Source organism: Archangium sp. Cb G35, assembly GCF_001896145.1.
GTDB classification, from domain to species: Bacteria; Myxococcota; Myxococcia; order Myxococcales; family Myxococcaceae; genus Archangium; species Archangium violaceum.
Map to the genome: position 1 here is coordinate 1 of NZ_MPOI01000028.1, position 57,200 is coordinate 57,200.

At 69.1% G+C, this 57,200-nt stretch carries 47 protein-coding genes, 6 tRNA genes and 1 other RNA gene (1 of these 54 running past the window's edge); 34 read left to right on the forward strand and 20 right to left on the reverse strand.

Annotated features, from left to right (window positions below):
- From BO221_RS57555 to BO221_RS51030, 5 genes are all read left to right on the forward strand, one after another.
- Positions 1-1,996: serine/threonine-protein kinase (locus tag BO221_RS57555; RefSeq protein ID WP_073568221.1), on the forward strand; the 1,996-nt coding region annotated here is incomplete at its 5' end.
- 107 nt (positions 1,997-2,103) lie between these two features.
- Positions 2,104-3,024, forward strand: coding sequence for a DUF2381 family protein (locus BO221_RS51015; RefSeq protein ID WP_073568222.1), 921 nt, complete (start codon positions 2,104-2,106; stop codon positions 3,022-3,024).
- A 149-nt stretch (positions 3,025-3,173) separates the two neighbouring features.
- Positions 3,174-4,856: a hypothetical protein gene (locus tag BO221_RS54640; protein ID WP_073568223.1), complete on the forward strand. Its 1,683-nt coding sequence runs from the start codon at positions 3,174-3,176 to the stop codon at positions 4,854-4,856.
- Positions 4,857-4,867: 11 nt separating this feature from the next.
- On the forward strand, positions 4,868-5,494 hold the full coding sequence (locus BO221_RS51025; protein WP_073568224.1) for a hypothetical protein: 627 nt from the start codon (positions 4,868-4,870) through the stop codon (positions 5,492-5,494).
- A 224-nt stretch (positions 5,495-5,718) separates the two neighbouring features.
- Entirely contained in the window at positions 5,719-6,993 is a 1,275-nt protein-coding gene (locus tag BO221_RS51030) for an imm11 family protein (RefSeq protein ID WP_073568225.1), read from the forward strand.
- Positions 6,994-7,020: 27 nt separating this feature from the next.
- Here BO221_RS51030 and BO221_RS51035 read toward each other — a convergent pair whose 3' ends face one another.
- The 3 genes from BO221_RS51035 to BO221_RS51045 form a co-directional block, all read right to left on the reverse strand.
- Positions 7,021-7,749: a hypothetical protein gene (locus BO221_RS51035; RefSeq protein ID WP_073568226.1), complete on the reverse strand. Its 729-nt coding sequence runs from the start codon at positions 7,747-7,749 to the stop codon at positions 7,021-7,023.
- Between the two features lie 303 nt (positions 7,750-8,052).
- The gene (locus BO221_RS51040; protein ID WP_073568227.1) at positions 8,053-8,244 is read right to left on the reverse strand and encodes a hypothetical protein; all 192 of its coding nucleotides are present in this window, start codon (positions 8,242-8,244) and stop codon (positions 8,053-8,055) included.
- Positions 8,245-8,258: 14 nt separating this feature from the next.
- Positions 8,259-8,966, reverse strand: a complete 708-nt coding sequence (locus BO221_RS51045) for a YcnI family protein (RefSeq protein WP_073568228.1) — start codon at positions 8,964-8,966, stop codon at positions 8,259-8,261.
- Between the two features lie 178 nt (positions 8,967-9,144).
- On the opposite strand from BO221_RS51045, the gene BO221_RS51050 reads away from it, so the two are divergent.
- Positions 9,145-12,111, forward strand: a complete 2,967-nt coding sequence (locus BO221_RS51050; RefSeq protein WP_073568229.1) for a tetratricopeptide repeat protein — start codon at positions 9,145-9,147, stop codon at positions 12,109-12,111.
- 97 nt (positions 12,112-12,208) lie between these two features.
- Here BO221_RS51050 and BO221_RS51055 read toward each other — a convergent pair whose 3' ends face one another.
- The 3 genes from BO221_RS51055 to BO221_RS51065 all read right to left on the reverse strand — a co-directional run bounded on the left by BO221_RS51055 (position 12,209) and on the right by BO221_RS51065 (position 15,263).
- Positions 12,209-13,153: a polysaccharide deacetylase family protein gene (locus tag BO221_RS51055; protein WP_073568230.1), complete on the reverse strand. Its 945-nt coding sequence runs from the start codon at positions 13,151-13,153 to the stop codon at positions 12,209-12,211.
- Positions 13,154-13,163: 10 nt separating this feature from the next.
- Entirely contained in the window at positions 13,164-13,877 is a 714-nt protein-coding gene (locus BO221_RS51060; protein ID WP_073568231.1) for a glycosyltransferase family 2 protein, read from the reverse strand.
- A 72-nt stretch (positions 13,878-13,949) separates the two neighbouring features.
- Complete coding sequence (locus tag BO221_RS51065; protein WP_073568232.1) at positions 13,950-15,263, reverse strand: NAD(P)/FAD-dependent oxidoreductase; 1,314 nt, start codon at positions 15,261-15,263, stop codon at positions 13,950-13,952.
- Positions 15,264-15,482: 219 nt separating this feature from the next.
- Here BO221_RS51065 and BO221_RS51070 point away from each other — a divergent pair, with 219 nt between their 5' ends.
- From BO221_RS51070 to ffs, 9 genes are all read left to right on the forward strand, one after another.
- Complete coding sequence (locus BO221_RS51070) at positions 15,483-19,772, forward strand: tetratricopeptide repeat protein (RefSeq protein ID WP_073568233.1); 4,290 nt, start codon at positions 15,483-15,485, stop codon at positions 19,770-19,772.
- 89 nt (positions 19,773-19,861) lie between these two features.
- Positions 19,862-21,142: a serine--tRNA ligase gene (serS, locus tag BO221_RS51075; RefSeq protein ID WP_073568234.1), complete on the forward strand. Its 1,281-nt coding sequence runs from the start codon at positions 19,862-19,864 to the stop codon at positions 21,140-21,142.
- A gap of 107 nt (positions 21,143-21,249) precedes the next feature.
- Positions 21,250-21,336, forward strand: a tRNA-Ser gene (locus BO221_RS51080).
- 43 nt (positions 21,337-21,379) lie between these two features.
- A tRNA-Ser gene (locus tag BO221_RS51085) sits at positions 21,380-21,469 on the forward strand.
- Between the two features lie 80 nt (positions 21,470-21,549).
- A tRNA-Arg gene (locus tag BO221_RS51090) sits at positions 21,550-21,626 on the forward strand.
- A 24-nt stretch (positions 21,627-21,650) separates the two neighbouring features.
- Positions 21,651-22,118 (forward strand): tRNA adenosine(34) deaminase TadA, encoded by a 468-nt coding sequence (gene tadA, locus BO221_RS51095; RefSeq protein ID WP_073568235.1) that lies wholly within the window; start codon positions 21,651-21,653, stop codon positions 22,116-22,118.
- A 5-nt stretch (positions 22,119-22,123) separates the two neighbouring features.
- Positions 22,124-22,210 (forward strand) — tRNA-Ser (locus tag BO221_RS51100).
- Between the two features lie 13 nt (positions 22,211-22,223).
- Positions 22,224-22,310 (forward strand) — tRNA-Ser (locus tag BO221_RS51105).
- 26 nt (positions 22,311-22,336) lie between these two features.
- An RNA gene (gene ffs / locus BO221_RS51110) (signal recognition particle sRNA small type) lies at positions 22,337-22,425 on the forward strand.
- 51 nt (positions 22,426-22,476) lie between these two features.
- Here ffs and BO221_RS51115 read toward each other — a convergent pair.
- The gene (locus tag BO221_RS51115; protein ID WP_073568236.1) at positions 22,477-23,922 is read right to left on the reverse strand and encodes a mannosyltransferase; all 1,446 of its coding nucleotides are present in this window, start codon (positions 23,920-23,922) and stop codon (positions 22,477-22,479) included.
- A 199-nt stretch (positions 23,923-24,121) separates the two neighbouring features.
- On the opposite strand from BO221_RS51115, the gene dnaX reads away from it, so the two are divergent.
- The 4 genes from dnaX (at position 24,122) to recR (ending at position 27,343) form a co-directional block, all read left to right on the forward strand.
- Entirely contained in the window at positions 24,122-25,339 is a 1,218-nt protein-coding gene (dnaX, locus tag BO221_RS51120; protein WP_073568237.1) for a DNA polymerase III subunit gamma/tau, read from the forward strand.
- 118 nt (positions 25,340-25,457) lie between these two features.
- Positions 25,458-26,336, forward strand: a complete 879-nt coding sequence (locus BO221_RS51125; RefSeq protein WP_233166644.1) for a DNA polymerase III subunit gamma/tau — start codon at positions 25,458-25,460, stop codon at positions 26,334-26,336.
- An 88-nt stretch (positions 26,337-26,424) separates the two neighbouring features.
- Complete coding sequence (locus BO221_RS51130) at positions 26,425-26,742, forward strand: YbaB/EbfC family nucleoid-associated protein (protein WP_043399057.1); 318 nt, start codon at positions 26,425-26,427, stop codon at positions 26,740-26,742.
- Positions 26,743-26,749: 7 nt separating this feature from the next.
- Positions 26,750-27,343 (forward strand): recombination mediator RecR, encoded by a 594-nt coding sequence (gene recR, locus BO221_RS51135; RefSeq protein ID WP_043399060.1) that lies wholly within the window; start codon positions 26,750-26,752, stop codon positions 27,341-27,343.
- Positions 27,344-27,353: 10 nt separating this feature from the next.
- On the opposite strand, the gene BO221_RS51140 is transcribed toward recR, so the two are convergent.
- The 3 genes from BO221_RS51140 to BO221_RS57560 are packed head-to-tail and all read right to left on the reverse strand — an operon-like array spanning position 27,354 to position 32,606.
- Positions 27,354-29,168, reverse strand: a complete 1,815-nt coding sequence (locus BO221_RS51140; RefSeq protein WP_073568238.1) for a protein kinase — start codon at positions 29,166-29,168, stop codon at positions 27,354-27,356.
- A 7-nt stretch (positions 29,169-29,175) separates the two neighbouring features.
- A complete protein-coding gene (locus BO221_RS51145) occupies positions 29,176-31,128 on the reverse strand; it encodes a FecR domain-containing protein (protein ID WP_233166645.1) in 1,953 nt (650 codons plus the stop codon).
- A gap of 20 nt (positions 31,129-31,148) precedes the next feature.
- Positions 31,149-32,606, reverse strand: a complete 1,458-nt coding sequence (locus tag BO221_RS57560; RefSeq protein ID WP_304528738.1) for a collagen binding domain-containing protein — start codon at positions 32,604-32,606, stop codon at positions 31,149-31,151.
- A 384-nt stretch (positions 32,607-32,990) separates the two neighbouring features.
- Here BO221_RS57560 and mglB point away from each other — a divergent pair, with 384 nt between their 5' ends.
- The 12 genes from mglB (at position 32,991) to BO221_RS51210 (ending at position 46,556) form a co-directional block, all read left to right on the forward strand.
- Entirely contained in the window at positions 32,991-33,470 is a 480-nt protein-coding gene (gene mglB, locus BO221_RS51155) for a gliding-motility regulator GTPase-activating protein MglB (RefSeq protein ID WP_002626753.1), read from the forward strand.
- An 11-nt stretch (positions 33,471-33,481) separates the two neighbouring features.
- Positions 33,482-34,069: a gliding-motility regulator Ras-like GTPase MglA gene (gene mglA, locus BO221_RS51160; RefSeq protein WP_073568240.1), complete on the forward strand. Its 588-nt coding sequence runs from the start codon at positions 33,482-33,484 to the stop codon at positions 34,067-34,069.
- Positions 34,070-34,115: 46 nt separating this feature from the next.
- Positions 34,116-34,820: a dihydrolipoamide acetyltransferase gene (locus BO221_RS51165; RefSeq protein WP_083682782.1), complete on the forward strand. Its 705-nt coding sequence runs from the start codon at positions 34,116-34,118 to the stop codon at positions 34,818-34,820.
- Positions 34,821-34,830: 10 nt separating this feature from the next.
- Positions 34,831-37,194, forward strand: coding sequence for a tetratricopeptide repeat protein (locus BO221_RS51170; RefSeq protein ID WP_073568241.1), 2,364 nt, complete (start codon positions 34,831-34,833; stop codon positions 37,192-37,194).
- Positions 37,195-40,470: a tetratricopeptide repeat protein gene (locus BO221_RS51175; RefSeq protein ID WP_073568242.1), complete on the forward strand. Its 3,276-nt coding sequence runs from the start codon at positions 37,195-37,197 to the stop codon at positions 40,468-40,470.
- Positions 40,467-41,750: a lipopolysaccharide assembly protein LapB gene (locus BO221_RS51180; RefSeq protein ID WP_073568243.1), complete on the forward strand. Its 1,284-nt coding sequence runs from the start codon at positions 40,467-40,469 to the stop codon at positions 41,748-41,750. The genes BO221_RS51175 and BO221_RS51180 overlap by 4 nt, the downstream gene beginning before the upstream one ends.
- The gene (locus BO221_RS51185; RefSeq protein ID WP_369866324.1) at positions 41,747-42,061 is read left to right on the forward strand and encodes a hypothetical protein; all 315 of its coding nucleotides are present in this window, start codon (positions 41,747-41,749) and stop codon (positions 42,059-42,061) included. Before BO221_RS51180 ends, BO221_RS51185 begins: the two co-directional genes overlap by 4 nt.
- A 24-nt stretch (positions 42,062-42,085) precedes the next feature.
- Positions 42,086-43,447, forward strand: coding sequence for an AgmX/PglI C-terminal domain-containing protein (locus tag BO221_RS51190; protein ID WP_073568245.1), 1,362 nt, complete (start codon positions 42,086-42,088; stop codon positions 43,445-43,447).
- Between the two features lie 38 nt (positions 43,448-43,485).
- Positions 43,486-43,935, forward strand: coding sequence for a cyclic nucleotide-binding domain-containing protein (locus BO221_RS51195; protein WP_073568246.1), 450 nt, complete (start codon positions 43,486-43,488; stop codon positions 43,933-43,935).
- A gap of 73 nt (positions 43,936-44,008) precedes the next feature.
- Positions 44,009-44,566, forward strand: a complete 558-nt coding sequence (locus BO221_RS51200) for a hypothetical protein (protein ID WP_143196177.1) — start codon at positions 44,009-44,011, stop codon at positions 44,564-44,566.
- A 119-nt stretch (positions 44,567-44,685) separates the two neighbouring features.
- Positions 44,686-45,930, forward strand: coding sequence for an outer membrane beta-barrel protein (locus tag BO221_RS51205; protein WP_073568248.1), 1,245 nt, complete (start codon positions 44,686-44,688; stop codon positions 45,928-45,930).
- Between the two features lie 14 nt (positions 45,931-45,944).
- Positions 45,945-46,556: a polysaccharide biosynthesis/export family protein gene (locus BO221_RS51210; protein ID WP_073568249.1), complete on the forward strand. Its 612-nt coding sequence runs from the start codon at positions 45,945-45,947 to the stop codon at positions 46,554-46,556.
- A 201-nt stretch (positions 46,557-46,757) separates the two neighbouring features.
- On the opposite strand, the gene BO221_RS51215 is transcribed toward BO221_RS51210, so the two are convergent.
- The 6 genes from BO221_RS51215 to BO221_RS51240 form a co-directional block, all read right to left on the reverse strand.
- Positions 46,758-47,588, reverse strand: coding sequence for an inositol monophosphatase family protein (locus BO221_RS51215; RefSeq protein ID WP_073568250.1), 831 nt, complete (start codon positions 47,586-47,588; stop codon positions 46,758-46,760).
- 17 nt (positions 47,589-47,605) lie between these two features.
- Complete coding sequence (locus BO221_RS51220) at positions 47,606-48,154, reverse strand: TlpA disulfide reductase family protein (RefSeq protein ID WP_073568251.1); 549 nt, start codon at positions 48,152-48,154, stop codon at positions 47,606-47,608.
- Between the two features lie 5 nt (positions 48,155-48,159).
- Complete coding sequence (gene mpl / locus BO221_RS51225) at positions 48,160-49,626, reverse strand: UDP-N-acetylmuramate:L-alanyl-gamma-D-glutamyl-meso-diaminopimelate ligase (RefSeq protein ID WP_073568252.1); 1,467 nt, start codon at positions 49,624-49,626, stop codon at positions 48,160-48,162.
- A complete protein-coding gene (locus BO221_RS51230) occupies positions 49,619-50,794 on the reverse strand; it encodes a serine hydrolase (RefSeq protein ID WP_073568253.1) in 1,176 nt (391 codons plus the stop codon). The genes mpl and BO221_RS51230 overlap by 8 nt, the downstream gene beginning before the upstream one ends.
- The gene (locus BO221_RS51235; RefSeq protein ID WP_073568254.1) at positions 50,791-51,702 is read right to left on the reverse strand and encodes an LD-carboxypeptidase; all 912 of its coding nucleotides are present in this window, start codon (positions 51,700-51,702) and stop codon (positions 50,791-50,793) included. Before BO221_RS51235 ends, BO221_RS51230 begins: the two co-directional genes overlap by 4 nt.
- Positions 51,703-51,836: 134 nt before the next feature.
- Positions 51,837-52,976, reverse strand: coding sequence for an RsmB/NOP family class I SAM-dependent RNA methyltransferase (locus tag BO221_RS51240; RefSeq protein ID WP_369866326.1), 1,140 nt, complete (start codon positions 52,974-52,976; stop codon positions 51,837-51,839).
- Between the two features lie 198 nt (positions 52,977-53,174).
- On the opposite strand from BO221_RS51240, the gene BO221_RS51245 reads away from it, so the two are divergent.
- Positions 53,175-53,247 (forward strand) — tRNA-Asn (locus BO221_RS51245).
- A gap of 126 nt (positions 53,248-53,373) precedes the next feature.
- Entirely contained in the window at positions 53,374-54,426 is a 1,053-nt protein-coding gene (locus BO221_RS51250) for a tyrosine-type recombinase/integrase (RefSeq protein ID WP_073568256.1), read from the forward strand.
- Positions 54,427-54,495: 69 nt separating this feature from the next.
- Here BO221_RS51250 and BO221_RS51255 read toward each other — a convergent pair whose 3' ends face one another.
- Positions 54,496-54,942, reverse strand: coding sequence for a hypothetical protein (locus tag BO221_RS51255; protein WP_073568257.1), 447 nt, complete (start codon positions 54,940-54,942; stop codon positions 54,496-54,498).
- Between the two features lie 28 nt (positions 54,943-54,970).
- Positions 54,971-55,753, reverse strand: coding sequence for a hypothetical protein (locus tag BO221_RS51260; RefSeq protein WP_073568258.1), 783 nt, complete (start codon positions 55,751-55,753; stop codon positions 54,971-54,973).
- A 136-nt stretch (positions 55,754-55,889) separates the two neighbouring features.
- On the opposite strand from BO221_RS51260, the gene BO221_RS51265 reads away from it, so the two are divergent.
- Complete coding sequence (locus BO221_RS51265) at positions 55,890-56,267, forward strand: helix-turn-helix domain-containing protein (protein WP_073568259.1); 378 nt, start codon at positions 55,890-55,892, stop codon at positions 56,265-56,267.
- Here BO221_RS51265 and BO221_RS51270 read toward each other — a convergent pair.
- Both BO221_RS51270 and BO221_RS51275 read right to left on the reverse strand, forming a co-directional pair.
- Positions 56,264-56,656 carry a helix-turn-helix transcriptional regulator gene (locus BO221_RS51270; protein ID WP_073568260.1) on the reverse strand — a complete coding sequence of 131 codons (393 nt, stop codon included), beginning with the start codon at positions 56,654-56,656 and terminating at the stop codon, positions 56,264-56,266. The two genes, BO221_RS51265 and BO221_RS51270, sit on opposite strands and share 4 nt — an antisense overlap.
- Positions 56,657-56,658: 2 nt before the next feature.
- On the reverse strand, positions 56,659-57,200 hold the final stretch of the coding sequence (locus tag BO221_RS51275) for a serine/threonine-protein kinase (RefSeq protein ID WP_073568261.1). The gene runs 640 nt beyond the window's last position; only the last 542 of its 1,182 coding nucleotides appear in the window; its start codon lies off the right edge, out of view — the gene reads right to left on this strand; it ends in the stop codon at positions 56,659-56,661.

A 57,200-nucleotide genomic window follows, 5' to 3' on the forward strand; every position in this document is an offset into this window, starting at 1 on the left:
GGGCTCCGGGGGCCACGGCCTCGTCTTCAAGGTGCGGCGCGCCGGGCTCCCCTTCGCCCTCAAGCTGCTGCGCGGCCGGAGCCTGGAGGCCCGGGGGCAGCGGGAAATCAGCATCCTGCGGCGCCTGAAGCACCCCAACGTGGTGGGCTTCCACGGTTGCGGCAGGTGGCCGCACCCGGTGCACGGCCCGCTCTACTTCGTCATGGACTTCGTCGAGGGCCGGACGCTGGAGCAGTGGGCCCTGGAGGACAACCCGTGCGCGCGCAGCGTGGCGCGCGTGCTGCTGGAGCTGGTGCGGGCGCTGGCGCACATCCATGCCCGGGGCGTGCTGCACCGCGACCTCAAGCTGGAGAACATCCTGCTGCGCACCTCGGACGGGGTGCCGGTGCTGGTGGACTTCGGAATCGGCTGGCTGGCGGGAGAACCCTCGCTCACCCACGGTCCGCTGCCGCCCTGCACCGCCGAGTACCGCAGCCCCGAGGCGCTGCGCTTCGCGCGCGCGCACACCGGCGGGCAGGAGCGCTACGTGCCGGACGCGGGGGACGAGCTGTGGGCGCTGGGCGTCATCCTCTACTGGCTGCTCACGGACATGCTGCCCTTCGGGGCTCTCTACCAGCAGGGCCAGCCGCTCGACGAGCGCATCCTCACGCAGAGGCCCAAGGCGCCGCACGAGGTGAACCCGCGCGTGCCCCGGGCGCTGGGCGAGCTGTGCCAGCGCATGCTGGAGAAGCAGCGGGAGGCGCGCTACGGCACGTGCGAGGAGCTGGCACGGGCGCTGGAGGCAGCGCTGGCGGGGGCGGACGGAAGCTGGGACGTGCCGTTGGTGGACCCGAACGCCCCGGAGCGCGCCGCCACCGAGGAAGAGCCCGGGCTGGTGCCGCGCAGTGCCGCGGAGCGTGAGATGCGGCGGTGGAGCATGGGTCGGCCCCGGCGGGGAGCGAAGGCCCGCCACCCGCCCACGCCCGAGCCCCCCGCGCAGGCGCAGGGAGGAGCGGAACCCGCGCCTTCTGGCCAGGTGCCGGAGAGGGCAGCGGAGGCTCCACATGTCCCGGAGATGGCCCCTTCTCCGGTGGACGCCGCCGCTCCTGTTCCCGTGGCCGCGGAGGAGGGAGCGAGTGGAGTGCCGCCCGCCCTCGCGGCGCCGGGCCCCGTACACCGTGCGCACGTGCTGCCCGGAGGAGGCGTGTCACGTGTGGGCGCGGTGGCGCTGGCCGCCGGGCTGCTGCTGAGCGCATGGCTGCTGGCGGGCTCCCGGGCCGAGCGGGGCCCCACGGGCATGCCCCCCGTGGCGGCGCCCACGGCGGCCCCGTCACCTCCCGGGAGGGGAGCGGGCCCTCCGACGTCTCCCCCAGGGATTGTCCGTGAAGTGGCGGTACCGGGCGGGCCGTCCGAAGCTGGAGGGGGCGCGGCGCCACTCGTGGCCTCCACCCCCGCGCTCGCCACCGCCATGCCTCTTCGCAAGCAGGAGTCCCGTTTGCCGCCCCAGGAGAAGCCCGCGTCCCCCAGTCGGCTCGAGGACGGGCGCTGCAGGAAGTGGAAGTGCCTCACCGCCGCGAGCTGCGGCTGGGTGCTGGTCGCGTGCACCGCCCCCCAGGTGCGCGCCACACCCGGGCCCGAGGACTGCCCGGCCGGCGCCGTGAAGACCATGAGGGAGGAGTTGGGCCTCACCTTCAGTGACAGCGTTACCGCCGACATTCCACCCGGCACACGCGGGGAGGTGGTCACGGTGCGCGCGGGCGACGCCGCCATCACGATGATCAACAAGCTCGGCGAGCTGGACGAGGGCACCGTGCTCACCGGGAAGTTCATCCTCGGCAAGGAGCGCCTCTTCGGCCGTTTCACACGGGCACAGACGCCCCAAGGTAAGGTGTACCCCGTGTGCATGGAGATCGGATCGCCAGGCGGGGCTGGCGTGCCCATCGACGCCGAGGTCGGCCCGGATGCCGTCAGGGTCCACGCCCGATTCAGCGTGTTTCCAACGGGCCAATTCGAATAGGACGCCCGGGCGCTCGGCGGCCCGGAGGCTCGGGCCTCACTGGCGAGCTGTGGTAGAGGCTACGCCTGAAGTGGGGCGGCTCCACGCCCCCGGAGAGGTTGACCCCCGTGCCCCTTGCGTCCTCCGCTGGCCTCCTGTCCCTGGCCCTGCTCACCTCAACCGCTGACGCAGCCGAGCGTCCACCTCTGCCCCCGTGCGAGGCGGGTGATGTACGCCTGGACGTGGACGCGGATGCTCCGGGCAGGATACCGGCGCTGTGCATCACCCCGGACCTCACCAGCAACTTCCTCTTCGACGCGAAGCTCTCGCGCGTGGAACTGGAAGGGCGCGAGCACTTCCGGCGGGCGGTGGAGGCGGCCGACTCATTCATGGTCGTCCCCTCGGAGGCCATGCGCGACATGCAGCCGCAGCGGGTGACGGTCTACTTCGCGGATGGAGCGGCCCCGGCGAGCCTCACGTTTCTCCTGGTGGTGCACCCCGCGCGGGCGGCACGGCAGGTGGACGTCATCCGCAAGACGCGCCCGGTGGACTTCTACAAGCAGAAGGCGTGGGATGCGGACGCGAAGGCACAGCGCTGCGAGGACGAGAAGGCGCGCCTCCTGGCCGAGCAGGGCGGGCCGGGTGGACTCCGAGGCCTGCGCGCGGCGGGCCTTCTGAACGAGATGCGCGGTGTCGCCGTCAAGGACATCAGCAGGTACGTCAGGACGAGGCCGCAGGCTGCGCTGACACTGGATCGGGCGTGGTCCTCCAGCGCCGGGAATGCGGAAAAGGGCCGAGTCGCGGTGGAATTGGAGTTGAGGAACCCGGGAATGAAGTCCTGGACGCTCGCAGGCGCCCTGCTGCGCGGGGCCAGGGGCGAGGAATTGACGCCGCTTCCGGACACGCCCGTGTCCATTCTCCCGGGGGCCCCTGGCCGCGTCATGGTGGAGTTCGAGGCCACCACGAAGCAGGCCCAGGGGGCGTATACCTTGACGCTGTGGGACGCGGACGGGCGCTCCGTCATCCTGGAGAACGTGACATTCCCATAGCGCCGCTCCGCGACTGGTGGCGCAACGCCTGAAACCCACCTGCTGCATCCTCCATCCCTTACCCAACCCAGTGGCTTGACGGGCGCATCCGTATTTCCGTGTAGTTCCGGAGCGACGGTTTCTGACCGAGTCGCTTCCGGAGGTGCGCCGTGTCCACCCGTCTTCCTGCCGCCCACCCTACGGGCGCGCGTCTGGGCCTCTGCTGTCGTGCCTGGGCCCTCATCGTCCTCTTCCAGTTCGCGTGTGCCACAGGCACTCCCCACGGCGGCCTCGTCGCGACGGGCTACCGCTACGACCCGCTCACGCCCCCACCGGCCCCCCGGGAGCAGGTGGACACCCCGACGGAACCCAGCCTGGAGTCGGCCACCGTGTACGTGGTGGACTTCCTGGAGCCCGGCAACGTCGCCACCCGGTCGGTTCGTATTGCCAGGGTTGATTTCCAGCAGGCCTTCCATCGGCTCGCCCAGGACGTGCGGCTGGGCGCGAAGACGCCGCGACATGCTGCCCACGAGGTGCTCGGACTGTTGGGGCCACCCGAGGTGTCCACGGTGGAAGCCTCGGGTGATTGGACGCTGGAGGCGTACGCAGGCCGGGGTTACACCTGGATACCCGAGCGCCAGGAGGGGCTTGTTGTCCTCACCCCCCAGGCCGAAGAGGCGCTGAGGGAGAACTACCTGAAGTGGTGTGAGCCCCGGGGTGGAGGCGACTGCCGGGGCCTGCTGGACGACGGGGGCTACCTGCGCACCGACGACCGGCGCACCCTGGCCCTGTCCATCGCCCTGGGCCACGTGCTCGACGAGACGCAGGCGGCCCTGGGGCACGAACTGCTGAGCGCACAGGCGCTCGTCTCCATGGTCGTCTGGACGGTGGCGCTCTACTGCACGATGTGGCTGGTGCCCGAGCCGACGACCAAGGCCATCGCCGCTGGCATGACTCTCCTGCTCATCGGTTACCTGGGCCTGGGGACGGTGTACAGGCTGATGGACGGTTGGGCCCGCATGGCGGATGCGGCGCACCACGCCACCACCTTCGAGGAGTTGCGCGTGGCGGGCGCGCAGTTCGGCAAGGTGCTGGGCGAGGACGCGGCCCGGGCGATGATTCTCGCGGTGGCCACGCTGAGTGGGCACACGCTGGGACAGGTGGTGGCGCGGGTGAAGTCGCTGCCGGGCTTCAACCTGGCGGGGTCGCAGTTCGAGGCGCAGGGGGGCGCTGCCGTCATGGGGCGGCTGGAGGCCACGGAGGCGGCACTCGCCTCGGAGGGGGCGCTGGCCCGGGCGGTGGCGGCGGCGGAGATGGTGGCCACCTCACCGCAGGGCCCCCTGGCCGTGGTGATGCTCAAGAAGGGCTCGGGCCGTGGTGCGGAAACGGCCCCTGGGGGCCGCTCTGCCGAAACCGTCATTCGCCACCGGGGCGGCAACCGGCAGGTGGAACTCAGCGACGGCCAGCGCTGGCACCTACCCCGGGGCAAGTCGGCCGCGGATATTCCCGCCGAGGACAAAGTGGGGGATATGCTCCAGGAGGTCGTCACAAAGGCCGCGAACAAATGGACGCCCGACAGGCTCTCGCGCGCCGAACGAGAGGCCATCGGCGAAGCCCTGAAGAAGGGCAAGTACTGGCTGGCGCGACTGCTAGAGCGCGAGGCGCGGGGGCGGTTCGTGCACGAAGAAGTCAAAGCCCAGTTGCGAGGTAGCCTTCGGTACAAACGCCAGGGAGTAGATGTGGTTGACCTGAAGACGGGCCGCGCGTACGAGATTCTCTCCGGCACGGACTCGAATCTCGCGCGTCACGGCAGGCGCATGGCGGGCGAGTTTTTCCGGATGCTCACCTTCTGAAAGGAGCAACCATGGGGTGGCTCAAGAACGTCCTCATGGAGGACAAGGAGATTGCAAACGAGCGGCTGGAGTTGACAGACAAGAATTCGCTCTATTTTCTTGGTCCTAACCTATTGCTTAGAAACTGCACCATCATCCTGAAGGTCTCCGCCAGGAACTTGATCATCGTTGGTGCACGGTTCATTGACTGCACCTTCGAGGTGAAGCAGGAGCTAAAAAACCACCAACAGTGGGTGAAGGCCTCCCTCAAGGGGTGCCGCTTCAAGGGGCGGTTGACCGGGTGCGACTTTGGGCATTGGCCCGACTACGGCACAGGGTGGGAACACGGGGCCATTGAGGACTGCGACTTCACCGAGGCCAGCCTGGATGGTTGCCGCATCATGGGGGGTGACCCCTCCACCATCCGCTTTCCCAAGTGGCCCTGCTTCACCATCCTGGACCCCATTGGGCGAGCCCGCGAGCTCAACAGCGTCCAATGGCCAGGAGGTTTTCGCCCGATCGTCGTGGAGGGGCAGTACAGGGATCCTCCCTGCACAATGGCCGTAACGTTCTACGCCCCGGCCCTCGCCAAGCGCCGAGAGACCACCGAGGACGCGTTCAGGGCCGTCATCGAGAAGTTCGACTGCATCGTCTACTGACTCGAACTGCGTGCACGGACCATCGCGATCGCCGATTCCGGAGCAAGCCGATCAGTGATTCCGGGCCAGGCCGAACAAGGACACGGACGTAGGGATGCCGGATGAAGTCCAAGGGGTCATCCCCGGAGTCAAGGGAGCGGAGACGACGTTGGATGTCACATGGAAGCAGGCTGCTTCCTGTCAATAAGCTCGTCACCCAGACCGAGTGAGGTTGGGAGAGCGCCATGACGAAACGGTACTTCGAACTGTACGAGGACATGAGCAGCCCGGAGCGTTGGGTGCTGGGCGAGACCCTTGACGCTCAGGGAATGGGGGTGGGCGAGCGGCTGTACCTGAACGAGGCACCCACTCGTTTCGACGGTCGCCTGCGCGTCCCCATTCTCCATCCTGGAAGTCCGCTCGACTTCTCACTCGCGGACGGTGGCGATTTTCCCGTGGTCACGGAAACGGTCGCCAGCACTCTTGCCGAACTGGCTCCCGGTGACGTCCAACTCTACCCCGCCGAGGTGGACTCACGGTCAGAGCCCTACTTCCTGGTCAACGTCGCCCGCCTTGTGAAGTGCATCGACGACGCGGCCTGCACCGAAGTGCGGTACTGGAAACCGGAGCACGGACGGCCCGACAAAGTTGGGCAGTACCGAGCGGTCTACGGTATGCGTATTGATCCCTCCACGGTGCGCGATGCCAAGGTCTTCCGGCCCTGGGGATATCCAAGGGCCCTTCTCGTCGCCGAGGACGTGAAGGAGTCCCTCGAGCGCACGGGCGCCTCGGGCCTGGAGTTCAGGGAAGTCACCGGGCCCAGTCCAATCAGCGATGAGGAGCGCGCCTACAAGCGCAGGTGTCGTGAGCTGCTGGAGCCCCCCCCAGCAGCGAGACGTGCAGCGTGGAAGTCGCTTGGCAGGCTGGACAAGCTGGCCGTCACCCCCAGGGCCATCTGCCACGAATGGCCGGGCCACCGGGAGAACTGGGCCATCATCCATCGGGAGGCAGAGCGCATCCTCCTCGTCTCCGAGGGCCTCTCGGACCCGTTCATTGCCCACTTGGAGCCCTCCGTGGGTTTCGGCTTGGAGCTCGCCCTGGAGACGGAGCTGGCGGAGCTGCCCCTCGATGCCATCGAGGGAAGCTGGCCCTACGTGCTGCTCGAGCGAGTTTCAAAGGAGGTAGTGGCCCAGGAGCACGTGCGAGAGAGGGCCAAGGCGGGCCTCGTCGTGCTGGAGGTGGCGGGCAATGGCCTGCCCGCCACCCTCGTGAGCGCTGAGGGGCGCGTGGGGGTGCTGCTCGGCCAGGAGTCGCGCTCACTGCCCCGGCTGTTCCCCTCGCCCTTCGGCGACGTGCGGCTCGTCACCGTCAAGGCCCTGCTGCCCGCCGAGTTGGAGTACGCCTCGATGCGTGGCGCGCAGGGCGCGGCCGAACTGGCGCAGCGCTTCTCGGAAACCGGGGAGGAACACGTCTCCCGCGCCAGCCGGCAAGCAGAGGGAGCACCAGCCTTGCCCGGCTGACGTCCCTCCCCTCACGGTGACTTCACCTCACGCAGCGACCGGCTTCTGCGTCAGCGCGAGGGTGGGTTCGGCATCCATGCCCTCCTGGATCGCCTGCGTGAGCCTTGCCAGTTCCGTCATGGGCACATCCTGCAGGCTGATGAGCGTCTTGCCCTCCTTGTTGCGAGAGGTGAAACGCACCTCCGCCACCCCCTCGAACTGGTTGTGGATGCTGTCGGCCAGGAACAACAGACGCGCCTGATCCGCAACGGGGACCCTCACCATGGGCGTGGCCCGCTTCGCCCGCGCGGCGCGCTCCACCTCATCCACGCAGCACTCGGCGAAGGGCTTCTTCACCACCGAATCATCATCCTGCGGCACGTCGATGAGCATCGGGCCCGGGTCCGCGAGCGCGGTCATGCTGGTCGCATCCAGGTAACGCAGCAGGGCGCGCAGGTGGTACATGCCGTACTGGGCGCAGATGTCCGGAATGAAGCTGCGGGCCACCGTGCCGTACGTGGTGAGGGTGGACCTGGAGAGCGCCTTCACGTGCTGGTTGAGGTACGTCGCCGCGTCCTTGTACCCGGCCAGCTCCGCCAGCTTCCGGTTCACGATGTGGTTGTACATCGCGCCGAGCTGGTACTGGTTGGTGCTGCTCTGCCTGGCCATCTCCTTCATGATGTCCTTGATCTCGTCGAGCGTCAGGTCGTCGAGAGTCGTCAGGGCGGCAGCGCTCATCTCCTTGCCAGGAATCGCCAACGTCTTCTGCTTCTGCATCTGTCTTCCCCCTCTTTTGGATGATTCGGGCCACGACTTGTGACCTGGGCCGCGTTCGCGACCGAGCGGGGACAGAGCAGTTGGCGAGCCAACGGCGAATTCATCTCATTCCGTGGACTTAGGCGCATCACAGGCTTCGGACGTGTCCATGAGCTGGGCAGACCGTCCGAGTTCTGAGATGGCCAAGTGTAGATATCTACACCTGGAAGTGTATGCCTCAAGCATACACCAAGTGTAGATATCTACACCTGGACCGGGCCCATGCGCGCAATCTTGATTGCGCCGCGCGCGGGCCCTTCCGGTTCACTGTCCCGGTGGCTTCAAATCACCCGGCAGCCCCGAGCCCGTGGAGGGAGGACGCTCCACGGACGTCGGGGGCTTCAGCTCCGCGGGAAGCCCGGAGGTGGGAGGCACCTCCGCCGGCTTCTCCGGCGGGGGATTCGTGGGACAGGCGCACAACAGCAACAGCGCGGCGAGCAGCGGGAAGTGACGCATGGCGGAGTCCTCGCTCAGTACTTGACCCAGATCTCGGTGCCGGGATGGATGGCGCTGAGCACCTGGGTGTTGGGCTCCTTCTCGATGAGCTGGAGCGTGGACGGGTTGGAGCTGTAGGCGGCGCTGCCCGCCCAGACGATCTGCGCGTCTGCGAAGACGGACAGGTCGTGCACGTGCTGCTCCACCGTGTACTTGTTCCAGCCGGGCGTGCGCGCGGGCAGGAGGAAGACATACGGAGCCGGCGATGCCGTGGCGCCCTCGGGCCGGAGGTGGTTGTGCTCCGTCGTGGTGTCCACCCACTCGGTGGTCGACTCGGTGCCGTCCGCGGCCCGGCAGGTCTGGATCGTCGGGAAGAACAGCGGGGTGAAGGGCGCATCCGGTAGCGCGGCGTTCAGCGTGAACTTGTAGAGCTGGGTGTCGCTGGGAAGCACGTCCGCGGCGGCCTTCGTCCAGGTCACCGAGGTGATCTTCCCCGTCCCATCCTTCGACACGACCGCCTTGCCAAAGGTCGAGTCCAGCGGGCGCACGCCGCCGACGCCATCCGGGATGCGGATCTCCACTCGGTAGGTGTCCGCGCCGTTGCAGCCGTGACCGACCTTGAACGTGAGCTCCTGGCTCTTGGCCGCGAACGCGGGGCCCGAGGACACGGAGATGTGGGCCTGGGCACTCTGGCACAGCAGGACGGTGGCGACGGCGAACAGGGTGCTCGAAGGAGCCTTCATCGTTTTTCCTCCAATCAAGGGACGAGTCGAGCAGGCTTGTAGAGCGGGGACGTGGCACGAGGAATGGGACACGTTGTCGCACCCGCTCCAGGGGCTCTGGAGGTGATCGCTACTCTGGCCGTCAGGTCCAGGATATGACTGCCCCATTGGAGGCAATCACCCAGGGGGAGGCACGCACATGAGCGAGGAGGAGCCACGGGCGAAGGGAGACTCGGGCACCGGCCCCCTGGAGGAAGACGCCACGGTGGTGCGCCCCCAGTCCTCCCCGCCGGCCCGGACGCGGCTGGACGCGGACGAGCTGGGAGAGGCCGCTACCCAGGTCCGCAGCATCGCCACGCCGCTGTTTCCCACGAGCCCGTCCACCCCCGGCTCACCGCGGAGCGGCTCCGTGTCCACCGCGCCGGGACAGACGCTGGCCGGCCGCTACACGGTGCTCAACCGGCTCGGCCAGGGCGGCATGGGCGAGGTGGTGGCCGTCTATGACTCGCGGCTCGACCGGCGCGTGGCCCTCAAGCTGCTGCGCCGCGATTGGGACCCCGGCCTGTCCCAGCACGACCTGGAGACGCGCATGCTGCGCGAGGCCCAGGCCATGGCGCGCCTCTCGCACCCCAACGTGGTGGCCATCTACGACGTGGGTACCCTCGAGGATGGCGCCATCTTCATCGCCATGGAGATGGTGGAGGGGCAGACGCTGCGGCGCTGGAGCGAGCAGGCCCCGCGCACCTGGCGGGAGACGCTGGACGTGTACCTGGAAGCGGGGCGCGGGCTGGCGGCCGCGCACGAGGCGGGCCTCGTCCACCGCGACTTCAAGCCCGAGAACGTCCTGGTGGGCAGGGACGGACGGGTGCGGGTGACGGACTTCGGCCTGGCGCGTGCCGGTACCTCCTCACCGGGGGTGCCCTCGAGTACGCCCCTGCCCCTGCCACCGGGCGCCCTGGACAGCCCCCTCACCCTCCAGGGCACCCTGCTGGGCACGCCCCGCTACATGGCTCCCGAGCTGCTGCGGGCCGGCCCGGCCGATGCGCGAAGCGATCTGTTCGCCTTCTGCGTGGCCCTCTACGAGGCCCTCTACCAGCAGCACCCCTTCTCCGGCGCCACCCAGGCCGAGTCCACGCAGGCCCAGCTCGAGGGCCGGGTGAAGCCGCCTCCCGCCAACACGGACGTGCCCGGGTGGGTGGAGCGCATGCTGGTGCGGGGCCTGCGGGCGGACCCCACGCAACGCCCCGTGTCCATGCGGAAGCTGGTCGCGGCGCTGGAGGTGGACCTCGATGCGCGGCGGCGGGACCGGCGGCGCAAGGCGGTCCTGGTGGCATTGGTGACGTGCCTGGCGGGCCTGACGCTCTGGAGCGGGATGCTGTACCGGGAGCAGAAGCCGGGGTGCACCGGCCTGGAACGCAGGCTCACCGGAACCTGGGACGAGACGGTGAAGGCGCGGATGAAGCGGGCCTTCCTGGGCACCCGGCTGCCGTATGCGCCGGACACCTTCACGCGCACGGCCTCGCTGCTCGACGGGTACACGGGGACGTGGGTGCGGATGCGGACCGAGGCGTGCGAGGCCATGCGGCAGCCCTCGCCCGGGAAGCTCGACGTGCTGAAGGTGGACTGCCTGGAGCGGCGGCGCGCCCAGCTGCGCGAGCTGACGGACCTGTTCTCCCGCGCTCCCGACCGGGACAACCTGTCCAAGGCCGTGCAGGTGGTGCAGTCGCTGCCGCCCCTGGGTGCCTGCGCGGACGCCAAGGCACTGACGGCCACGGTGCCCCTCCCGGATGAGCCCTCCCTGCGGGCCACGGTGGAGGCGCTGCGGGCACAGGTGGACCGGCTGGAAACGCTGCGGCTGGCCGGCCGGTACCGCGAAGCGCTGGCCCCTGGCGAGGAGCTGCTACCCCGGGTGGAGCAGGTGGGCTACGGGCCCCTCGTGGCGCAGACGCTGTACGAAGTCGCCTCGCTGAAGGACCTGGCCGGGGATTACGCCGCCGCCGAGGCGCTGGCGCGGCGGGCCAGCACCGTGGCCGCCAGGAGCAAGGCCCTGGTGCTGGTCGCCAAGGCCTGGTCGCTGCTCTTCCGGGAGGTGGGGTGGAGGCAGGCGCGCTACCAGGAGGCGCAGGGGCTGATGCTGGCCATGGAGTCGGCCGTGGAGGTCGCGGATGATGACGAGACGCGCTCGGACTCGCTCAACGACCAGGCCATCGCCTTCCAGGAGATGGGCCGCTACGAGGAGGCCCGGGCCGCGTACGAGCGCGTGCTGGAGCTCCGGCGCAAGGTGCTGAGCCCCGAGCACCCGAAAGTAGTCATGGCGCTCAACAACCTGGGCGTCGCGCTCGGGGCGCTGGGGAAGTACGAGGAGGCGCGGGCCCGGTACGAGCAGGCGCTGGAGCTCCGGCGCAAGATGCTGGGGCCGGACAACCCGCTCGTCGCCAACTCCTACAGCAACCTGGGCACGGCGTTCGGACAGTTGGGGAATCACGAGAAGGCCCGCGAGCTGTACGAGCACGCACTGGCCATCCGCAAGAACGCCCTGGGCCTCGAGCACCCCGACGTGGCCACCTCCCGCAACAACCTGGCCGTCGCGCTCAATGACCTGGGCCGCTACGAGGAGGCGCTGAAGCTGCTCGAGGACGCGCTGGCCCTGCGCGAGAAGGTGCTGAATCCGGAGCATCCCGACATCGCCAACACCCTCAACAACCTGGGCAGGGCGCTCCGGGGACTGGGCCGTTACGAGGAGGCGCGGCGGCACATCGAGCGTGCGCTGGCCCTGCACGAGAAGGTGCTGGGGGCGGACCACCCGGACGTGGCCACCACGCTCAACGACCTGGGCGAGGTGTTGCGGCTCATGAAGAAGCCCGCCGAGGCGCGGGCGCGGCACCAACGCGCGCTGGCCATCCAGGAGAAGGCGCTGGAGCCCGGACACCCCGACCTCGCCATCTCGCTCAACGGCCTGGGCAACGTGGCGCGGGACCTGGGGAAGTACGACGAGGCACGGACACGGTACGAGCGGGCACTGGCCCTGCGCGAGAAGGCATTGGGGCCCGAACACCCCCTGGTGGCGGAATCGCGCGACACGCTGGCCCGGACCCTGGAGCGGATACACCCTGGAGGCACCGGCAAGAAGGGCGAGGGGACCCACTTCGCGGTGCCCATCCCTTGAGCGAGGGAGGTTCCGGCGGCGATGGGGAGCAACTGATCCGACAGTCGGATCAGTTGGCACGCCGCGCGCCCGGAAGGCGCTCCGTGCTTCCGCTGGCTCAAACGGTGAGGGCGAGGTGGGAGGCCGCGTCGCGCAGGGTCACCACGTCGTAGTCAGACTTCAGCCAGCCGAAGAGGGTCCTCAACCGCTCCAGCTTGTGCGTGACGGGCACCCGCAGATCCCTCTGCTGACGCACCAGCTCGGGCGGGATGCCATCCTGGGCGTCGAGCACATCCGCCGCGTGCAGCTCGAGGTTGAAGAACGAGTCGCCCTGGAGTGAGCGGTACGCGGCCCGGATGGCCGGCAGGGGCAGCGTGAGGGCGAAGGTGCCGATGAACGGGAAGCGCACGCCAGGAGTCACCGTTATGGGCAGCTCCAGCACGGCCCCCGAGCCCCGCTGGTAGGGCCGGGCCGGGTCCGGCCGGTACGGCGTGCGGGGCGCGAGCAACACCCGGGGCGAGTCCAGCACCGCCCGCGAGGGACGTCCCAGCAGGGCCAGCGAGCCCATCACCGCCGCCTTGGCCGTGTAGTACGGCACGGCGGGAAAGGCGGAGGAGCCATAGCGGTAGCCGCGCTCCACCGTCGCCGCGTACAGGGCGGCATTGAGCGTATAGCCCGGCGCGCGGAAGCCCACCGGACGCACGCCCGTGGCCGCCTCGAGCACCTCGTCCGCGCGCCGCAGATCCTCGCGGATGCTCTCGGGCGGGCGGCGCGTCAGTGCGTAGTCATGCGAGAAGCTGTGGCTCGCCACCTCCACGCCCGCCTCGTGCGCCGAGCGCAGGGCCGCCGCGGCCCCCGAGTCCCCCGCTACGTCCTCGCCGATGGCGAAGAACGTCCCCGGCACGCCCACCTCCGCCAGCAGTTGCCTCAACCGGGGCACCGCCGTGGTGTAGACGAGCCCCCGGGCCCGGGTGTCCAGCAGTGACTCGGGCAGCCCGTGGATGCGGCAGTAGTGCGGCAGCGAGTCCAGGTCGACGGAGATGGATGCGAGCCGCCGCGCCACCCGGGCCTCCTCAGGTGCCGCGGATGCGGATGACGTAGACGAGCTTGCCCACGTTCCTCAGCACGTTGGGCACGCGCTTGAAGAGGTGGATGGAGGGCTGGCGCTTCTCGTGGAGCTGGATGGGGATTTCCACCACCCGCAGCCCCTCGCGCCAGGCGCGGATGACGAACTCGCTGGCGAACACGTCCATGTCCACCACGCACCGGGCCACCACCGGCAGCAACGCCTCGCGCCGGAAGGCCTTCAGCCCGTGCGTGTCCGTGCCCTGGAAGCCCAGCGCCACCCGCAGCAGCTTGTTGTGCACCCGCGTGGCCACGCGCCGCACCAGGGGCCGCTGATCACTCGCCCCCTTGGCCGCCTTCGAGCCCACCACCATGTCCACCCCGCCCTTCTCCAGCAGCGGCAGCGCGGCGTCGTAGAAGCTCAGGTCGCACAGGTCGATCTCATCGCAGAAGACGTAGGTGCCCCGGGCCTTCTCGATGCCGGCCTTCAGCGCCACGCCATAGTTGGGCCGCTCCGAGTGGAACCAGCGCAGGCGCGGGTTCTTCGCGCACATGTCCTCCAGAATCTGGGGCGTGGCGTCGCGCGAGCCGTTCTCCGCGAAGATGATCTCGTAGTCCCAACCGCGCGCATCCAGGCCCTGGGCGAGCTCCGCCGCGGCGGAGGCGACGATGGACGCCTCGTTGTAGACGGGGATGACGATGGAAAGGTACGGGGGGGCCATGGGCGGACGTGCGACCTAGCACGCCCCCGCGGGCCCCGTCGATGCACAACTATCGCCGGTCCCCTCTCACCGTCAGCCGTTCAACCGGCGCGCGCAGGCCCGTCCGCCCAGGATGGCGTCCTCCATGGACGAGTACTCCCACTGCCCGTACCGCCCCGCGGTGAGGATGCCCGCGTGCTCCAGGAAGCGGAGGATCTCCGCCTTCGCCGGCCCATAGGCGTCGTCATAGAGGACATACGCATGGGGAATCTCGCGCGCCTGGGCGAAGAGGATGCCGTCCGCCGAGTCCACCATCCGCGAACGCACCAGGTCCTCCACCGCGTACGCCTCGGCCTGGGCCATGGAGAGCTCGCCGTGGTGGCTGTACTCCACATAGAAGGTGGAGGTGTCCGGGGGCGCCAGGGGCTCGTACACCGCCGAGGGCGAGCCGATGCGGTACGTCTTGAACTCGGGCTCGGGCAGGTAGATCCAATGCCACGGCTGCGGATTCTTCCCACGGGCGGCCACGCACACGTACGTCACCGTGGTGGCGCGCAGGCGTCCGGCGGCGGCGAGCACCTCGTCGGGCACGCCGGAGGCCCCCTTCGCCACCAGCCGCACCAGCCCCGGCAGGGAGATGGTGGAGAGCAGCTCCGAGTAGCCGAGCGAGCGCCCGTCCGACAGCGTCACCTTCCGGGCCTTCCAGTCGATGGCGGTGGGCTCGGTGTTGACGCTCAGCTCCCCGCCCTTCAAGTGGGCGAGGATCCCCCGGGCGAGGCTCTCGATGCCGCCCTCGCGCGGGTAGACGAAGGAAGCGTTGTAGCCCAGCGCATCGCTCCCCACGCCCAGCGCCCCGTCCACCACCTCCTTCAAGGTGGGACGAGGCACGAAACGGCCCACCCAGGCGGCGGACAGCTCGGAGGGGTCCACCGTCCACAGCTTCTTGTTGTAGGGGAACATGAAGTTCTTCGCGAACCCCTCCCCCATGTAGCGCAGGATGAACTCGGCGAAGTCACGCGGCTCCCGCTCGCGCAGCTCCCGGCCCTTCTCCCCGTAGACGGCTTCCACGTAACCGATGAGGTTCTCCGCCACGACCTCCGCGGGAAGCCCGTACGTGTTCACCTGGTACGGAAAGCGCGTGAAGACGCCCCGCGAGTAGATGGCCGCCTTGCGCTGGATGGTGACCAGTTGCCCCGGCAGCCAGCGGGTGTTCACCAGTTCCTTGATCTCCGGGTCTCTCAGGTGCAACCAGTGGCCGGTGGGGTCGAAGGCGCACCCCTCGATGACCTCGGTCTTGATGAGGCCGCCGACCCGCTCGGACTTCTCGATGAGGCGCCAGGGGCGCTGCAGGAAATGAGCGGCGGACAGCCCCGCGAGGCCCGCGCCGAGGATGACGATGGGGTCCATGGAAAATCCGGGTCTACCACCTTCGGCGCCACTCCGGGCAACAGGAGCGTCACCGGGGGCGCCCGGGAGGGGGGTCCCCTGCCCGCCTGCCCTGCCGCCGGGGCGATGTCCCCGGGGAGACGTCTCGTTCTTTGCCGCCCGGAAAATGCCTCTGATAACCTTCGCCCGCCGCGGGAGCGCGGCCGCTCGCGACCGTCCAGCCCCCGCTGAAGGAAACCCATGAAAGTCTCCTGCCCGTCTTGCCAGACGAATTACAACATCGATGACAAGCGGATCCCGCCGGGCGGCGCGAAGCTCAAGTGTGCCCGGTGCCAGAACACCTTCCCCATCAAGGCCGAGGAGCCGGTCAGCGCGCCGCCTCCCGCTCCCGCCGCCATCCCGCTGCCCGGTGCCGCCGCGCCCCAGCCGGATCCGTACGCGGCCTACGATGACTTCCAGCGGCCCGCCGAGGCCGAGACCACGCGCGTCGTCTCGATGCCCGTGCCGAGCGCGGCCTACCGCGATCCCAGCACCTCGCAGGCCATCCCGCTGCCCGGTGCCGCCATGCCCTCCGCGGACTACTCCGACCCCGCGCAGGGCTACGATCCGTCCCAATCGGCGGCCGGCTATGACGTGAGCGAGGCCCAGGGCGGCGCCATCCCACTGCCCGGCGCGAGCGATCCGTACGCGAGCAACCCGTACGGCAATGATCCGTACGCGGGCGCGCAGGGCGACGCCGTGCCCCTGCCCGGCGCCTCCGATGGCTACGCGGACAACGCGGGCGGCTTCGACTACGTCGAGGATCCGTACGCCGCCGCGCCCCCGCAGGGAGACGCCATCGCCCTGCCGCCGCCTCCGGCCGGCAACCCGTACGGCGATCCGTATGCCGCGGATCCCTACGCCGCCGCAGACGCCATCGGCCTGCCGCCGCCTCCCAGCGCCGAGGAGCCCTACCCGTACGCCGCCACGCCCGCGGGAGCCATCGCGCTGCCGCCTCCGCCCGCGGACAACCCGTACGCCTCCGCCGATGACTCGTTCCTGGCGACGCACCAGCCGAACACGTCCGAGGTGGACACGTTCGACCTGCCGCCTCCGCCCGCCGAGGATCCGTACGCCGCCGGTGGCGCCGAGGATCCCTTCGGCCTGCCTCCCGCTCCCGTCGCCCCCGAGGAGGCCGATCCCTTCGCCCTGCCTCCCCCGCCGGCCGCGGATCCGTTCGCCGCGGATTCCGGTGCGGACGACCCGTTCGGCCTGCCCGCCGCTGACGTCGTGGAGGAGGCCGATCCGTTCGCCATGCCTCCCGCGCCGGCGGCCTCGGCGGATCCCTTCGCCGACGAGGATCCCTTCGCCCTGCCTCCCGCTCCGGGCGCGCCGGCGGGCATGGGCTTCGCGGAGCCCGCGCCCTCCACGGTGGACGTGGGCATGGACTTCTCGGAGCCTCCGCCCGCGGCGCCCATGGCGTCCGCCGACGCCTCCATCCCCGACGCGCTCGAGTTCGATCCCTCCGCGCCCCTGGCCGCTGGGGATGACCTCGAGGCGGACCTCTCCGCGCCGCTGCCGCCGCTCACCAACCCGGGCACGGCGGACGGCCTGGAGATGCTGAGCTTCATCGACGACGCGGCCAAGGACAGCGGCGCCAACAAGGCGAAGTCCAACGTGCGCCGCTTCCACGTGCGCCGCCGCTCCGGCAAGGTATTCGGCCCGTTCGAGGAGGGCGTCGTCGTCAAGATGCTCGAGGACGGCCAGCTCCTGGGCAACGAGGACGTCTCCAACGACGGAGACTCCTGGACGCCCATCGGCACGGTGCCCACCTTCGCCGCGGCCATCCAGAAGCTGATGGAGGGGCCGGGGACTCCCGCCGTCGCCGCCGCCGCGCCGCCCGCGGCCGCCACCGAGCCCGGCTCCAAGGCCAACGCCAACTCCGCCGCCAACATGGAGAAGCTGCAGCAGATGTACGGCGGCCGCATGGCTCCGGTGGCGGTGACGGACAGCACCACCAAGCTGGAGATCTTCCTCGGCAAGGTGAAGCAGCGCCTGAAGCTGGTCGTCTCCGTCGCGGCGGTGCTGCTGGTGCTCATCGTGGGCTTCAGCTTCAGCGCCACGCGCTATGGCGCCTTCGGGTTGAAGAAGTTCATGCCCGCCAAGGTGAAGCCCGGCAGCTCGCAGCACGCGGACGTCGAGACCGCGCGCAAGGCGATGCTCAAGGGCTCCTTCGAGGACTACAAGCAGGCCTACGCGCTGACGACGAAGGTGCTGGCCGGGGACGAGTACCCCGAGGTGCGCGCCATCTGGTGCCAGGCCGTCTTCCACCTCCAGCGCCGTTTCTGGGCCGCCAACGGTAACGAGGTGACCCGCTGCCGCACCGAGGAGGAGGCCGGGAACCTGGAGCTGCTGGGGGAGAAGAACATCGAGTACACCAAGTACCTGGTGGGCAAGGCCCTCATCGCGGGTGAGCCCGGCACGGCCATCCAGCTGGCCAAGGACGCCTGGAGCCGCGACGGCAACCAGGCCGATGCCGAGCTGGGCCTGCTGCTCGCCGAGGCCCAGATGGCCAAGAAGAAGGACAGCACGGAGGCCATCGACACCCTCACCCGGGTGCTGAAGGCACAGCCCGAGCTGACCCGTGCCCACCACGCGCTCGGCAACGTCTACCAGGCCGCCGGCAAGGCGGATGAGGCCGCCAAGGCCTACGAGGCCGCGCTCAAGGTGGATGAGACCCACCTCATCTCCGCGGTGGAGCTGGCCTCGGTGGAGCTGATGCTGCGCAAGGACGCGCAGAAGGGCCTCGAGGCCGCCGAGCGCGCGCTCGACGAGAAGGGCCAGGCGAAGATGAGCCCGACAGAGCTGTCGCGCGCCCGCACCTTCAAGGGCATCGCCCTCTTCCAGCAGGGCAAGCTCGAGGACGCCGAGAAGGAAATGCGCGCGGCGATGGAGAAGGACGCCAAGTCCCTGCTCCTCAAGAGCTACCTGGCGCGCGTGCTGCAGACGCAGCGCAAGTTCCAGGACTCCCTGCCCTTGTACGAGCAGGTGGCCAAGGCCGAGCCGCAGAACCTCGAGGCCACGGATGGCTACATCTCCACCCTGGTGGCGCTCGGCAAGGTGCAGGACGCGCAGAGGCAGGTGGAGGACGCCCACAAGCGCTTCAAGAACAACGCCCGCCTCGAGTACCTCAACGGCCGCATCGACGAGGCGCGTGACAGCAACACCACCGCCGAGCAGCACTACACGCGCGCCATCAAGGCCGACGAGAAGCTCGTCGAGGCCCATGTGGCCCTGGGCCGCTTCCACCTGCGCCTGCGCCACAACGAGCAGGCCAAGGCCTCCTTCGAGGCGGCCGCCGCCCTGGCGGCTGACAACGCCTGGGTGCAGCTGGGCCTGGGTGAGCTGGCGCTCGCCGAGGACGACACCGCCCGGGCCCAGGAGGCCCTCGAGCGTGCGGTCTCGCTCGACGCCCACCTCGCGGATGCGCACCTCGGGCTGTCGCGCCTGGCGCTGCTCGCCGGGGACCTGGACAAGGCCCAGAAGGAGGCGGAGCGCGCGCTGGAGCTGGATCCGTACACGCTCCGGGGCGCCCGCCTGCATCGCGGCATCGTGCTGTGGCGTCAGGGCAAGCTGGACGACGCCCTGGCCGAGCTGGACCAGGCCAAGAAGGCCGAGCCTCGCTCGGCGGGCACGCTCATCACCCTGGCCGCCGTCCAGCTCGACAAGGGCAAGGCCGCCCCCGAGGGCAAGGAGACGGAGGCCACCAACAGCTTCAAGGAGGCCGAGGTCAACCTGACCCTGGCCCTCAAGAGCGAGCCCTCCAATCCCGAGGCCAACTTCTACATGGCCCAGGTGCTGGTGGCCCAGTTGAAGGCCGCGGCTCGCGCCAAGGCCCTCAAGGACAAGGTGGATCTGGCGGCGGTGCCGGGCGGCGACTACACCCCGGCCATCGAGAGCATGCGGGCCGCGGTGGAGCGCTCGCCCAAGCGGGCCGACTACCGCTACGCCTCCGGTCTCCTCTACCAGGACGCCAAGCAGCTGCCCGAGGCCATCAAGGAGTGGCAGGAGGCCGTGGCGATCGATCCGAAGATGGTCAGCGCCCACGAGGCCCTCGGCCAGGCCCACCTGGAGCGCAGCGAGTTCGACGAAGCCCTCGACGCCTTCCAGGCCGCGCTCAAGGTGGAGCCCAAGCACACCGGGGTGATCGCCTCCATTGGCAACACGCACTTCGCCGCCGCGCGCTGGCGCGAGGCCATCCGCTCCTACGAGCAGGTCCTCAAGGCGGACCCGGCCCAGACGGCCGTCTACTTCAAGATGGGCCGCGCCTGGAGCGAGCTGAACCAGTACGCCAAGGCCATCGACTTCTACGTGAAGGCCTCCAAGCTCGAGCCGAAGCGGGCCGACATCTGGTACCACCTGGGCTACGCCTACAAGGAGAAGGGCAAGAAGAAGGACGCCGTCAAGGCCTTCGAGGAGTACATGGCCAACAGCAAGGAAGACGCGGTGGAGCGCAAGGAAGTCGCGGACGAGATCACCTTCCTCGAGTAGCCCGCTGGACTCCCCGGGCGTCCGTTTCCGGGCGCCCGGGTACTTCCTGCCTTGCCCGGCCCGCGCGGGGTGACTACAACCGCCCCGCCATGCTGGATCTCAAGAACGTCGCGCAGAACTTCGATGCGGTGGTCGCCCGGCTGCAGTCCCGGGGCGGCAGTCTGGACCTCGGCCCCTTCAAGAGCCTCGTGTCGGAACGGCGCGACCTCTATGTGGCCATGGAGTCACTCTCCGCGCGCCGCAACACGGCCAACGAGGAGATGAAGCGCAAGGCCAAGGAGGATCCGGCCGCGCTCGAGGCCCTGCGCGGGGAGATGCGCACCGTCTCGCAGACCATCAAGGAGAAGGAGTCCCGCCTCAAGGAAGTAGAGGAGGAGCTCAGCCGCATCCTGCTGGTCATCCCCAACATCCCCCACGAGTCCGTGCCCGTGGGTGGCGGCGCCGAGGACAACGTCCAGGTGCGCATCTGGGGCGAGAAGCCCAACCTCCCCTTCACCCCCAAGCAGCACTTCGAGCTGGGTGAGAAGCTGGGCATGCTGGACTTCGAGCGCGCCGCGAAGGTGTCCGGCTCGCGCTTCGCCTTCTACAAGGGAGCGCTCGCCCGGTTGGAGCGCGCCCTGGTGAGCTTCATGATCGACGTGCACACCCCCAAGGGGTACGTCGAGATGCTGCCGCCCTACCTGGTGCTGCGCGAGACGATGATGGGCACCGGCCAGCTGCCCAAGTTCGAGGAGGACGCCTTCAAGACGGTGGGCGAGCCCGAGCGCTTCCTCATCCCCACCTCCGAGGTGCCCGTCACCAACTACCACGCGGATGAGATTCTGGACGGGGACCAGCTGCCCCGGAAGTACTGCGCCTTCAGCCCGTGCTTCCGCGCCGAGGCGGGCTCGGCCGGCAAGGACACCCGCGGCCTCATCCGCCAGCACCAGTTCCACAAGGTGGAGCTGGTGAAATTCGCCACGCCGGACACCAGCCTCGACGAGCTGGAGAAGATGACGGACGACGCGTGCGACATCCTCCGGCGCCTGGGGCTGCACCACCGGGTGATGCTGCTGTGCACCGGGGACATGGGCTTCGGCGCCCGGAAGACCTACGACATCGAGGTCTGGCTGCCTGGTCAGGGGACGTACCGGGAGATCTCCTCCTGCTCGGACTGCGGTGACTTCCAGGCGCGCCGGGCCAAAATCCGCTACCGGGCCCAGAAGGGGGACAAGCCCCAGCTCCTCCACACGCTCAATGGCAGTGGCCTGGCCGTGGGGCGGACGACCATCGCCATCCTCGAGAACTACCAGCGGGAGGACGGAAGCATCGCCATCCCGGAGGCGTTGGTGCCCTACATGGGAGGGCTCAAGGAACTCCGGCCGCTGTAGCCGGCGTGCTGTCAGCTTCCGGGGCCCGATAACGTTGTTGCAATGGGCCCCGGATGATGTAGAAGGGCGGCCCACGCAGTTCGGTGGCCCGCGCGGCTCCAAGCAGTGGAGGAGTGGCCGAGCGGCTGAAGGCAGCGGTCTTGAAAACCGCAGGTGGCGCAAGCTTCCCGTAGGTTCGAATCCTACCTCCTCCGTTTTTGTTGTTGCTGTGCGCGGTTCTTTGACAGTAAAGGCAGTGGAGAGATGGCCGAGAGGCTGAAGGCACAGGTTTGCTAAACCTGCATACTCGAAAGGGTATCGAGGGTTCGAATCCCTCTCTCTCCGCCACTCATCTTGGTTGTGGTAGCGCGAAAGTGGTTGTGGTACAGAGTTCGCGGTTGTGGTAGATGCGGTGAAGGAAACGGCAAGCTCCCTTAGCTCAGCTGGATAGAGCGTCGGACTACGAATCCGAAGGCCGGAGGTTCGAATCCTCCAGGGAGCGCCAACCTTTCCCCCGTCTCATTCCCTCATGAGTCTGGACGAAGCTTTCATGCAGCAGGCACTCGCGCTCGCGCGGGAAGCCGCTGGACTCGGGGAAGTCCCTGTTGGTGCGGTGGCCGTACACGATGGCAAAATCATCGGCGTCGGCTTCAATCGCAGGGAAATCGACCGGAATCCCCTGGCCCACGCGGAGATCTTCGCGCTGGACGCAGCAGCCAAGGCGCTAGGAGCATGGCGGCTCACGGGTGTCACCCTGTATGTGACGCTGGAGCCGTGTGCGATGTGCGCCGGAGCGCTGGTTCAGTCGAGGGTCACGCGGCTGGTTTTCGGAACGATGGACCCGAAAGCTGGAGCTGTTGGTTCGCTCTACAACCTCGCCGAGGAGCCCCGGCACAACCACCGGCTCCAGGTGATGAGTGGAATATTGGCGGACGAGAGCCGCCAGATGCTGAAGGATTTCTTCGAGCGACTGCGCGAGAAGAAACGCGACAAGTGAATATTGGAGAGCTGGCCGAGTGGTCGAAGGCACCTGACTCGAAATCAGGCATACCGGGAACGGTATCGTAGGTTCGAATCCTACGCTCTCCGCAGAATGTCTCATGGAGAGGTGGCCGAGCGGTTGAAGGCGCACGCCTGGAACGCGTGTATATCTGAAAGGGTATCGTGGGTTCGAATCCCACCCTCTCCGTAGTTTGTTTCGCAGTACCAAGAGCTTGTGGTCGGGACAACGTGGGGACGTGAACCCCGCCAGGTCCGGAAGGAAGCAACGGTAGCGCACCTCCGCGTGTGTCCCGGCCGTTCTTGTGAAGGAGCCGAATCCTCGAAAGAGGATTCGGCTCTTTCTTTTTTGCCCCTCAGTCCCGCGCGAGCAGCGTCTCGCGGCCCACCCGGCCCACCACGTGGAAGCCGGCCGACTGGAGCTCCGCCAGGGCCCGGCCCTCGAAGGTGACGGCACGGTTGAAGCGCCCGTCCCGCATGGCCGCCTGGAAGTTGGCGTCATGGGGCCAGTCACAGGTGAGCCAGGGGATGTTCTTGCCGATGTAGAAGAACCCCCCCGCTCCCCACAGGCCCTCGTTGACGATGAGCAGTCCGCGAGCGCCCTCCCCTCGCGTGGCCTGGACGATGGCGCGGAACTGGTCTCCCCGCAGGTCCACCGGCGGGAAGAAGAACCCCGCCAGCAGCGTGGTGGCCAGGGCCACCGCGCCCAGCCCCCACCTCGAACGGGTACTCTCGCGAGCCAGGACGAGGGCGGCCAGGGCCGGAGCCGCGGCCAGCGTCAGGAGCACCAGTGCCGGGTAGAGGAATCGCTCCTCCTTATGGGCCGTAGTGGTGATGGCGAGGAGGTAGGCCCCCGCGCAGAAGACCGGGAGGGAGATGGCGAACCGCTGGCGCAGGGAGCTGAGCCCCTGGGGAACCACGGCCCAGAGCCAGAGGGGCAACCCGGAGAGGAAGGGCCACAGGTAGAAGCCCGGCGGTGAAGCGCCGAACTGCCTCGCGGCCTGCCCGGAGAGGACGTTGAAGTCCACGTAGGCAAAGAAGGAATGGAAGGGCTTGCCCCACGTCGCCCAATCGAGGGCCCCCAGGCCCAGCGCGACGACGAGTCCCCCGAGGCAGGCGAAGGCGAGCACCCGCCACCGCCAGGCCGCCGCCAGCCAGACGAGCGCCGCCAGCACCACCACCGCCGAGCCGTAGCGCGCCACCACCGCCAGTCCCAGCGCCAGTCCGCCCACCAGGCCCGCGCGCATCGGGCGCTCGGTACGGTCGAGCGCCTCCAGGGCCACCACGAGGAAGGCGGTGGAAAGCGACTCGCCCAACGTGCGGCCCGCGAAGACGAGCACCGGCCCATACAAACCCACGGCGAATAGCGCGAAGAGGCCGCCCGAGCGTCCCGCCCGGCGCTCGGCGTAGCGGTATGCGGCCCACAACATCCACCCATGCAGCGCCACCTGCGGCACGGCGATCAGCGCCCGGTACGCCACCGGGTGCGTGAGTCCCAGCACGTCCGCCAGCCGCAACAGCCACGAGGCCAGTCCGGGCATCGCCCAGTTGCGCAGACCCGTGCGCCACTCCCAGGCCAGCACCCCATAGCCATGGGCGCGAAACCAGGCCGGCTCGAGCAGCTGGTACACCTCGTCCGGGTGGATGCGCCCGAGCTGCGCCACCGCGATGAGCGCGGGCAACAGCCCGATCCCGCCCAGTAGAACCACGAGCGGCCACCGCGGACGCTTCTCGGAGAGTGGCACCTCGGAAGCCGGAATAGCGGAGGGCGGAGGAGCGGAGACGGGCGCGGACACGGTCATGGGAAGGGCCTCGCGACTCTCCCCGCCCTCTCGTGGAAGCGCAAGCCAGGAGGCGAAGCAGGCCCCTGGACAAGGAGTGAACCGCACCCGACCTCATTCGTCCCATTCGTGGACTTCCGGGCAGGACTGGAAAAGTAGAGCGGGCGGTGCATGGAAGTTGTGCGCTGGGGTGTTCTCCGTGTTTAGATTCGCCGCCCCCATGAGCTACCTCGTCCTCGCCCGTAAATGGCGCCCGCAGACCTTCGACGACATGACCGGCCAGGAGCACGTGGTCCGGACGGTCGCCAACGCCATCAAGATGAACCGGGTGGCGCACGCCTACCTGTTCTGCGGCCCTCGAGGCGTGGGCAAGACGACCGCCGCCCGCCTGCTCGCCAAGGCCCTCAACTGTGAGCACGGCCCCACCCCCGAGCCCTGTGGCAAGTGCCAGGCGTGCACGGAGATCGCCGCGGGGACGTCGGTGGACGTGGCGGAGATCGACGGTGCCTCCAACAACGGCGTGGAGAACGTCCGCGAGATCCGCGAGAACGCCAAGTACCTGCCGCAGCGCGACCGGCACAAGATCTACATCATCGACGAGGTCCACATGCTCTCGGGAGCCGCGTTCAACGCGCTCCTGAAGACGCTCGAGGAGCCGCCCGGTCACGTGAAGTTCATCTTCGCGACCACCGAGGCCCACAAGCTCCCGGACACCATCCTCTCGCGCTGCCAGCGTCACAACTTCCGCCGCATCTCCGCCGCCGTGATGCTCCAGCGGCTCAAGTACATCTGCGAGCAGGAGAAGGTCGCCATCTCCGAGCGGGCGCTCTCCATGGTGGTGCGCCAGTCCGAGGGCGGCATGCGCGACGCGCTCAGCCTCCTGGATCAGATCTTCTCCGCCTGCGGCCCCGAGCCCAAGGACGAGGACGTCGCCGACGCGCTCGGCGCCATCGATCGCACGGTGGTGCAGGGCTTCGCCGAGGCGCTGGTGCGCAAGGACGCGAAGGGCGTGCTCGAGCGCGTGGAGGAGGTCTTCAACCGCGGCACGGACCTCAAGCGCCTCACCGAGGAGCTCGCGCTGCAGCTGCGCCACCTCTTCGTCGCCAAGACGCTGGGCGAGGCCCCCGCGGAGCTCGCCGAGTCCGAGCGCAACGCGCTCACCGCGCTGGCCAAGGAGGCGGACCCGGCGCAGATCTCCCGCCTCTTCGACGTGGTGCACGGGTGCGTGTGGGAGGTGTCACGCGCGGCCCATCCCCGGCTCGCCCTGGAGATGGCGCTGCTCAAGGCCATCCAGCTCTCGCCAGTGGGCTCCATCCCGGAGCTGCTCGCCCGGGTGGATCGTCTCGCTTCCGGCCTCGGTCCCACCGAGGACGCGCGCAAGGTAGCTGCTGGGGCGCCCGGAGGTCGCTCCAGTCCCGCCAACTTTCGCTCCCACTGAGCGTCCCCCGGAGCCCGCCCGGGCCCCTGCCCCACTGCCTCGCGCGCCCGAGCCCGCCGCACCTCCTGCGGCGGCCATGGCTCCGTCGCATCCGGTGGAGGCCCGGAGTCCGGCGCCCATGGCCTCGGCCCCGCGAGCCCCGGCACCTCCTGTCCAGGCGGCCGAGCCCGTCCGGTCCGCCATGGCTCCGGCCTCGCCGCCTTTTGGCATGTCCCGGGGCGGCCCCGCGCCCGTCGCGCGGGCTCCCGAGGCTCCCGCGCCCACACAGCCCGTGGTGCGCGTGACGAACGTGCGCCTGCCCCCGCAGCCGCCGCAGCCCCCTCCTCCCGTCGACGACGAGCGCTACTTCCCCGAGGAAGCTTCTCCCGAGGGCTGCGCCTCCGGTGAGTGCCTGCCGGACGCGCCACCCGTTTCCCTCGCCGAGCCGGAGCCGGAGGCCGAGTCCGTCCGGCCCTTCGACGTCCACCACGCGGGGCGCGCCGCGGTTCCCATGGCCGCCTCGGGCCGCGACAACCCCCGGAAGCCGCTCCAGGACCGGTGGCGCTCGACGGTGGACACCGTGCGCGATGCCTCCGGCCGGCACGCCAAGTCGCTCGCCTGCGGCCGCCTGCTGTGGATCCGCGAGGGCGAGGTGGCGATCGCCTACACGCCCAAGGACGGCTTCCACAAGACGACCGTGGCTGGAGGCGCCGGGCGCGCCATCGTCGAGAAGGCCCTCTCCGAGCACTTCGGCCGCCCCACGAAGCTTCTGGTGCAGGACATCTCCGAGAACGAGGCCCAGCAGAGCACTGGCTCGAGCCTCATCAGCATCGCCCAGGAGGATGCCCAGGAGCGCGCCGCCTACGAGAAGAGCACCGAGGGCCGTGTGCGCAGCCACCCCGCCATCCGCGCCACCCTGAAGTTCCTGGGGGGCGAAATCGAACACATCCAGGTGTACGACCAGCCCGCGCGCCCGGTAGCCGCCCCGGCGAACGACCTCCCCGACGAGAGCCCCTGACAACCGGCTCGCCCGACGCTAGGGTGCGCGTTTCGCACTACACCGAGCGGTCTTCCGACACCCGCTCGCATGTCCTACGAGGAAGCGCATGCCCGGCATCGACTTGAACTACTTCATCCGTCAGGCCAACAAGCTCACGGAGAAGATCGAACAGCGCAAGAAGGAGCTGGCCGAGGAGACCGTCGAGGCCAAGGCCGGCGACGGCCGCGTCACCGTGGTCGCCAACTGCGTCCAGGAGATCAAGAGCATCAAGATCGACAAGTCCCTCGTGGACCCCAACGACCTGGGAATGCTCGAGGACCTGGTCACCGCCGGCGTCAACGCCGCCCTGGCGAGCAGCCGTGAGAAGATGCAGCGCGAGCTCGGAAAGATCTCGGGCGGCGTGAAGATCCCCGGCATTACTTGATTGGCGAATGACTCCTGATCCGCTCAACCGGCTGGTCGCCCAGCTCGCGAAGCTCCCCGGCATCGGGGAGAAGACCGCGCAGCGGCTGGCGTTCCACATCCTCCGCGCCCCGGGCGAGTACGCCCAGGAGCTCTCCCAGGCCATCCGCGAGGTGAAGGAGAAGGTGCACCTGTGCGCCCGCTGCTTCTCCCTGACGGACTCGGAGCTGTGCGGCTTCTGCCGGGACAACCGGCGCGACGAGCGCACGTTGTGCGTCGTGGAGACGTTCGCGGACCTGATGGCCCTGGAGCGCACCCGCGAGTTCAAGGGGCGCTACCACGTGCTGCACGGCGTGCTCTCGCCGCTGGACGGCGTGGGCCCCGAGCAGCTGCGCATCAAGGAGTTGCTCACGCGTCTGGGGGACGGCCATGTCGAGGAGATCATCCTCGCCACCAACCCGGACGTGGAGGGCGAGGCCACCGCGCTCTACCTCACGCGGCTGCTCAAGCCGATGGGCATCCGGGTGAGCCGCATCGCCCAGGGCCTGCCCATGGGCGGGGACCTCGAGTACGCCGACCAGGCCACGCTGGCCAAGGCGCTCAGCGCCCGGCGCGAGCTGTGAGCCGCCCCGGCTACCGCGTCACGCGGTAGCCGAAGGGCAGCACCACCGTCACTTCCTTGTCGCGATGAGCCGGGAAGCGCAGGCGCTCCACCTGCTTCTCCAGGCACTTGCCCACGGGCCGCGCCGCCAGCGGCCCCTGCGTGGTCGCGTTCGCCTTGCCCGAGGAGATGATGGTGAAGCGCACCTGCACGTTGCCCTCGTCCGAGGGCAGGTCGCGCTTGTACTGCTCGAAGCACGACATGATGCGCGCCCGGTTGCGCGACACCACCTTCTGGATGTCCGCGGCCTCCAGCGTCACGCGCTTCTGCGTCCGCGACGACACCTTCGCGGCGGGGGGCTCGGCCTGCTCGGCGGGTGGAGCCTCGGTGGACTCCGTCGCGGCGGCCAGCGCCGTCTGGGCGGGCGGAACCTGGGCGGAAGAAGGAACGGCCTCGGCGACGGCGGCCACGACACTCCCCGGCACCGCGGCTTCCGGTGACGCGGGAGCTGTCTCCGTGGGGGCCGGAGGCGGGGACTCGGGCGTCGAGGGCGGAGCGGCCTGGGCCACGGGCTGCGCCGCCGGCGGTGCCACGGGCTCCGAGGGAGCCGTCCCGACCTTGCGCCCCACCACGAACGCCCCTCCCGCCAGCAGCAGGCACCCCGCCACGACACCCGCGACGACGCCACGCCAGCGCGAGGACCCGGCCATCGTACCGTTCGTCCCGGGCTGGGAGGGAACAGCTCCCGTCCGCACCTCGACGGAAACGGAGGGCATGGAGCCCGACAGCCGCATCGAGGACCCGGCGACCGTCTCCGGAATGGAGAGCCCGGACTGCTTCAGCGTCGTGATCGTCGGGATGCGCGTCTTCTCCGCGTAGCGCTCCTCGCCGAAGCTGGTGCGCAGGTACGCGGCCAACTGGGAGCCCGTCGTGCGCTGGGGCTCCTTCGACAGGAGGTGCTCCAGGTCGTCCGCGAACTCCGCGGCGGTGGCGTAGCGCTCGTCGGGGTCGTAGGACATCGCCCGGAGCACCACCATCTCCAGCTCCGGGGACAGGTCGGGCCGCAGCTCCCGGGGCGGCTGGAAGTCTCCCTCCAGCAGCGCGTTGAGCACCGCCAGGTCGTTGTCCCGGGCGAAGGGCCGCACGTGGGTGAGCGCCTCGTAGAGGCTCACGCCCAGCGCGAAGACGTCCGCGCGCTGGTCCACCGGGGCGCCCCGCGCCTGCTCCGGAGCCATGTAGATGTACTTGCCCTTCACCACGCCGGTGCGCGTCTGGGCCTGGCGCGACTCGTACTTGGAGATGCCGAAGTCCAGCACCTTCACCTGGCCCTCGTACGTCACGTACAGGTTCGAGGGCGAGATGTCGCGGTGGACGATGTTCAGCCGCCGTCCCGTCTCATCGGAGAACTCGTGGGCGTAGTGCAGGCCCCGCGCCGCGTCCGCCAGCACCCGCATCACCAGCGGCACCGGGACGTACTCGCCCCGGAAGCTCGCCGTGCGCACCGTGGTGGAGAAGTCCTCCCCCGGCAGGTACTCCATGCAGATGTAGTAGCAGCCGTCCGTGAAGCCCAGGTCCTGGATCTGCACGATGTTCGGGTGCGACAGCTTCGCCGCCAGCCGGGCCTCGTCGCGGAACATGTCCACGAACTCGGGCAGGCCCGAGAGATGGGCCAACATCCGCTTGATGACGACGTTGCGCTCGAAGCCGTCCGCGCCCACCCGCTTGGCGAGGAAGATCTCCGCCATGCCGCCCTCGGCCAGCTTGCGCACCAGCACGTACTGGCCATAGGCCCGGAGCTGAGCGTCGGGACTGCCTCCAGCGACCTTTCCGGCGTCGGGCGTCGTCATGCGGGCCTCACTTCAGGGTGCGCACCGTATACACATCCGGTGCGCGGGGACGTGACAGCTTGAATACCACGAGGGGTGGCCGTCCCTCCGGCACCACCCAGGTATTGAACCGGTGTTTCGAGTCGAGGTTCACCGGCCGTCCGTTCACGGAGAGCTTCGAATCCACCGGGGCCACTCCCGACACGCGCACGCGAGGCCCCGCGCGCTGGCCCTCCCGGGGGGCGTTGATGACGAGCGTGGGCACCGAGTTGTCGAAGACGAGCTCCAGCTTGTTCATCCGCCCGCCGCGGATGGGCTGGCCGCTCGGAGCCACCGGGGTGACGGACCAGAGGAAGCTGCCCTCGTTCAGGATACCGGCCTCGAGAGGCACCTGGGGCGCGGAGGCGGTCCGCTCCGCCACGGGCTGGCGCAGCTCGCCGGTCCGGTACACCGCCACCCGGTAGGACGCCGCGCCCTGCACCGCCTCACAGGTGAAGGTGACGGCCGGCGGCTTGTCCTGGAAGAAGATGGTCGTCTTCTCCGGCCCCTCGGGTACCCGGTTGCGCAACCGGTCCAGCTCGCCCTTCGTGGAGCGCTCCGGCCCGAAGGACGCATTGCCCCGCGCCACCACCGAGCCGTCCGGCCGCCGCACCCGCCAGAACAGCGAGCCCCGCGCCGGAGGCGTCACGTTGACGAAGCCATTCCGGGCCGCACCCGCCAGCACCGGCTTCTTGAAGTCCGCGTCCGAGGCCACCTCCACCCGCACCTCGCCCGCCTCCTCCCACGTGAGGGACACCTCCGGCAGGCGCCGCTGGAACACCTGCTGGCCCTCGATGGAGGGCAGCGCGAGCGGTGCCCGCGCCAGCGCCTCGACCTTCGCGGTGGCCTCGCCCGCCACGGTGGCGCGCTCGCCCGCGTGCAGCGGCTCGCGAGCCCCACCGCGCACCAGCGTCACGTCACCCGCGCGAGAATCCACGGTGAAGCCATCCCCGGTACGCCGCACCTCGAGCCGGGCCTCCCCGCTGCTCTCCAGCGACAGTCCCGGCAACACCACCCGGCTGGCACGCCCCGAGGCCAGCATCAACCCCAGCTCGCCCTTGCGCAGGTCCAACCGCGCCTCTTCCGTCGAGCCCGCCCGGGACACGTCCTCCACCACCAGCTCGCCCCCAGCACCCAGCGAGAGCGTGGACTCCGAGCCCTCCAGCTTCAGCAGCGCCGTGCCCTGGCGCACGCGCACGCTGTCACCGGCCTTGAGCGACTCGCCATCCCGGTCCACCCCGCGCCACCGGGCACTGCCCTTCTGGCGCCACTCGGCGCGGCCCGTCCCGGCATGCACCGTCACCTCGACGGGCGCCAGCTCCAGCACACGCGTCGTCACTCCCCCCACCTTCACCGACGCCACCTGGCCCTGCTCGGCCTTCACCGTCTGCCCGTTCTTCGCCACCACCTCCACCGTGCCCAGCAGCACTTCCACGCGGCCCTCGTCCGGGCCCACGTCCACCTTCACCGCGCTGCCGTCCGAGCCCACGCGCGTGAGACCGAATGGGGTGAGCAGGGTGAGCTGCACCTTCGGGCCCGCAGGCCCCTTCGGCTGGTCCGCCGGCACCCGCGACAGCACGAAGCCACGCGACACCGCCATCACCACGCCACTCGAGTCCTCCTCCAGCACGAAGCGCGCATCCGGCCCCACCTCCACCGTGCGCCCGTCGGCGAAGCGCACCGTGACGCTTCCGTCCGCGCCCGTCTCCACCGCGTCACCCCGCGACAGAGGGCCCTGCACCGCAGGCGACTGCTTGCCCCCGCGCTCCAGCCGCGCCTCGCCCTTTACGCTCTCGAGCCGCGCGAGCTCCACGGCCTTCGCCTCCGGCACCGCCACCGGCTTCTGCTCCACGACGGCGGGAGGAGGCGGCGCGGGCACGGGGGCGGGCACGGGCTCCTCGTCTCCGCAGGCGGTGGCCAGCAGCAGACACAGAGCGGACACGAGACGTGGACGGAGGGAGCTCACCGGGATTTGGGGAAGAGATCGACGTTGAAGATGGCTTGTTCGCCTTCGCGGACGGTGACGACCTTGGTCTGGGACAGATGTCCGGGAGCCGAGAAGACGAGACGATACCTACCTTGCTTGAGTTGGACCTGGAAAGACCCCCGGGCGTCCGTACGACGGCGGATCTTCGCCTCGGGGATGAACACCAGGGCCTTCAGGGGCTTGCCCTTCCGCACACTGCGCACCTGCCCGGACAGGGTGGCGAGCGCTCCCTGCCGCCCGGACACCAGCGTGACGGGCAGCTCCGTCTCCGTCCCCACGGCGATGACCACCGCCTCCTGCGCCGTCCGGAAGCCCTCGGCTGATACTTTCACCTCCAAGGGACCAGGCGGCAGCCCCTCCACGCGAACCTGACCTGTCGCGTCGGTGCGGAACTCGCGGGAGCCCACGGACACGGCCGCGCCCGGCAGGGGCTTGCCACCGCGAGCATCCACCACCGTCACCCGCAGGGTTCCCACGCGCGGCTCCGGACGCGCCCGCACCACCAACTCCGCGCGCTCGCCGGCCGTCACGGTGACGCGCTCCTCCGCGGGCTGGTAGCCCCCCGCGCTCACCCGCGCGAGCACCTCTCCCGGCGGCAGCACCACGTCCGGCAACCGCCCGTCCACACCCGCCACCCGGGGCGCCTGCTCCACTCCGCCCGCCGTCAGCACCACCCGGGCCTCGGGGAGCGGCAGGCCGGTGTCCGCGTCCACCACCGTCAGCAAGAGCTCGCCCGTCTCCGGCCGCCGCTCCGTCTCCGCTCCTCCCAGGGAGAGCTCGAACGCCACGCCCGCGCGGCTGATGGTCTGGCTCGACACCACGCCATCCGCCGTCGTCAGCGCATCACGCACGTACTGGTAATCCAGCACCAGCGCCCCGCCCCACCCGCCTCGCCGCAGCACCGGGACGAGCAGCGCTCCTCCGGCCGCGAAGCCATTCGACGAGGAGCCGATGGACAACACCGGCAGCTCCCCGCGCACCTCCGCGCGCAGGCGCCAGGGCAACGGCACCACCACGCGGGCCCCCACCAGCACGGCATGGCGCGCCGTGGGCACGAGCTGCACCTGTCCCGCACTGGAAGAGAAGACCGGCAGCTGCGCGAAGCCGTAACCCGCGCTCAACTCCGCGCGCACCGGCCCCAGGAAGACGCGCGCCGCCGGTCCCACCGAGGCCCTCACCAACGCGCCCCCCGTCACGGACTCCGAGCCCAGTGAGAGACGGAAGCCCTCGCGCTGCACACGGGCCCACCCGCCCCACCAGCCCCCGCCGAACGCGGTGAGCCCCAGCGCCACGTCATTGGGCGTCATGCCCGAGTACGACACCGCCGGGCCCGCCTCCTGCGCCCCCTCCCGGAAGGCCAGCCCGTAGCGCAACCGCACCGAGGCCCACTCCGCGGACTCCCCCTGGGCCCACGCGCTGATCGGCGCTCCCAAGGTGAGCGCAAGTAGGAGAATGGCGAAAAAGGGAAGGGAGCGGAACGGCACGGCCGGAGTATAGTGAAGACTCGACAGGTCCCCTCGAAACTGGAAGCGACCGGGTTTCCACCTCCCCTTCCTACCTCGGAAGATGCCCTCCTCAATGAGCCCCTCACCCCTCCCGCTGGCCCCGAGCAGGCAACCTCTGTGGGCACGTGCCTGCACGCCAGCCCCGGGAGCACCTGGTTCCAGGGATAGAGGTGGCTTCTTGCCGGGTTGGAAGGGCTTTGCTAAAGCTCCCCCGGTCGGGAGCGCCGCACCTAACCTCCGAAATTCATTCCGGAAACCTTCGGGGGCCGCGGGAGTCAAGGTCGAGCGAGACGCTTAGGAGCGTAAACGCCCATGGGCACGCAACTGGTGATGTACGAAGAGGAGTTCACCAAGATCAACGCGGTTTGCGACCGGCTGACCAAGGACGCGAACGCGAAGGTGGTGTTCCTCGTCGACAAGAACGGGCAACTCATCTCTTCCGCGGGACAGACGCAGAACATCGACACCACCTCACTGGCCTCGCTGACGGCCGGTAACGTGGCGGCGATGGGCGGTCTCGCGAAGCTGATTGGCGAAAACGAGTTCCCCCATCAATTCCACGAAGGGGCCAAGGACTCGTTGTACATGACCATCGTCGGGAGCCGGGTGGTGCTGGTCGTCATCTTCGACAACCGGACCAGCCTCGGCCTGGTGCGCTTGCGCATCAAGAAGGCCAGTGACGAGCTGACCAAGATCTTCGAGAGCCTCGTGAAGAAGACGGATGGTCCCGGGGTCGGCTCGCCGTTCGCCGAGATTTCCGACGACGATATCGACAACCTCTTCAGCGAGTAACCCGAGAAGCCATGTCCTTCATCAACTACTCGTCTCGCGAAATCAACTGCAAGATCGTCTACTACGGTCCCGGGTTGTGCGGGAAGACGACGAACCTGCAGTACATCTACAACAAGACCGCCGCGGAGACGAAGGGCAAGCTCATCTCGCTCTCCACCGAGACGGATCGCACGCTCTTCTTCGACTTCCTCCCGCTGTCGCTCGGTGAGATCCGCGGCTTCAAGACGCGCTTCCACCTGTACACGGTGCCGGGCCAGGTCTTCTACGACGCCAGCCGCAAGCTCATCCTCAAGGGCGTGGACGGCGTGGTGTTCGTCGCCGACAGCCAGGTCGAGCGCATGGAGGCCAACATGGAGTCGTTGGAGAACCTCCGCATCAACCTGGCCGAGCAGGGCTACGACCTGAACAAGATCCCGTACGTGATGCAGTACAACAAGCGGGACCTGCCCAACGCGGTGACGGTGGAGGAGATGCGCAAGTCGCTCAACCTGCGCAACATCCCCGAGTACCAGGCGGTGGCGCCCACCGGCGTCGGCGTGTTCGACACGCTCAAGGCGGTGGCCAAGCTGGTGCTGACGGAGCTGAAGAAGGGCGGCTAGGGCCGTGTGGCGGGCCGCTCGCGTGCTGGCCGTGGCGTGCACGGCCATGTGGGCCCCTGCCTTCGGGCAGCAGGGCCCTTCCGCCGTTTCCACGCCCGCGCCCACGGAGGCCGCTTCGCCCGCCGCTCCGGCGCAGGCTCCCGCCGCGTCGCAGGCCCGCACGGCGGACGAGGCCTTCAACACCCGGGTGCGCACGCTCGAGGAGCAGGTCGTCGACCTGAAGGAGAAGATCTACCGCTCCAAGGCCCGCCTGCAGTTGCTGCAGGAGACGGTGCTGGGAGGAGACCTCTCCACCGGAGCGCGCGCGGTGCTCGTGCACCGCAACGAGATGGGTGACTCGTTCGTGCTGGAGTCGGTGGTGTACGCGCTGGACGGCGCTCCCATCTACACCCGCACGGACGAGACCGAGGAGCTGTCCAAGAACCGGGAGTTCGAGATCTTCAGCGGCCGCATCGTGCCGGGCCAGCACCAGGTGGCCGTGCGGCTCGTCTACCGCGGCCATGGCTTCGGGGTGTTCAGCTACCTCGAGGGCTACCGCTTCAAGGTGCAGTCCAGCTACACCTTCAACGCGGAACCGGGGAAGGTGACGACGGTGCGCGTGGTGGGCTTCGAAAAGGGAGGAGTGACCACGGACCTGCAGGACCGGCCGGCCGTGCGCTACGACATCGAGTCGTCACGCGAGTCCGAGAAGCCGAAGCCGGCCCCGGATGCCGCTCCGCCGCCTCCCGCCGCGGCCTCCGAATCGAAGTAGAGGGCCGGCCTTGAGCACGTCGCGCCTCCACGCCTTGCTGCTCACGGCGGCCACGCTCGTGGCACCCGGCTCCGCGCGCGCCGCCGAAGCCCCTGCCCCGCCGCCAACCGCTCAGGAGCTGGCCTCGCGGCTGGAGCAGGTGTCCGTGCGGCTCGAGGCCGCCGAGAAGGACCTCCGCTTCGTCGAGACGCAGTTCACCCAGCGCCCCGAGCCCGGCGAGGACGAGCTGCTGCTGCGCCGCTTCTCCGATGGAGAGATTCAGTACCTGCTGGAGGACTGGGCCGCGGCGTCGGTGCTCTTCTATGATCTGGTGGGCGACCCGGGATTCCGCGCGCAGGGGCGCTACCCGGACGCGCTCTTCTACCTGGGGGACTCGCTCTACCGGCAGAAGAACTACGTGGGCGCACGCATCTACCTGCGCGAGCTGCTCACGCGGAGCGACACGAAACACTACCGGGACGCGCTCGCGCGCTACCTGGAGATCGCCGGCCGGCTCAACCAGCTCTCCGGCATCGACGAGTACATGGAGCGGGCACGGCGCCTGTCGGGAGGCCAGCTCCCCCCGGAGCTCGAGTACGTCTACGCCAAGTGGCTCTTCAAGCGGACGGACCTGCCGGAAGCGGAGCGGCGCCAGCGCACCCGCGCGGCCTTCCAGCCCCTGGCCACCACCGCCGGCGGACGCTTCCAGAGACAGAGCGCGTACTTCCTCGGAGTGCTGTCCGTGCAGGCGGGTGACTACGCGGGAGCCGTGGAACAGTTCCGCCCCCTGGCCGCCGAGGAGGCACAAGAGCCGGAGATTCAGCGGCTCAAGGAGCTGGCGAGCCTGTCACTGGGGCGGCTGCTCTACGAGCTGGGACGCCTGGACGAGGCGCTCGACCAGTACGCGCGGATTCCGCGCGGGAGCGAGTCCTTCGTGGATTCGCTCTATGAAATGGCCTGGGTGCACGTGAAGAAGGGGGACTTCGAGCAGGCGAAGAACGCCACGGACATCCTCCTGCTGGTGGGACCCGAGGCCCCCATCGCCCCCGATGCGCGCCTGCTCCAGGGGCACCTGCAGCTCAAGCTGCACAAGTACGACGAGGCCACCGCCACGTACGAGGAGGTCGTCGGCACCTACAAGCCGGTGCGGGATCAGTTGGACGCACTGCTGAAGACGAACCAGGACCCCGTCGCGTATTTCGACAAGCTGCTGGCGCGCAACGAGGGCACCCTGGACGTCACCACGCTGCTGCCGCCGATGGCGCTCCAGTTCGCCACCACCCAGGAAGAGGTGACGAAGGCGGTGGCGATGCAGCAGGACCTCGACAGCAGCCGCGAGGGCGTGGACGAATCGAAGGCCATCGCCACCCGAATCCTCCGGGCCCTGGACGAGCGCGGCCTCCAGGTGTTCCCCGAGCTGCAGGAGGGCTACCAGCGGGCGGACGCGGTGGACAGCGCACTGGTGCGCACGGAGCAGTACCTGGTGCAGGTGGAGGGGGACGTGCTGCGGGGCCGGCTGCGGCCCGAGGAGCTCACCGCGCTGGAAGGTGTGCGCCGCGAGCGCGAGGCCCTGGGCGCGCGGCTGGCCACCCTGCCCACCACGCCTCAGGAGCTGGAGGCGCGGCGGGAGCGGATGCAGGCCAGGGTGGACGAGCTGGACCGCGGCGCGTTCCAGTTGAGCTTCGAGCTGCAGAGCATGAAGGCCACCTCCTCCGCGGTGCGCAAGCGGTTGGACGATACGCGCGCCGAGCGCACCAGCACGCCCGAGGACGAGCAGGCGTTCCTCGCCCAGCTGCACACCGAGGAGCAAACGGTGGAGGCGCTCGAGGCCAGGCTGAAGCTGCTGCGCTCGAGTCTGGCGGACGAGCGTGCGTCCGCGAGTGCCTTCGTTTCGGGTGAGGACCTCCTGCGCATGCAGTACCGCGAGGCCCTCCATCACGAGCATGCCCTGATGGCCGCCGCCGAGCAGCGGCTGTCCGGAGAGGACGCGGCGCTGGTGGCCCGGACGCACGAGACGCGCCGGCGCTCGGAGCTCCTGCGCGCCCGGGTGGACACGGCCCGGCAGGTGCTGCGCGCCCAGGTGGAGCGGCGCGGCGCGGCCATCAAGGGCAAGGTGCTGGCCGAGCAGCAGTTGCTCCAGGACTACCACCAGGAAGTGGCCAGCGTGACTGGCGACGCGCGCAACCTGGTGGGCCGCATCGCCTTCGAGAGCATCCAGAAGGTGCGCAAGCAGTTCTACGACCTCGTCCTCAAGGCGGACGTGGGACTGGTGGACGTCGCTTTCACGCGCAAGCAGGACAAGACGACGGAGATCCAGAAGCTCTCCGCGCAGAAGGACAAGGATCTGCGCGACCTCGAGAAGGAGTTCGAGGAAGTCCTCAAGGACGAGAACTAGATGCGCCGCCCCCTGCTGCTCGCCCTGCTGACGCTGACCTCCGTGCGCGCCACCGCGCAGGACGAGGCACGTCCGAGGCCAGCCGCCTCGCGCTTCTCGGGGCTCGGCCGCACGCCCGAGCAGGAGAAGCTGCTGGAGGAGCTGAGCGAGGCCGTCCAGCGCTACGAGGAGGAATCCCGCGAGTACAAGCAGGAGATCCAGCGCCTCATCGAGAAGAAGTATCGGGACAGGCGCGACGGGCTGGGGGCGTCGTACGAGAAGGCCATCTCCAGCATGGAGAGCCAGGAGCGTCAGGAGCGGCTGGATGCCATCGCGCGCTTCGAGGAGTTCCTCCAGCGCTACCCCGACGAGCCCCGCTACACCCCGGACGTCATGTTCCGCCTGGCGGAGCTGTACTACGAGCGCTCCAGCGACACGCACCTCGTGGCCATGCGCGAGCAGGAGGAGAAGCTGCGCACCCTCCCCGAGGGCGCCGAGCTCCCTCCCGAGCCGCAGCCGGATTTCAACCCGTCCATCTCGCTCTACCGGCAGCTCCTCTCGCGCTTCCCGGACTACCGGCTCAACGACGGCGCGCAGTACCTGCTCGGCTACTGCCTGGAGAAGCAGAACGCCTTCGAGGAGGGCCTCGCCTCCTACCAGGAACTCATCACCCGCTACCCCACCAGCCGCTTCGCCACCGAGGCGTGGGTGCGCATCGGCGAGTACTACTTCGACGCGTACAGCGATCCCGACGCCCTCACCAAGGCCGCCCAGGCCTACGAGGCCGCCATCCGCGACACGGCACACCCGCTCTACGACAAGGCCCTCTACAAGCTCGGGTGGACGTACTACCGCATGGACCGCTACGACGAAGCCGTCGACCGGTTCATCACCCTCGTGGACCTCTACGAGTCCTGGCGCGCCACCCGGGGCGACGAGGCCGGCAGCGGTGACCTGCGCAACGAGGCCCTCCAGTACACCGCCATCTCCTTCTCCGATGACACCTGGGGCGGCCTCGACAAGGCCAAGGCGTACTTCGCGAGGATCGGCCCCCGCCCCTACGAGCCCGAGGTGTACCGCCGCCTCGGCGACGTCTTCTTCGACCAGACAAACCACACGGCGGCCATCGAGGCCTACACGCTGGTGCTGCAGAAGGCTCCGCTCTCACCAGACGCGCCCCTGCTCCAGCAGAAGATCGTCCAGGCGTACGAGCGGGACCGCAAGCTGACCGAGTCCTCCGCCGAGGCCCAGAAGCTCTCCGAGCTCTACTCGCCCGGCTCCCAGTGGTACCAGGCCCACCAGCGCGACCCCGACGTGCTGGCCACCGCCGACGACCTCACCGAGAAGAACCTCTACTCCAGCGCCATCTACCACCACCAGCAGGCCCTCGTGTTCAAGCAGGAGGGCAAGTTCGACCAGGCCAAGGCCAGCTTCGAGCTCGCCGCCTCCGGCTACTCCAAGTACCTGGAGCGCTTCCCGCGCAGCAAGAACTCCTACGAGCTCGAGTTCTACGCCGCCGAGTGTCTCTACAACTCGCTGCAGTTCGGCGAGGCCGCCAAGCACTACGAGCGGGCGCGCGACTCCACCCTGGGAAACAAGTACTTCGCCGAGTCCGCCTTCAGCGCCGTGCTCTCCTGGCAGAAGCAGCTCGAGGTGGACATCAAGGCCGGCAAGCAGCCCGCCTCGACCCCGCTGCGCTCCAGCGAGCGACTCGAGGGGCAGCCCATCAAACCCTCGCCCCTCACCGCGCTGGAGGCGAAGCTCGTGGCCGCCTCGGACGCCCATGTGGCGAAGCTCCCCCAGAGCGAGCGCTCCCCGGGCATCGCCTACAAGGCCGCCGAGCTGTACTACGCCCACGACGACTTCCCCGAGGCCCGCCGCCGCTTCGAGGCCATCGTCAAGGCGTACCCCCAGCACGAGGTGGCCCGCTTCTCCACCAACCTCATCGTGGAGACCTTCCTCATCAGTCAGGACTGGAAGAGCGTCGAGGAGGTCAGCGGCCAGCTCGCCTCCAACAAGGACGTCATCGACCCCAAGAGCGATCTCCACAAGGACCTGGTCCGCTTCAAGCTCGCCGGCCGCTTCAAGCTCGCCGATCAGCTCCTCGCGGAAGGCAAGTACGAGGAGGCCGCCGCCAAGTACATCGAGCTCGTCAACGAGGCGCCCCGCCACGAGTTCGCCGACAAGGCCCTCAACAACGCCGCCGTGGCCTACGAGAAGACGCAGCGCTTCGACTCTGCCCTCAAGCTCTACGAGCGCATCTTCCGCGAGTACCCCTCCTCGCCCCTGGCCGATGGCGCCCTCTTCCGCGTGGCCGTCAACGCGCAGAACTCCTACGACTTCGACAAGGCCGTGGAGAGCTACCAGAAGCTGGTGAAGGACTACCCCGCTTCCAAGGACCGCGAGGCCGCCCTCTTCAACGCCGCCACCCTGCTCGAGGGCCAGCAGCGCTACGCCGAGGCCGCCGCCGCCTTCCAGCGCTACGCCGAGCTCTTCCCCACCGCCGAGGACGCGCCTCGCAACCAGTTCCGCGCCGCCCTCATCCTCGAGAAGCGCGAGGACTGGAAGGGCGAAATCCGCGCGCTGGAGTCCTTCGTGCGCAAGTTCTCCTCCCAGCCCGCCCAGGTGGAGCTCGTGGTGGAGGCGAAGCGCCGCATCGGCGATGCGTGGGCGAAGCTCAAGAACGAGAAGGAGGCCCTGCGCGCCTACACGGCCGCCGCCGATGAGTTCGACCGCCGCAAGCTCCAGCCCGAGGCCCAGCCCCGTGCCGCGGATGCCGCCGCCTTCAGCCGCTTCCAGCTCGCCGAGGCCGGGTTCCGGAGCTTCGACAAGCTCAAGATCGGCGGCAAGGGCAAGGCGCTCGAGCGTAGCTTCACCGCCAAGCGCAATGGCGTGAAGTCCGTCAACGACGCCTACGCCCGCGTCTTCCCCTACAAGCGCCTGGAGTGGACGCTCGCCGCCCTCTACCGCCGCGGCTACGCCCTGGAGCGCTTCGCCAACACCATCATCGAGACCCCCGTTCCTCCCGACGTGAAGCGGCTCGGCGAGGAGGCCGTGGTGGCCTACCAGGACCTGCTCGCCCAGCAGACCGCCACGCTCGAGGACGCCGCCGTCGAGAGCTACGCCGCCACCCTCCAGGAGGCGCGCAAGAACCGCATCTCCAACGAGTGGACCAAGAAGACCCTCGAGTCGCTCCACCGCTTCCGGCCCAAGGAGTACCCGGTGCTCAAGGAGCCCAAGGACGCCATCTCCTCGGACCAGCTCTACCCCGAGGGCCTCGTCGGAGGTGGCCCATGAGCCCTCGCCGTCTGCTCGTCCCCGGCCTGCTGCTGCTCGCCTCCGCGTGCGCCACCACGCCCAAGCCGCAGGCCACGGCCGCCACAGCCATCGCCGCCACTCCGGACGCGGGCACTCAGGACACCGCGAAGGCTCCCGCCCAGAAGGAGCCGGACGCAGGGAAGAAGGCCGCCCTCGCTCCGCCCTCCGCGGACGCGGCGTCCGTGGCTCAGCGCGGTGAGCTGACCGCCGCCGAGTCCAGCTACAAGGCCCAGACCGAGCGCCGCCCCAAGGATGACGCGGCGTGGACGAACCTCGGCATCACCCAGGAGCGCCTGGGCAAGAACGACGAGGCCGAGCGCTCCTACCGCCAGGCCCTGGAGCTCGCACCCGCCCAGCAGACCGCCTGGGACAACCTCACCCGCCTCCAATGCCGCACCGGCAAGGCCTCCCAGGCCGAGTCCTCGTTGCGCGAGCTGCTCGAGGCGAAGCCAGACGCCGTCGCTCCCCGCATCGCGCTCGTGCAGGCGCTGCTGTGCCAGAAGAAGCTCGACGCGGCCACCCTCCAGGCCAAGCGCGTCCTCAAGGCCGAGGAGCGCAACGTGCGCGCCATGCAGTTGCTCTCCCAGGTGTACTACCGCGAGCGCAAGTACGAGCTGGCCCGCATGGTGCTGGAGAACGCCCGCACCATCTCCCCCAACGAGGCCGCCACCCACAACGCCCTCGGGCTGGTGTTGCTCGCGCTCGGGTCCAAGCCCACCGCCCTCGAGTCCTTCAAGAAGGCCTCCGAGCTCAAGCCGGACTTCGCCGAGGCCCGCAACAACCTCGGCGCCCTCCTCAACGAGGCCCAGGACCACGCCGCCGCCGCCGTCGAGCTGGAGGCCGCCGTCCAGGCCGCCCCCGGCTTCGTCTCCGCCCGCCTCAACCTCGGCAACGCCTGGCGCGGCCAGGGAGACTTCGCCCGCGCCCTCGCCGAGTACCAACAGGTGCTCCGCCTCGCTCCGGCCCTGCCCGACACCTACTTCAACCTCGCCATCCTCCACCTCGACGCCGAGCCCAAGGAGCTGGACACGCTCGAACGGCTGCAGACCTGCCTGTCCTTCTTCGAGCAGTACCGCTCCCGGGGCGGCCGCGACGAGCGCACGGACGACTACGTCAAGGACGCCAAAAAGGGCATCGAGAAGGAGGAGCGCCGCCGCGAGCGCGAGAAACGCGAGCAGTTGCGCAAGGCCCAACAGGCCGAGCCCCCTGCTTCCGGCGAGTCTCCCACCTCGGGTAGAGTCGCCGAGGAGAAGAAGTGAGCCCGCCCATGCGCCCCGCCATCGCCCTCGTGTTGCTGCTCGCCGCCGCGCCCGCGTCCGCCCAGGACACCGCCGCGTCCAGCACCACGCCCCCTCCGTCCCAGGGCTCCGCTTCCCAGAAGGACGCCTCCCAGAAGGACGGCAAGAAGCGCAAGGTCATCCGCCTGGACGCCATCACCGTCGAGGGCAACATCCAGAAGCCCCAGGCCTTCTACATCCTCCAGCGCTCCAACCTGAATTTCGACGAGCTCAACAAGGCCGAGAGCTTCACGCCCAAGGTCGTCAAGAGCGTGGAGAAGGAACCCTTCTAGGGTAGGAAGGGCTCCGAGAAGACCATGGCTCCCCCCTCGCCGCAGAACCGGATCCTCCGCGTGGGCCTCCTCCAGGGCACCCGCGTCCTCGAGGAGCGCCACCTCCACAAGCCCGGTGACTTCACCATCGGCCAGGATCCGAAGAACTCCCTCGTCCTGCCGCTGCCAGAGCTGCCCGCCAGCTTCCCCGTCTTCGAGTACCGCGCCAGCCAGTACAACCTCGTCTTCACCGACGACATGCAGGGCCGGGTGAACCTCGGCTCCTCGGACGTGGACTTCCACACCCTGCGCACGCAGGGCATGGCCATGGAGCGGGGCATGCAGTACGTCCTGCCCCTGCAGGAGAGCGCCCGCGGCGTGGTGGAGCTCGACGAGGGCCTCCGCCTCTTCTTCCAGTTCATCCAGCCCCCACACCCCTCCGAGGCACCCCGGCTCCCGCCGGATCTCCAGGGCGGCTCGTGGCGGAGCATGGACCGGATGTTCTTCGGCATCCTGGCCGCCTCGCTGCTGCTCCACTTCTCCGGCGCCGCCCTCATCATCTCCTCCGAGCCTCCCCCCGAGCCCGAGCTGGAGCTGGACCAGTTGGATGACCGCTTCGCCCGGGTGCTCATGCCTCCCAAGGTGGAGGAGCCCAAGAAGCCGTCCACCGACACGGCCCAGGCCGCCGCCGACACCGAGAAGGACAAGCCCAAGGCGAACGACGCGGACGACAAGCCCGCCTCGGACAGTGCATCCAAGCCCGCCAGCCCCGAGGAGGCCGCCGCCCGGCGCGCCGCGGTGGCCAAGAAGGTCGCCGGCAAGGGCCTGCTCAAGATTCTCGGCTCCTCGGGCGGTGGCGGAGGCGCGTTCTCGGACGTGCTCGGCGGCAGCACCGGTGGCGGGGACATCGCCCAGGCGCTGGCCGGCGCGGGCGGCGTGGGCATCGCCACCGAGGCCTCCGTGGGCGCCAACGGCCCTCGCGGCGGTGGCTCCGGCAAGGTGGCCGGCATCGGAGACCTCGGCACCAGCGGCGGCGGCAAGGTGGACCTCGGCTCCAAGAAGGAGGTGGAGATCTCCGGCCGCGTCTCCGCCGCCACCCCCGAGGTGGACAGCTCCGACGTGGATCGCGAGGCGCTCGCCCGCTACATCAAGACCCGCCTCAAGGCCATCCAGGGCTGCTACGAGAAGGAGCTCAAGCGCAACCCCAGCCTCAAGGGCAAGGTGATGGTGCGCTTCAATATCCTTCCCTCCGGCCGCACCGGGGACATCGAAATCGAGGAAAACACCCTGGGCAGCGACGCGGTGGGCAGTTGTATCCGGACAGTGGTGCGCGGCTGGGTGTTCCCCTTCAAACCAGATGACGAAGTCCCGGTGGCCTACCCGTTCGTCTTCACCCCGGCGGGGTAGACTGGAGCCAGCAACCTGCATCCCGGGGGGTCGGGGTCATGGAGAAGCTGGCCGTCATTTCATCCTCACCGCTGTTCGAGATGCTCTCCAGCACGGAGCTCGCCTACCTGGCCGAGCTGGCCGAGCAACAGCGTTACGAGGCCGGGGAGCCCGTCTTCGAGGAGGGCGCGCTGGGCGACAGCCTCTATGTCATCGTCCGCGGGGAGGTGGAGGTGGTGCGGCGCGACAGCGGCGGAGTCCCCCGGCCCCTCACGGTGCTCACCGCCCCGGACTTCTTCGGGGAGATGAGCCTCATCGACAAGGAGTACCGCTCGGCCACGGTGCGGGCGCGCACGGAGGCGGTGCTGCTGCGGCTCACCACCCAGCACCTGGCCACCTTCCGTCAGACGCACCGCGACGGCTTCACCTTCGTCGTCATCAACATCGCGCGCATCCTGTCGGCCCGGGTGCGCGAGGCCAACGCCCGGCTCACGGCCAGGCAGGCCTGAGCGTCCCCGCGCGTTGACACCCCCCGCCCGCCTCTCTAGCGTCGGGGGCATGCACCGCGGGCCTGGAGAGGACATGCGTTACGTCGGAGTGCTGGTGATGGTGCTCGCCAGTGGGCTCGCCCTGGCACAGACGGCCCCCCGTCCGCCCCCGGCCCCCGTGGCCCTGTCGGCGGAGAAGGCCAGCGACGTGCCGGACACGCAGAAGCTCGAGCGCAGCAGCAAGGCGATCGGCTCCATGCGCGAGGTGCTCCGGGACGTGCTGGCCAAGCTGGAGGAGGCCCGGCGCGCCAAGGACGTGGTGAAGCTCAACTGCGTCAACGAGAAGCTCACGCAGATCAAAGGTCTGCTGCGCATCTCCGAGCAGTCGGACGTGTCGCTCCAGGAGGCCGTGTCCACCCGGGACCCCACCTCCAGTGCACACGAGTACACCAAGGTGATGATCGCCCAGCAGAAGGTGGCCCAGCTGCGCACCGAGGTGGAGAAGTGCATCGGGCAGCTGGCATTCCAAGCGGACGAGAACATGGCCGTGGAGGTGGAGGAGCCCTCGAACCTGCCCGGGGGAGACCCCACCCAGCCGGCCCCCGTGGAGGGGATCGTCGTCCGTCCGCCGCCCGCCAGCGCGGTGCAATGATCGCACCGGGTTGTCCCCCCGCTCCCCGGCCGGCCGTGGCCGTTGGGGAGAAAACCAAGTCATTTCGAGCACGGACGATGCGCGTGCTATGACCGGGAGCCCGGGGTGTTGACCGTTTCATGACGCAGCCTGCCAACAAGTGGAGGGCCTGGTGCCTGCTGGCCATGGTGGCGGCATGGCCCGCGTCTGGCCAGGCTCCGCCGGGTGGCAACGGCCTCAAGGTGGGCGATGGCAGGCTGCACGCCACCTTCGACTTCGAGACGCGTTACGACAGCGCCGCCGGCTACTTCCCGCCCCCGGGCAACACGGATCCCGCCGTGGTGTCGGACCAGCTGTCCGGGGAGGCCCTGCTGCACATCCGGCCCGGGCTGAGACTGGACCTGCCCGGCAAGAAGGTGGACGTGCAGCTGAAGGGCTACGCCGACTACGTCCACTACACCGGCCTCTTCACCCCCGGCTCGACCAACACCTCGCACGTGCAGGCGCTGGTGGACCTGAATGTCGCCTTCAACAAGGAGGCGCAGGTGGGGGTGGAGCTGGTGGACACCCTCCAGCGCTCGGACCGGACGCGCAGCGCGGCGATTGGCGCGGGCGTGCTGTCGCTCTACAACGAGCTGAAGCTGCGCGTGCCGCTGCGGCCCGGAGGTGGAGCCCTCGAGGTGGTGCCCCAGGTGGGGTGGGCGCTGGAGCGCTTCCATCCCATGGGCGCCCTGGTCCCGGTTGGCTGCGACGGCCCCGAGTGCGACCCGGCCCTGGTGAACCGCTTCGACTACGACGATCTGCGGTTGGGCGTCGAGGGCCGCTGGCGCTTCCTGCCGAAGACGGCAGTGGTGGCGGATGTGGACCTCAACCTGCGCACCTACAGCCGCGGCGGCAGCCCCAACGCCCTGCTGATGCGGGGCAAGGCGGGTCTGGCGGGCCTGGTGACGCCGAAGATCGCCGTCACGGCCACGCTGGGCTGGGGCCAGGACTTCCAGGGCGCCTCGGGGGGCACGCTGATCTCCCAGGTGGAGGGCACCTACCTGGTGAGCCCGACCACGACCGTGAAGGCCGGCTATGCGCGGACCCTCGAGCCCGTGGCGGCCTTCGGCCAGTTCCGGGATGACCGTGGGTACCTGGAGGGACAGGCCCTGCTCGGCGGGCGGCTCACCCTGCGGGCCGCCAGCGCCATGGACTTCCTGCGCTTCGAGGGGGACCGGCGCGACACCCTCTTCAAGCTGGACGTGGGCCCCCAGTACCAGTTCGAGAAGTGGCTCGTCGGCGGGGCTGGCTACCTGCTCAATACACGGACGTCGACGGCCCCGGGCGCGGGCATCAACTACTCGCGCCACGAAGGGTATGTTCGGATGACCGTGTCGTACTGAGACGGCCCTCCGTGATGCGCTCCTCCTTCCTCTTCGTGCTGCTGCTCGGTGCGGTGACCGCGTGCCGCACCACCGCTCCCACCCAGGCGATCGACGCCTCGGCGCTGCCCGCGACTCCCGCCTCCGCGGTCTCCGAGACCCAGCGGACGCTCGGGCCGGGAGACCTGGTGGACGTGCGCGTCTTCCAGGAGCCGGACCACTCGGGCGTGTGGGCCGTGTCCCCCGAGGGCACCATCGATTACCCGCTGTGCGGCAAGGTGCATCTGGCGGGACGGACCTCGGGCACCGCCGCGGACGCGCTGCGCGACTGCCTCGCCCGCTACCTGCGCCACCCCGAGGTGTCCGTCGCCATCCGCGAGTACAACTCGAAGAAGGTCTTCGTCTTCGGCGAGGTGCAGAAGCCGGGCACGTTCTCCTACGAGGAGGGCATGACCATCATCGAGGCAGTGACGATGGCGGGGGGCTTCACGAAGCTGGCCTCGCCCAACGGAACACAGGTGGCGAGGCAGGACGCGGGACAGCAGATGAAGATCCGCGTGCCGGTGAAGGACATCCGCGACGGCGCGGAGAAGAACTTCGCCCTGCGGCCCGGTGACATCGTCTACGTGCCGGAGAGTTTCTTCTAAAGAGCCTCAGCGCCTCCAGCCACGACCGTGCCCATTTCCCCTCGCCCTCCGGGAGAGGGACGGGGTGAGGGTGCCACGCATCCCGGGTTGAACCCGTTGTCCACACTGGGGGCCGCGGGCTGGAGAACGGGGACAGATACCCTCACCCCGTCCCTCTCCCGAGGGGAGAGGGGATATCTTCGACCACTTGCCTCAACTGGCTCAGACGCGCGGGGCTGGAGGCATCCAGCCAAGGTCCGCGAGGAACCCCTTGCTCTCGGCAATCAGCGCATCCGCCAGACCGGGCGCGCACGCGAGCACGTCCCCCACTCCTACCTGGAACGGGGCCCCGTCGATGCGCACCATCGCCCCACCCGCCTCCTGCACCAGCAACGAGCCCGCCGCCACGTCCCAGGGCTTGAGGCCGAACTCGAAGAACCCATCGAAGCGTCCGGCCGCCACATAGGCCAGGTCCAGCGCGGCGCTGCCCGTACGGCGGATGCCCTGCGCCCGGACGATGAAGCGCCGCAACAGCCCCATGGGGCCCTCGGGCTTCTGGTGCACGTCATACGGAAAACCCGTGCACAACAGCGCGTGCGACAGCTCCGTGCACCCCGAGGCCTTCAAGGGCCGCCCATTGAGCGTGGCCCCCTGCCCTCGCGCGGCGGAGAAGAGCTCGTCCAGCATGGGGTTGTAGATGGCTCCAGCCAGCACCCCGCCCGGCCCCTCCACCCCCACGCTCACGCAAAAGTGCGGCACCCGGTGCGCGTAGTTGGTCGTCCCATCCAGCGGGTCCACCACCCAGCGCAACCCCGTCCCCTGCGAAACCCCACTCTCCTCGGCCAGAATCGCGTGGCCCGGGTAGCGCTGGCGGATGAAGCCGAGCACCGCCGCCTCGGCCGCCCGGTCCGCGTCGGTGACCAGGTCGGTGTCGATGCCGCCCTTGTACTCGATGGTCCGCTCGCCCAGGAAACGCTCGGAGAGCACCTTGCCGGCGAGCCGGGCTCCCTCCTCGGCGATACGGCGCAGCGTGGCGGGCGACTCGTCGGACATGGCGGCTCCTCCTTCGTCTACTTCGCGGGCTCGGCGAGCAACTCCTCGATCTCCGCCTGGTACTTGCTCAGGTACTCCGCGGCGAAGCCCTCGTGCACGTAGCGCACCCGGCCCTGCCTATCCAGCAGCACCGTGGTGGGCATGCCGCGCACGCGCAGCACCTTCTCCGACACCTCGGCATTGGCATCCAGGAGCACGGGCAGCGTCACCTTCGTCTCCTCGAGGAACGGAGCCACGGCGCGGGTGTCCTCGTCCACGTTGAGCGCGTACACCTTCAGGCCTCGCGCGGCGTAGTGCTTCGCCAGATCCTGGTACATCGGCAGCGCGTCCTTGCAGGGCTCGCACCAGGTGGCCCACACGTCGAGCAGCACCACGCTGCCCCGGTCGCTGGAGATGGCGTGGGACTCACCGCCCGGGTAGCGCTTGACGGTGAAGTCCAGCGGCATGGCCGTGGAGGACTCCAGCGCCGTCGAGCTGGCGGCCAGCCCGGGAGCGGTGAGGGACGGCATGTTCCGCGCGCACCCGGACAGGGCGAGCGCGGCGAGGACGAGGCGGAAGGAGCGCATGGGGCTCATTTTTCCCCGAAGCGGGCCCGCAGCGCGACGAGCAACTTGTCGATGAATCCCCCGAAGGCGCCGTTGCTCATGACGAGCAGCACGTCCCCGGGCTTGGACTCGCGCGCCACGCGCTCGACGAGCGAGGGCACGTCCGTGGCCGAGTCCGCGTCAATCCCCTGGGACTTCAACGCCTCGGTGACGCGAGGCACGTTCAGCTCCTCGTCCACGGGCACCTTGTCGTGACGCTCGGGCACCTTGAGGCTGGCCCGGTTGGCACCCGTGAAGGCGTGGGCGTAGTCCTCCTGGTGGATGTTGCGGCGGCTGGTGTTCGAGCGCGGCTCGAAGATGGCCCACAGCCGGCGCTCCGGGTAACGGTGGCGGATGGCGGCGATCGTCTCCCGCACCGCCGTGGGGTGGTGCGCGAAGTCGTCCACCACCATGATGCCGCCCACCTCCGCGCGCACCTCCTGGCGCCGCTTCACGCCCTGGAAGCTGGCCAGCCCCTGGGCAATCTCCTCGAAGGACAGGCCCAGCCCCCGCGCCGCGGCGATGACACTCAGCGTGTTCTCCACGTTGTGCATGCCCGAGAGCGGCAGCAGCACGCTCCCCAGCACCGTGCCGCGCTCCACCACCTCGAAGCGCGCGCCCTCGGGGCCGAAACGCACGTTGCGCGGGGTGAAGTCCGCCGGCGCGCCCTCCTTCGCCACGTACGTCACCACCTGGCCCGGGCACGCCTGCGCGAGCTTCACCGCGTTGGGGTACGCCGCGCACACCACCAGCCGCCCGTCCTTCGGAATCAGCCGGACGAACTTGTCGAACGTGGACTCGTAGTGCGGCAAGTCCCGGAAGATGTCCGCGTGGTCGAACTCCACGCTGGTGAGGATGGCCGTCTTCGGCCGGTAGTGGAGGAACTTGGAGCCCTTGTCCCAGTAGGCCGTGTCGTACTCGTCACCCTCGACGACGAAGTGCGGCCCCTTCCCCACCCGGTAGTTGCCCGAGTAGTTCTGCGTGACACCGCCCACCAGGAAGGACGGATCCTTCCCCGCCGCCACGAGCACGTGCGCCATCAGCGAGGACGTGGTCGTCTTGCCGTGCGTCCCGGCCACCACGACGGAGTGCGCCCGGTCCAGGAAGAGCGAGCCCAGCGCGGCCGGGAAGCTCATCTGCGGAACGCGGCGCTCGCGCACGGCGGTGGCCTCGGGGTTCACCCGGCGGATGACGTTGCCGATGATGACGAGGTCCGGCTTCGCCGTGTCGAGGTTGTCCGGGCTGTAGGGCGTGAGCGCCTGGATGCCCCACGCGCGGAGCATGTCGCTCATGGGCGGGTAGACGTTCTCGTCGCTGCCGGTGACGTCATAGCCCGCGGCCTTGAGCATGCCGGCGAACGAGCCCATGCCGGTGCCGGCCACGCCGACGAGGTGGATGCGGCGCACGGCGCCGGGAGTGATGGTTTCGAGGACGTTGCCGTTGTCGTCAGCCATGTGCTTTCGGGGTCAGGTCGTTGAGGCCGAGTGCTTCCACGACGAGGTCGTGGAAGACGGGACGGAATTCACGGATGCGGACTTCCTTGCGGCCATGGGCCACGCGGTTGGTGACGAGCGCCACCACGAGGGAGCGGCGCAGATCCACCCAGAGGCTGGTGCCGGTGAAGCCGAGGTGGCCCACCGCGCCCGGAGCCGTATCCCCGATGAAGTGGCCCGCGCTGGACAGGCCCTGGGAAGGCGTGTCGAAGCCCATGGAGCGCGTGCTGCCCTCCACGAGGGGATCATTCGCCAGCGCGCGGTACCACAGGGGCGCGGGCGCGAGCGTGGGATCTCCCGAGCACCCGGCGAGGATGGCCTGGCCGAAACGGGCCACGTCCACCGCGGTGCCGAAGAGGCCCGCATGGCCGCTCACCCCGTCCATCACCCAGGCGTTGTCATCATCCACCTCGCCGGGCACGGAGGGACGCGAGGGAAGCTCACCCCACATGCCCTCCTGGCCGGGAGCGGGCTCGCGCGGGCGGGTGGCTCCGGTGGGCGCGACGAGGCCCTCGGCGGGGAAATCGGTGAGCCGGTGGAAGCGCGCGGACAGGCCGAGCGGCTCGGCGACATGGCGCGAGAAGAGGACGTCCAGGGAGGCTCCCCCCACGCGGGAGAGGATCTCCCCGAGCAGGATGAAACCCACGTCGCTGTAGGCGGTCCGGGTGCGCAGCGGGGCCGCCAGGGGCGTGGCCGCGGCGGCCTGGAGGACCTCGTCACGGACGCGGGCGCGGGTGGCCGGCGAGCAGGCCGGCTCGAGCAACTCCGGGTGGGCGGTGAGCGCCTGGGCGAAGAAGGGCACGAAGGGCGGCAGGCCCGAGCGGTGGTAGAGCAGATCCGCCACCGTGGCGCCCGCGTCCCCCACGGGCGAGCCCGGGAAGAAGCGGGCCACGGGCGTCTCGGGACCGACCTTGCCCTCGGTCCAGAAGCGCAGGAAGAGCGCGGTGGTGCAGAGCACCTTGGTGACGGAGGCCAGGTCGAAGCGGGTGTCTCCCGTGACGTTGCCCGCCACCCCGCCGAAGACCTGGACGCCCCGGTGCATCACCACGGCCTGGGCGGCCGGGAAGATGCCGAAGGTGACGGACTCCTGGAGGACCTCCTGGAGGTTGGCGATGGGGTGGCTGCTCATGCCTGCACCGCTCCTTCCAGGAAGGTGAGGCGGGCCACGCCGGCATCCAACCGCACCTGGGTGCCGAGGGCGACGGGGTAGTTCGGAATGCCGTGGCCGATGGGGAAGCCAGCGGCACACGGCAGGCCCGTCTCCTCGGCGAGCGAGCGGAGGACGTCCTCGGAACTGTAGGGAGCGTTCCGCAGCTCGCACTCGGTGAAGTCGCCGAGCACGATGCCGCGCACCTTGTCGAACACGCCCGCCAGCCGCATGTGCGTCCAGATGCGGTCGATCCGGTAGGGGGCCTCACCCACGTCCTCGAGCAGGAGGATGGTCCCGTCGAGCGGCGGCATGTAGGGGGTGCCCAACAGCCGGGAGAGCACGGAGAGGTTTCCGCCGAACAGACGGCCCTCGGCGACACCGGGGACGTAGGAGGCCTTGCCCTCGAGGGACGGCGGGGGCTCGGGGGACTCGAGCAACCGGAAGAGGTACTCCTGGACCTCGGGAGGCTGCTTGCCCAGGTGGGTGACGACGGGCCCGTGGATGGTGACGCGGCCGAGCCCCTGGAGGGGCAGATGCAGGGCGGTGAGGTCGGAGAAGCCGACGAAGGCCGTGGGGACCATGTCCGCGAGCGGGAGCGAGGGCAGCAGGCGCATGACGCCGTAACCGCCGCGGGCGCAGAAGATGGCACGGGCGTTGGAGTCGGTGAGGGCCCGGATCAGCTCCGCGGCCCGGCGGGAATCAGGACCGGCGAGGTAACGCCAGGCCTCGTACAGGTCCGGCTGGTAGACGGGGGAGTAGCGCTGAGCGATGACGCCGAGACCGACCTCGAAGGTAGGCGGGTCGAAGGGACCGGCGGGGGCGACGATGTGGACGGTGTCGCGAGGACGCAGCAAGGGGGGCTTGAGCCAACGCACGGGCGCCTTCATAGCACCGGGGGCGCGCATGTCTCGGGCTACGAGCACGCCATGTCCGAGGGACAACCTCCCCCCGCCCCCGGGGAGAAGGCCGGGACGCCCCCTCTCCCTTTGGGAGAGGGCCGGGGTGAGGGTCTACCGCTCCCCTACCCGTTCGCCCGCTCCAACACGGCGGCGAAGAACCCATCGGTCCCGTGCGAATGGGGAGCACAGAACAGAAAACCCTCGCGGACACAGGAGGGGTCCAACCACCCCGCCCCGGGAGGCACGAGCCGGAACCCGGGAGCCTCACGTAGAAACCCGAGGACCACCTCCTCGTTCTCCGCGCGGTTGAGGGTACAGGTCGCGTAGACCACGCGGCCCCCCGGACGCACGAGGCGGCCCGCGCGCGCGAGGATGTCGCGTTGCACTCGAGGCAGCTCGGACAGGGACGAGGGCTCGAGGCGGAAGCGCGCATCGGGCCCACGGCGCAGGGAGCCCAGCTCCGAGCACGGGGCATCCACGAGCACCCGATCCACGAGCATCCCCTCCGGGGGCGCGCGGAGCACCTGGACGTTCGAAACCCCGGCCCGGGAGCACCGCTGCAGGAGCCGGTCGAGCCGCCCGGCATCCGGGTCGTACGAGAGGAGCTTGCCCCGGTTCTCCATGGCGGCGGAGAGCTGGAGCGTCTTGCCTCCGGCGCCGGCGCACAGGTCGAGCACGCTCTCCCCGGGGCGAGCCTCGACGAGCAGGCCGAGCAGCTGACTGCCCTCGTCCTGGACCTCGAAGAGGCCCTCCCGGAGCGAATCGAGCCCATAGAGGTTGGGCCTGGGGCCCACGACGTGGAGCGCGAGGGGGCTGAACGCACCGGGCCGGGTCTCGACACCCTCGGAGCGCAAACGTTCCGCCAGGGCTTCACGCGAGGTACGCAGCGGATTGACCCGGAGCGTGATGGGACCGGGGACGTTGAGGTGGGCGCAGAAGTCGTCTGCGGCGGGGCCGAGCTCGCGGGAGAAGTGCTCGGCGAGCCAGTCGGGCAGCGAGTACCGGAGGGCCAGGGACGGGGGCTCCTCGGAGAAGAGGGGCAGCGGCGCCCCGACACCGGAGAACCGGGCGGCCTCCTCGGAGGGCACACCGGCGAGCCCATGGAGGAAGGCGAAGAGGAGGGCGGAGGGGGTGGCGTCCGGATTGCCGAGGAGGAAGCCGAGCCGACGGCGCCAGAGGCCGACGTTGAAGAGGGCCTCGGCGAGGGCCTGACGCTGCTCGCGGGAGAGGTCGCGGTGGGCGCGGAGGGTGCGGTCGAGCACCCGTTCCGCGGGGCTGCCGGAGAGGATGAGGGAGAGGGCCTGGGCGGCGATGGGGGCGATTCCATCGAGCGCCGACCAGGGGACCGAGCGAAGCCGGGAGAGTGGGTCAAAACGGGTTGTTGACAGGACGGACTCCGTTCTTTAGAAAGCACCTCGTTGTCGCGGCGGTCCACACCGGCCAACGCGCAGCGGACATATTCCCCGATAGCTCAGCCGGTAGAGCGGGTGACTGTTAATCACTAGGTCCGAGGTTCGAGTCCTCGTCGGGGAGCAAGATTCATCAGTAATTTCAGGGCCTTGGACGAAAGTTCAAGGCCCTTATCATTTGCCCTCCCCTGCCCGTGGGCAAAATACGGGCAACCCCCCCGACGTTCTTCCCTATGGAGGGCGCGGGCGCATGGGTGAGAGCACGGGCAAGAGCCAGGACTACGCGGAGACGTGGGAGGGTGGGTTCATCCGCCACGACTCCAGGGGTCGCAAGGTCTACGTCATCCGCCGGATGATCAACGGGCGCAGCTACAAGGTCAGCACGCGGGCAACCACGCTCCGGGCGGCCATGGAGCAGCTCAAGCGGTTCGAGACCGACCCGGACCACTACAACCCGGCAGGCTCGTCCCACGAAGCGCCCATCCACCTCGACGCGCCGCTCGCGGCTGAATTCCTCGCCTACTCGCGCGACGTGGACAAGAACAGCTCCACCTGGGTGAAGAAGCAGCAGGGCTATCTCGCGTGGTGGGCCGACCAGCTCAAGGGCCGGGACCTGCGGAAGCTCACGCTCCTCGATGACATCCTCCCCGCCCTGGAGGGGGCGAAGGCCCGGGGTCATCGGATCGCGGTCCTCAAGCGGGTCTACTCCTGGTTGCGCAAGGTGAAGCACGTCCTCTCGGTGGCCGAGGATCCGACCTTCGGGCGGCTCACCGTGCCCCAGGCCAGGCCCGAGCAGTGGAAACGGACCAAGGTGATTCCCCGGGAGCACTACCTCCTCGCCCACGAGTACCTTGCGCCTCACTGGCGCGACGGGATGGACGTGCAGGCGGGCACCGGCTGGCACGTCTCGGAGCTGGTGCGCTTCGCCAGGATGGGCAGCGTGGAACCGTACCGGGGCGAGGCCGAGGGGATCGCGGGCGTGCTGGTGTGTCCGCAAACCAAGAGCGGCGTGCCGTTGCGCACCGCCGTGTCCACCGAGGTGCTGGAGGCCGGGAAGCGGCTGCTGGAACGGGGCTCGCTCAGCTTCGAGAAGTACGGCCTCGCAATCAAGGGAGCCTGTAAGGCGGCGGGCATCCCGCCCTTCACCCCGGGACGGTTCCGGCATTCCGTCGCCACCTGGGCCATCGAGAAGGGCGCGGACCCTGCCTCCGTGGCGGCCTTCCTCAACCACAAGAGCCCGACCACCACGCGGCGCTTCTACGCGACGCACGCCGTCCCAACGAAGGTTCCCACCTTGCGATGAAGCTCGCCTACCGCTCTATGGAGACCGCTCTCTGACGGTGCTCGAACAGCCTCTGTTGAGGGACGCGTGTCAGCGTTGGTTCGATTCCTTGGCCATGAAGTCCCAAGCAGTCTGGATAAGCACCTCAAGAGCGGTCAGCTCGCGCTCTGCCTTCTGTTGCACATCCGCAGAGGGGACGTAGGCGTCTCGAACCGGGTCGTATTCGAGTGGTACATCCTCATGCCTCCCCTGCCGCCATACGGAGAAGGTGTGGTCGTTCCGATCGTAGCTGATGACAACCTCGGCGTGACGCTGTGGAACCTTGATCATCACGCGCCGGTACTCCCCGGTCGTATCTGGACCGGAGACGATGGTGATGGGGATACCATCGGCCCCGAGCTTGAGTAGCGCATCCAACAGCTCGTTACCGGCCGCGTTGACGCGCTCCTTATCGGGGCGGAGCTGATGCCGGATGCGGGTAAGCAGTTCTTGCGCGGGCTTCATGTCGTACCTGGGGGGCTGCGTGTCGTCGGCCATGTGGCCTCCTATCCGTTACTGAGGGGGTTCATCCCTTCTTGTTCGAGTCCTGCTGCCGTCGCAGGTTGGCCTCGCGCATGTACTGGAGATTCTCCTCTTCGGTAGCGCGCACCTCCTTGACGCTCCTGTAGTCCCCGACCATGGGGGTGACGATGGGAAGCGCCTGGATGGCCAAGTTCACATCTGTGAACTCCTGCGCCCCATACCGGGCGAAGTGGGTGATCTCGCACAGCCTCTCGTCTGGAGGCGGGGAATCGATGGTCATCACGTACCCGAACGGTGCGAACGAAATCTCGCTGAGTGAGACATCCTCCCCTCCGAACCGGATGATGCCCGACAGGCCGAGATGCCGAAACCGCGCGGAGAGATTGAAGTAGACGAAAAATCGGTACTTCGGAGGTAGGTAACGGGCCTGCCGGTTCAACACGAAGCGCACAAGTTCTGGGTGACCTGCCTGGAAGGAAGGGGCGTTCACCGACATGAACATGGTGACAACTTGCTTGAGAACCTTCAGGGGCATTGCGTGAATGGGGTAGACGAGCCGGGGCTCGCCCTTGGCGGCTAGAAGGATGCGCATCCCCTGGTAGGTCCAATGCACGAAGGCATTTCCGTACCAGAGGCCAGTCTGGTTATTGCAGGGCTGGCAGAGCGTGAAATCACCGGACCCGCGCTGCTGAGTGCGCCCCTTGATGGGGGCCTCCAGGTCCAGCCCCATCAGCGCCTCGAAGGTGCTCAGGACGATCGGCCTGTTGTTGAAGGCGGCCCTTGGGGGAACGTGCTCGAAGGTGAGTGGCCCCTCCTTACCGCACAAGTGACATACCCCAGAGTGGGATGACCGAGCCATTTCTGAGTCCTTAACCCCATGACATGACGCGCTCAAGAAGACGGCTAGGCGTCTTCTTGCTGACGAACAGCCGCTCAATGCCCGGTTCTGGTAGACGCACTACATGGACGAGAAGCTGCAACGCATCCTGGGGGACGCGGCCCGGGCTGCTCGCCTGCGGCTGGGGCTCACGCAGGCGGAGGTGGCCAAGAAGGTGCGCTTGAAGTCCGGCGTCTACGGCCGGGTGGAGCGCGGGATGATGACGCCCAGCGTCCCCACGTTGCGCCGCATGTGCGAGACCCTGGGCATCTCCTCGGACGTGCTCCTGTCCCTAGGTGCCCAGGCCCGCGAGGAGACGGCACCAGCTCCTCCGCCCGGGGCCGGCGAGCACCCTGAGCTGAGCCGCATCATCCACATCTTGCAGGGATGGCCGCCGGAGAGGTTGGCGCTCTTGCGCAAGCTGCTGGAGACAGCCGACACCCACCTCTCGGACGAGAGCTAACCGGCCTCGGGCGACACGAGGCTGCGTGCCATGTAGCCGACAGCGGAGAGCTGCTTGTCATCCAACTGGCGCAGGGTGCGCAGCAGGCGGCGCAGTTGTGGCGATTCCTCCGGGGTGGGCTCGGACTCCTGCAACCAGGTCGCCGCCTCGTAGCCAGTGAGGTTCAGGACGGCGTTGGCGTCCACCCGGAGCGCCACGCACAGCCGTCGCAGACTGGGGACGCTGGGCGTCAGGTTGCCCCGCTCTATCCGCCCGTACACCTCGGTGGCCATGCCCACGCGCTCGGCCACGTCCGCCTGGGTGAGTTCGGCCTTGAGCCGGGCCTCTCGCAGCACTTCTCCCAGGTAACCGGTCATCTTCTTCTTCGTCAGATGGGTGTTCTTCTTCATGGTCACTCACTCCGATCCTTCGTCTCTTCCTCGGTGGCTTCCTCCTCGGCTGTGGCTTCCTCCTCGGGGGTGGGCAGCACGCCCTTCTCGATGGGGAATGCGTGCGTCTCCTGGGGTGGAGGTTTCTCGCGCAGGAGGGCTCCCAGCTCCGCCTCCGCCTCGGAGAGTCCGAATCGTTGGCCCTGGCCGTTGAGCCACGCGCGCAGCTCGTCCCGCATCTCACCGGCGGTCTGGTAGCGGTCGTCCGGGTGGGCGTGCAGGGCCTTGTGGAGGATGCACTTGAGCGGCTCGGGCACCTGGGCGGCCACCCGCTCCACGTCATCGGGGCCGAAGCTCAGGATGCGGTTGGCCAACTCCCCCGGGCTCGTCCAGGAGGGCCGCTCGGGACGGACGCGGGCGTTGTACCGGCTCACCTCCGAGGACCCGCTGTAAGGCACGTTCACGTCCGGCGGATCCAGCGGGTACTGCCCCGACAGCATTTCCAGCAGCACCATGCCCAGCGAGTAGAGGTCCGCTCGCCCATCCGGCTTCTGGCGGCGCATCA

Excerpts from the sequence above, each read along its gene's own strand:
- serS (WP_073568234.1), top strand. The coding sequence starts at position 19,862 with ATGCTGGATCTCAAGAACGTCGCGCAGAACTTCGATGCGGTGGTCGCC.
- BO221_RS51235 (WP_073568254.1), bottom strand. The coding sequence starts at position 51,702 with ATGAAGGCGCCCGTGCGTTGGCTCAAGCCCCCCTTGCTGCGTCCTCGC.
- BO221_RS51210 (WP_073568249.1), top strand. The coding sequence starts at position 45,945 with ATGCGCTCCTCCTTCCTCTTCGTGCTGCTGCTCGGTGCGGTGACCGCG.
- BO221_RS51045 (WP_073568228.1), bottom strand. The coding sequence starts at position 8,966 with ATGAAGGCTCCTTCGAGCACCCTGTTCGCCGTCGCCACCGTCCTGCTG.
- BO221_RS51030 (WP_073568225.1), top strand. The coding sequence starts at position 5,719 with ATGACGAAACGGTACTTCGAACTGTACGAGGACATGAGCAGCCCGGAG.
- BO221_RS51035 (WP_073568226.1), bottom strand. The coding sequence starts at position 7,749 with ATGCAGAAGCAGAAGACGTTGGCGATTCCTGGCAAGGAGATGAGCGCT.
- BO221_RS51165 (WP_083682782.1), top strand. The coding sequence starts at position 34,116 with ATGTGGGCCCCTGCCTTCGGGCAGCAGGGCCCTTCCGCCGTTTCCACG.
- BO221_RS51220 (WP_073568251.1), bottom strand. The coding sequence starts at position 48,154 with ATGCGCTCCTTCCGCCTCGTCCTCGCCGCGCTCGCCCTGTCCGGGTGC.
- mpl (WP_073568252.1), bottom strand. The coding sequence starts at position 49,626 with ATGGCTGACGACAACGGCAACGTCCTCGAAACCATCACTCCCGGCGCC.
- BO221_RS51040 (WP_073568227.1), bottom strand. The coding sequence starts at position 8,244 with ATGCGTCACTTCCCGCTGCTCGCCGCGCTGTTGCTGTTGTGCGCCTGT.
- BO221_RS51250 (WP_073568256.1), top strand. The coding sequence starts at position 53,374 with ATGGGTGAGAGCACGGGCAAGAGCCAGGACTACGCGGAGACGTGGGAG.
- BO221_RS51070 (WP_073568233.1), top strand. The coding sequence starts at position 15,483 with ATGAAAGTCTCCTGCCCGTCTTGCCAGACGAATTACAACATCGATGAC.
- mglA (WP_073568240.1), top strand. The coding sequence starts at position 33,482 with ATGTCCTTCATCAACTACTCGTCTCGCGAAATCAACTGCAAGATCGTC.
- BO221_RS51060 (WP_073568231.1), bottom strand. The coding sequence starts at position 13,877 with ATGGCCCCCCCGTACCTTTCCATCGTCATCCCCGTCTACAACGAGGCG.
- BO221_RS51190 (WP_073568245.1), top strand. The coding sequence starts at position 42,086 with ATGGCTCCCCCCTCGCCGCAGAACCGGATCCTCCGCGTGGGCCTCCTC.
- BO221_RS51215 (WP_073568250.1), bottom strand. The coding sequence starts at position 47,588 with ATGTCCGACGAGTCGCCCGCCACGCTGCGCCGTATCGCCGAGGAGGGA.
- BO221_RS51205 (WP_073568248.1), top strand. The coding sequence starts at position 44,686 with ATGACGCAGCCTGCCAACAAGTGGAGGGCCTGGTGCCTGCTGGCCATG.
- BO221_RS51270 (WP_073568260.1), bottom strand. The coding sequence starts at position 56,656 with ATGAAGAAGAACACCCATCTGACGAAGAAGAAGATGACCGGTTACCTG.
- BO221_RS51115 (WP_073568236.1), bottom strand. The coding sequence starts at position 23,922 with ATGACCGTGTCCGCGCCCGTCTCCGCTCCTCCGCCCTCCGCTATTCCG.
- BO221_RS51175 (WP_073568242.1), top strand. The coding sequence starts at position 37,195 with ATGCGCCGCCCCCTGCTGCTCGCCCTGCTGACGCTGACCTCCGTGCGC.
- dnaX (WP_073568237.1), top strand. The coding sequence starts at position 24,122 with ATGAGCTACCTCGTCCTCGCCCGTAAATGGCGCCCGCAGACCTTCGAC.
- BO221_RS51050 (WP_073568229.1), top strand. The coding sequence starts at position 9,145 with ATGAGCGAGGAGGAGCCACGGGCGAAGGGAGACTCGGGCACCGGCCCC.
- BO221_RS51025 (WP_073568224.1), top strand. The coding sequence starts at position 4,868 with ATGGGGTGGCTCAAGAACGTCCTCATGGAGGACAAGGAGATTGCAAAC.
- BO221_RS51230 (WP_073568253.1), bottom strand. The coding sequence starts at position 50,794 with ATGAGCAGCCACCCCATCGCCAACCTCCAGGAGGTCCTCCAGGAGTCC.
- BO221_RS51065 (WP_073568232.1), bottom strand. The coding sequence starts at position 15,263 with ATGGACCCCATCGTCATCCTCGGCGCGGGCCTCGCGGGGCTGTCCGCC.
- mglB (WP_002626753.1), top strand. The coding sequence starts at position 32,991 with ATGGGCACGCAACTGGTGATGTACGAAGAGGAGTTCACCAAGATCAAC.
- tadA (WP_073568235.1), top strand. The coding sequence starts at position 21,651 with ATGAGTCTGGACGAAGCTTTCATGCAGCAGGCACTCGCGCTCGCGCGG.
- recR (WP_043399060.1), top strand. The coding sequence starts at position 26,750 with ATGACTCCTGATCCGCTCAACCGGCTGGTCGCCCAGCTCGCGAAGCTC.
- BO221_RS51180 (WP_073568243.1), top strand. The coding sequence starts at position 40,467 with ATGAGCCCTCGCCGTCTGCTCGTCCCCGGCCTGCTGCTGCTCGCCTCC.
- BO221_RS51125 (WP_233166644.1), top strand. The coding sequence starts at position 25,458 with ATGGCCTCGGCCCCGCGAGCCCCGGCACCTCCTGTCCAGGCGGCCGAG.
- BO221_RS51255 (WP_073568257.1), bottom strand. The coding sequence starts at position 54,942 with ATGGCCGACGACACGCAGCCCCCCAGGTACGACATGAAGCCCGCGCAA.
- BO221_RS51195 (WP_073568246.1), top strand. The coding sequence starts at position 43,486 with ATGGAGAAGCTGGCCGTCATTTCATCCTCACCGCTGTTCGAGATGCTC.
- BO221_RS51265 (WP_073568259.1), top strand. The coding sequence starts at position 55,890 with ATGGACGAGAAGCTGCAACGCATCCTGGGGGACGCGGCCCGGGCTGCT.
- BO221_RS51140 (WP_073568238.1), bottom strand. The coding sequence starts at position 29,168 with ATGACGACGCCCGACGCCGGAAAGGTCGCTGGAGGCAGTCCCGACGCT.
- BO221_RS51130 (WP_043399057.1), top strand. The coding sequence starts at position 26,425 with ATGCCCGGCATCGACTTGAACTACTTCATCCGTCAGGCCAACAAGCTC.
- BO221_RS51200 (WP_143196177.1), top strand. The coding sequence starts at position 44,009 with ATGCGTTACGTCGGAGTGCTGGTGATGGTGCTCGCCAGTGGGCTCGCC.